We start from the raw sequence: 56,842 nt of genomic DNA, 5'->3' as shown, positions 1-56,842 counted from the left end.
CATCGACCCGTAGCACGGCGAGGAAAGCTTCCTGCGGGATCTCCACGTTGCCCACCTGCTTCATCCGCTTCTTGCCCTCTTTCTGCTTTTCGAGCAGCTTCTTCTTGCGCGAGATGTCCCCGCCATAGCACTTGGCGAGCACGTTCTTGCGCAGCGCCTTGATCGTTTCACGGGCGATGATGTGGGAGCCGATCGCCGACTGGATCGCGACATCGAACATCTGGCGCGGAATCAGTCCGCGCAATTTCGCCGCGACCTCGCGCCCGCGGTACTGCGCCGAGGCACGATGGACGATCACCGACAGGGCGTCGACCTTCTCGCCGCCGACCAGCAGGTCGAGCTTGACGAGATCGGCAGCGCGGTACTCCTTGAACTCATAGTCAAGCGATGCGTAGCCGCGTGAAACGGACTTCAGCTTGTCGAAGAAATCCATCACGACTTCGTTCATCGGCAGGTCGTAGACCAGCTGCACCTGGCGGCCGTGATAGCGCATGTCCACCTGCGCGCCGCGCTTGAGGTTGCACAGCGTGATGACCGGCCCGACGTAGTCCTGCGGCAGGAAGATCGTCGCGGTGATGATCGGCTCGCGGATCTCGGCGATCTTCGACTGGTCGGGAAGCTTGGCCGGGTTCTCGACGCGGATCACTTCGCCGCTGTTCATCACGACTTCGTACACCACCGTCGGCGCGGTGGTGATGAGGTTCATGTCGAATTCGCGCTCGAGCCGCTCCTGCACGATGTCCATGTGCAGCAGGCCGAGAAAGCCGCAGCGGAACCCGAAACCGAGCGCCTGCGAGACTTCCGGCTCGTACTGCAGCGAGGCGTCGTTGAGCCGGAGCTTTTCGAGCGAATCGCGCAGCTGGTCGTATTCACTCGATTCGACCGGGTAAAGTCCGGCGAACACCTGCGGCTTGATTTCCTTGAAGCCCGGCAGGGGTTCACTCGCCGGGCGCGTCGCGAGCGTCACCGTGTCGCCGACTTTCGCCGCCTGCAGTTCCTTGATCCCGGCGATGATGAATCCGACCTCGCCGGCCGACAGTTGCGGGCGCCCCACCGACCGCGGCGTAAACACGCCGACCTGGTCGCACGGGTACTGCGCGCCGTTGGCCATCAGCAGGATGCGATCCTTGGGCTTGAGCACGCCATCGACGACACGCACCAGCATCACGACGCCGACGTAATTGTCGAACCACGAGTCGATGATCAGCGCCTTCAGCGGCGCGTCCGGGTCGCCTTTCGGCGGTGGCACGCGGCGCACGACGGTTTCCAGCACGTCCTTGATGCCAAGCCCGGTCTTCGCCGAGCACAGCACCGCCTCGGACGCATCGACGCCGATCACGTCCTCGATCTCCTTGCGCGCGCTCTCGGGATCGGCGGCCGGCAGATCGATCTTGTTCAGGACCGGAACGACTTCGACGTTCTGCTCGATCGCCGTATAGCAGTTCGCCACGGTCTGCGCCTCGACGCCCTGCGAGGCATCGACGACGAGCAGCGCGCCTTCGCATGCCGACAGCGAGCGGCTGACCTCGTACGAGAAGTCCACATGGCCCGGCGTGTCGATCAGGTTGAGGTTGTAGACCTGCCCGTCCTTGGCCGTGTACTGCAGCGCGGCCGTCTGGGCCTTGATCGTGATCCCGCGCTCACGCTCGAGATCCATCGAATCGAGAACCTGCGCCTCCATCTCGCGATCGGACAGGCCCCCGCAAAAATGGATGAGCCGATCCGCCAGCGTAGACTTGCCGTGATCGATGTGGGCGATGATCGAAAAATTTCGGATATGTTGCATGCGACAACAAAAGAAAGGTGCCGTGCGGCACCCTGGATGAATTGGTTAACCCGGTTAAGGCGCGGATTCTAGCGGAAAACGTCGGCAATAGGCACGAACGGCCGCCGCGTCGAGCCGGTAGCGGCACAGTTCAGTGTCGCCGCCGAGCACGACCGGAACCAGTTCGTTCCAGCGCGCCTCGAGTTCGGGGTCGGCATCGACGTCGAGAACGCGCAATGTCCAGCCGAGCTCCGTCGCCAGCGGCCGGAGCTCATCGAGCAGATCGTGGCACAGGTGGCACCACTCGCGGCTCATGACCACCAGCTCGCGGACCCCGCTCACTCGCCCGCCTGCAGCGTTACGTAGGAAGTCCCCTCGCCGCGCTGCACGAGCAGCGTCACCTGCTGGCCGTCCTTGAGCCCCGCGACGGCGCGCGTGAAGGCCGCGACCGATTTCAGCGGGACCTGCCGGCCGCCCGACACCAGCGCGAGGATGAAGTCGCCACGCTGCAATTCCGCGCGCGCGGCAGCGCCCTGCACACGCTCGACGATCAGTCCGTGCTCGACCTCGCGCTCGCGCCGCTGGGCCGGCGTCGGCTCGGCGACCACCAGACCCAGCTTGTTCGGCGCCGGCTGCGGGCGCTCGCTGCGCCGCGTCCGGGGGGGCGCGTCGTCCTGCCATTCGCCCACCGTCACGCTCAGTTCGCGCGGTTCGCCATTGCGGTACACCCGCACATTGACGCGCGAGGAGGGCCGGCTCGCTGCGACGATACGAGGCAGATCGGCCGAGGCCTCCACGCTCTTGCCGCCGAAGCTCACGATGACATCGCCCTGTTCCACGCCGGCACGGGCTGCCGGGCCGTCGGGTTCGACCGCGCTCACGAGCGCCCCCGCGGCCCGCGGCAGACCGAAGCTCTCCGCGAGCCCGCGCGTCACCTCCTGTATCGCGACCCCGATCCGCCCGCGCTGCACGCGGCCGGTGGTGCGCAGCTGCTGCTGGACATCCATCGCGACATTGATCGGGATCGCGAACGACAGCCCCATGAACCCGCCCGTCTGGCTGTAGATCTGCGAATTGATGCCGACGACCTCGCCACGGAGATTGAACAGCGGGCCGCCGGAATTGCCCGGATTGATCGCGACATCGGTCTGGATGAACGGGACGAAGTTCTCGTCGGGAAGGCTGCGGCCGGTCGCACTGACGATCCCTGCCGTCACGGAGTGATCAAAACCGAACGGCGATCCGATCGCGACGACCCATTCGCCCACCTTCAGCTTGTCCGGATCGCCGATCACGAGCCTCGGCAAGTCCGTCGCCTCGATCTTGATCAGAGCGACATCACTGCGCGTGTCCGCGCCGATCACGCGCGCGCGGAATTCGCGCTTATCGACGAGCCGGACCAGGATTTCGTCCGCCGCATCGACGACATGTGCATTGGTGAGGATGTAACCGTCGGCACTGATGACGAACCCCGAGCCGAGCGAGCGGTTTTCAGGATCCGCTTTCGGCACTTCAGGCTTGCGCGGGATGAAGCGACGAAAAAAATCGAACATCGGATCGTTTTCGTCGAAACCGGGAAACAACGTGGTGCCTTCTTTCGATGACTGACTCGTGCTGATATTCACGACCGCGGCGCCCTGCCGCTGCACGAGTTCGGTAAAGTCCGGCAGCGATACGGCGGAGGCTGCGGCCGCGATCGGCATCAGCGACGACATCACGACCGCGGCCAGACAACGGTACACCGTGCTCCACGAAGTCATGAGGACGTTCCCGCCTGGTGCCCGCAGGACGCCGGCTCCCGCACCATTTCGACGTCGAACGCCTGGCGCAGCTTCGTGCTGCGCAGCGCGAAGCGATTCAACCCCACCGCGGCAACGAGGCCTCCGACGCCTCCGGTCAGCGCGAACAGATCGCCCTGCCCTTCGGCCGCGAAGGCTGTCCCGAGCGCCGCGCCGGCGAGCAGCAGGACGACGCCCAGGCCATAGCCGAGCAAGGCACCGCGCAGGGGAGCACCGTCGTCGATGCGGATGCGCACGGCGTCGCCCGCTTCGGCGCCGATCCGGTTTGGCAGCCTGAACACTTTGTCGGGCGCTTTCAGCGCATAGGCAAGCCCGGTCGAGCGGCACCCGCCCGGTTCGTCACAGCGGCCACATCCTCCCGGACGATCATCGATGCGAACCCACGCCTCGCCGCTTTCCGCGCGGGTGACCACAGCCCTGGCTTCGATCATCGTGCGACCGGCTCGATTCCGTCGCCCAACCTCTGGACTGCCCGCAGAGGAACCTCGCCGAGCGCCGTGACCAGATGGCCGGCGACGACGCGCTTGTATGTGTTTATCGCACCGCTCGGTGCCAGCGGCCCCGCGCCGTTGACGCCACCATCCGGGGCCAGTGGTTCGATGAATACCGAGATTGCGGCAAGACCGTCACTGAATACGAAATGGAGAACTTCGGCGCGATCGCGCCCTATCGGACGTCGTACGATCGACTTCATCGAGTACCCGGGCAGCGGCGTCGTCAACACCCAGCCGCTCTCTTCCTTTCCCACCTCGACCCCATGGGCACGGACGACGCGCCATCGATCGTCCTTGACATAGCGCGGCTTGAAGGCCTCGGTCGCAATCTCGCCGCCGATCTTCACATCGCCGAAAGTGAACTGCTCGATGATCTCGCCGCGCTCGTCGATCGTGCGGGCCTTGAGCAACAGGCCGGACTGGACTTCGGCCCACAACAGATGGCCGTATCGCAGGTCGTCCTTGGGCTCCAGGACGATGAGCTGCGCGTCGAGTCCAGCCACTCGGCCCGGTTCGCCCTTGCGGATGCGGTAATTCTCGGTGAGGCTGCCGAACGATGCCGGAAGCCGTGCGGGAAACGCGCGCTGGCCGCCCGGCTGGTCGATTATGACGATCTTCTGGTCCGGCAGGACGCATCGCACTTCGCTGTTGGTCCGGATCACCTCGCGAGGGCTTCCGTCAAGCACCTCGAGCCGTTCATGTTCCGTCCCGCCCGCGTCGATCATATGCGAGATCCGGGAGGTTTCGAAATTCTTGCCCGACTGATAGATGAAGGTTCCCGAGTAGGTCAAGCGTTGTCCTGCAGTAGCGATGCGCCCCAGCCAGGATACGGGGTCGCTCGGTGCCTGCGCCAGAACCTGGGTCTGGGCGAACAGCAGGCACAGACCCAACGCAGCGGCAAAACCTCTCATCGATTGACGTCCTGTCGCACATCCGAAACTGTCCGGACGTGCTGGATGACGCCCGAAAGCGGTCCGCCGGAAGTCATCGCCTGATGTGCGAAGAGATATTCGCGGTGGCGGTCGACCTGGGGTGAGGTGGCTGCGGCCCCGACCGGGACGGAAACGCTTTCCACTGTCTGGAGGCCACTGGCGGCACTCGCTGTGCGGACGTCTCTTTCGGGCTCGGCATACAGTGTGTGCGCGACCCACCCGACAGCGGCGACGCCCATGATCGACGCGGCAAGCGGCATCAGGGATCGTCGCGCCCGAGGCCGTGCGCTCCCCGGCTGCCCGCTGGCGGCGCCGGAAGCGGGAGGGGCAAGCACCGTGGGCTCCGCCTCGATGCCCGCCATCACCCGGGCGACCAGACCGGGAGAAGTGTCCCGCGCCCCGCGCAGGACGTCACCTATGATGCAGTATGTGTCCCAGTCGGAGCGCAAAGACCGATCTCGACGGATCGAGTCAAACACTGGGCCCATCGCCTGTTCGTCCAGATCGCCATCCAGCAGTGCCGACAGTTTGTCCTTCATGAGTACCACCTACCAACGTTTGTCAGGAGCCGTATCCAGCAGCGGCCGCAGTCGTTCAGCAATTGCCTCGCGCGCCCGGAAAATCCGGGACCGGACCGTCCCGATGGGACAATCCATGATGCTCGCGATCTCTTCGTAGCTAAGGCCTTCCAGTTCTCTCAGCATGATCGCGGTGCGCAATTCTTCGGGCAGCGCCTCCATCGCCTCATCCACCGTCTGCCCGATCTGGCGTGTCATCATCAGCCTTTCGGGCGTATTGATGTCGCGCAGGTTGTCGCCTTCCTCGAAGGTTTCTGCCTCTTCCGAATCGAATCCGGTCGATGTCGGGGCACGACGGCTCTGGGATACCAGGTAGTTCTTAGCGGTGTTGATTCCGATCCGGTAAAGCCAAGTGTAAAAAGCACTGTCGCCCCTGAAAGAACCCAAGGCACGGTAAGCCTTGATGAACGTCTCCTGGGCGACGTCCTCCACCTCGGCAGAATCGCGAATCAACCGCGAAAGCAGCCTATGCAGCTTGCGTTGGTATTTTGTTACCAGCAAGCCGAAGGCTTGCTTGTCGCCGCGCTGAACGCGTTCGACAAGCTGCTGATCAATTTCGCGATCGCTCATGAGCGGGTCGTTTCTCTAGGTTGGGCAAAATCCGCGCCAGTATAACGACCGCCCATGAGTCCGGCAAAGCCGAAGCTATTGCAAGAGACACAGCCTTCCGGGAATAGTTCAGACGGCAAAGGGGTCTTGTGATTCCGCCGGATCCAATGTATGCGTGGACTCCGGCCCCTCCCCGCGGCGTGCTATATTCCGGCGCGCGACCGACCCTGGATGCTCACGACCTTGTCAATACAATACGACGTACTCATTCTCGGCAGTGGCGCCGCTGGCCAATCGCTGGCGTTGCGCCTTGCGGACCATCTGCGCGTTGCGCTGGTGACCAAACGTTCCATCGCGGACAGCGCGAGTTCGTGGGCGCAGGGCGGCATTGCGGCGGTACTCGACGCCACCGACAGCATCGAAGCCCATATACAGGACACCTTCACGGCGGGCGCAGGCCTTTGCGACCCGGCAGCGACCCGCTTTGTCGTGGAGCACGGCAAAGCTGCAATCGAATGGCTCATACGCCGGGGCGTTCCCTTCACCCGGGAAGACCAGTCCGCGATCGGATACCACCTGACGCGTGAGGGCGGGCACTCCCATCGCCGCATCATCCACGCCGCCGATGCCACCGGGGCCGCCGTCCAGGCCACGCTCACCGAGCGCGTCTGCGCGCATCCGAACATCCACATTCTCGAGAATCACATCGCGATCGACCTGATCCTCGGCGACAAGGTCGGACGCAGCGGCGAAGGCTGCCTCGGGGCCTACGTGCTAGACATCGCCGATGGACGCGTGATCACGATCGCGGCGCGCAGCACCGTGCTCGCGACCGGAGGCGCCGGCAAGGCCTACCTCTACACGACGAATCCGGACGTCGCCACCGGCGACGGGATCGCGATGGCCTGGCGCGCCGGTTGTCGCGTCGCGAACCTCGAGTTCATCCAGTTTCATCCGACCTGCCTCTACCATCCCCAAGCCAAGTCGTTCCTGATTTCCGAGGCCGTCCGGGGCGAAGGCGGCGTCCTGAGGCTCCCCGATGGCACCCGTTTCATGCCGGAACACGACCCGCGAGCGGAGCTTGCCCCGCGCGACGTCGTCGCCCGCGCAATCGACTTCGAGATGAAGAAGCGCGGCCTCGACTGCGTCTACCTCGATATCAGCCACAAGCCGGCCGACTGGCTGCGGGAACATTTCCCGAACATCCACGCACGCTGCCTCGAACTCGGCATCGACATGACGCGCGAAGGCATTCCCGTCGTCCCGGCGGCCCATTACACCTGCGGCGGCGTCGTCACGGACCTCGCCGCCCGTACCGACGTGGCCGGCCTCTATTGCGTGGGCGAATCGGCGTGCACCGGTCTGCACGGCGCGAACCGGCTGGCGAGCAACTCGCTGCTCGAATGCCTGGTATTCGGGGAAGCCGCCGCGAAAGACATCCAGGCGCGCCCCCGCGACCCGATTCCTGCGCTGCCCGAGTGGGACGAGAGCCGGGTGACCGATGCCGACGAAGAGGTCGTGATCGCCCACAACTGGGCAGAACTGCGGCGAGCAATGTGGGACTACGTCGGCATCGTCAGGACAACGAAGCGCCTGCAGCGCGCGCAGCACCGCATCCGCCTGCTGACGAGCGAGATCAATGAGTTCTACTCGAACTTCCGCGTGACCAACGATCTCATCGAACTGCGCAACCTGGTCGTCACTTCCGATCTCATCGTGCGCTGCGCGCTCGAACGCAAGGAAAGCCGCGGCCTGCATTTCTCGCGCGACTATCCGGGACTGCTCGACGAGGCTCTCCCGACGATCCTGCAGCCCCGAAAAACCTGATTCTACGGTTTCCCGCCCGGGTTTTCGCGCACCCGCACCTTTTCCCGGCCGGCACCAACCTTGTGCCGCAACCAGATGCGCAGCGCCCGCCACTGTCCACCGGGCAGGTTGCCGGGCAGCAGCATGATCGATCCGCGACAGCGCGTACCGGCGCCCTGCGCCTCGTCGCGTCGCCACTGCAGCCACGCCGCCCAGCCAAAATCGGTGCAGCCCGGCTCCGGCACCAGCGTCGCGACTTCGCTGCCGTCGCGAAGCGTTCCATCATTCTCGAGGGTCAGAACTCGGCCCGCCTTGCGCCACTCGACGCGCAGGCCGGCGAAAAGCGATACGGCAAGCACGAAAAGGACAGGATAGAGAGCCGGCCCGGAAAGCGATGAACGCAGAAACGCGATCGCCGCGATCGTATGGATCGCGGCGATCATGACCAGTGCCTGGCGGGATGGCCTGAGCGGCAGTTCGAGCGGATAGCGCATGCGCAGCGCTATCCCGTCCGTTCAGATGCGACGAAACGCCAGCGTGCCGTTCGTGCCCCCGAATCCGAACGAATTCGAAAGCGCTGCCCGGATCTCCATCGGACGCGCCTTGTTCGCGACGTAATCAAGGTCGCACCGCTCGTCCTGCTCGAAAATGTTGATCGTCGGCGGAGCGATCTGGTTGTGCAGGGCCAGCGCGGTGAACACCGCTTCCACACCTCCCGCGGCCCCGAGCAGATGACCGGTCATCGACTTGGTGGAGTTCACCGCGATCGACTTTGCCCGATCGCCGAAACAGCGCTTCACCGCGGTCGTCTCGGCCACGTCTCCGAGCGGCGTCGAAGTGCCGTGGGCGTTGACGTAGTCGATCTCTTCGACCGTCATGCGCGCATCGCGCATCGCGTTCGCCATGCAGCGCGCGGCGCCGTCGCCGTCCTCGGCCGGTGCAGTCATGTGATAAGCATCGGCGCTCATGCCGTAGCCGGATATTTCGGCGTAGATCCGGGCGCCCCGCGCCTTCGCGTGCTCGTACTCTTCGAGGACCAGCACGCCGGCGCCTTCGCCGAGCACGAAACCGTCGCGCCCCTTGTCCCACGGACGGCTGGCAGTAAGCGGATCATCGTTGCGCGTCGACAACGCCTTCGCCGAAGCAAAGCCGCCGACGGCGAGCGGAGTGACGGTGGATTCGGCACCACCGGCCACCATCACATCGACATCCCCGTACTGGATGAGGCGGGCTGCCTCGCCGATGCAGTGCGTCGCCGTGGTGCACGCGGTGACCATCGCCAGGCATGGACCCTTCAGTCCGAGCATGATCGACAGGTTGCCGGCGATCATGTTGATGATCGTGCCGGGAATGAAGAACGGGGAAATCTTGCGCGCCCCGCCCTTGAGAAAATCGTCGTGGGTCGCTTCGATCATCGGCAGACCGCCGATCCCCGACCCGATGTTGACCCCTATGCGTTCCGCATTGGACGCGGTGACGTCCAGTCCGGCATCCCTGAACGCCTGGATGCCCGCTGCCAGGCCGTAGTGGATGAAAATATCCATACGGCGCGCCTCCTTGGGAGAAAGGTAGGCGCCGATGTCGAAACCCCGCACTTCGCCGGCGATCCTGACCGGGAAGCTGGAGGCATCGAAACGCGTGATTTCGCCGATGCCGGAGCGGCCGTTGACAATGTTGTCCCAGGCTTCCGGAACGGTATTACCGACCGGCGAGATGATCCCGAGACCGGTAATGACGACTCTGCGACGGGTCAATGTTCGCTCCGGTAATCAGATTTATTTCTTCAGATGAGCGGTGACGTAGTCAATCGCCTGCTGAACCGTGGTGATCTTCTCGGCCTCTTCGTCCGGGATTTCGCACTCGAATTCTTCTTCCAGCGCCATGACCAGTTCGACGGTGTCCAGCGAATCCGCGCCCAGATCGTCGACAAAAGACGACTCGGTCTTGATCTCCGATTCGTTCACGCCAAGCTGCTCGGCGACAATCTTCTTGACGCGCTGTTCGATGTTCTCCATGAACTAACTCCTTCCCTGAATGATCCAGATATGAATAAAAAAGCCGGCGTATTCTACCAAAAAGGATGGCAACCGCTATCGCGGCCGGCGCTCACGACATGTACATACCACCATTCACGTGCAGGGTCGTCCCGGTAACGTAAGCAGCGGCGGGTGAAGCAAGGAAGGCGACCGCCGCGGCGATCTCCTCCGGTCGGCCAAGACGACCGAGCGCGATGTTGCCCAGCAGCGCGTCGCGCGCCGCTTCGGGCAGTGCGCGAGTCATGTCGGTGTCGATGAATCCGGGTGCAACGCAATTGACAGTGATGTTGCGGCTGCCCAGTTCGCGGGCGAGGGCGCGGCTCATGCCGGCCACTCCGGCCTTTGCTGCCGCATAATTCGCCTGTCCGGGATTGCCGGCGCTGCCGACCACCGAAGTGATGTTGATGATGCGCCCGCCGCGCGCCTTCATCATCCCGCGCATGACCAGGCGCGACATGCGGAAGACCGATTTGAGATTGGTGTCGATCACCGCATCCCACTCGTCGTCTTTCATGCGCAACGCGAGATTGTCGCGCGTGATGCCCGCATTGTTCACGAGAATGCCGACCGCGCCAAAACGCTTTTCGATCTCTCCGATCGCTGCCTCGCAGGCAGCGCCGTCGGTCACATCGAGCGCGAGACCGCAGCCTTCGGCCCCGGCTTCGAGCAGGCTCTTGCCGATTTCCGCCGCGCCCGCTTCCGAAGTCGCCGTCCCGACGACCGTGGCGCCGAGCCGGCCCAGTTCGAGCGCGACTGCGCGGCCGATACCACGCGAAGCGCCGGTCACCAGCGCGACTGCCCCTTCCAGGGGTGAATTCGTTGCGCTCATTTCACCGCCGCGAGCGAGAGTTCGAGACTGGCGGCGTCGTGAATCGAGCCGCCCTGCAGGTCACCTGCGATCCGCCTGGTCATCCCCGCGAGCACCTTGCCCGGGCCGCATTCGAAGACGTGGCCGATGCCACGCCGGGAAATTTCCTGCACGATTTCGATCCAGCGCACCGGCGAGAACGCCTGCCGGACCAGCGCGTCGCGGATTCCTGCGGGATCATCGCACACCGCGACATCGACGTTGTTCAGCACCGCGATCTCGGGCCGCCCGATCGTGACCGTCGCGAGGCGCTCGGCCAGCCGCTCGGCTGCCGGCCTCATCAGCGCGCAGTGGAACGGGGCGCTGACCGGCAACAGCATCGCGCGCTTCGCGCCGCGCGCCTTCGCTGCCTCGATGGCGCGTTCGACCGCACCCTTCGCTCCGGCAATGACGATCTGGCCCGGCGCGTTCAGGTTAGCCGCTTCGACGACCTCGCCCTGGGCGGCCTCGGCGCACGCCTCGCGGACCGCCTCGACGTCGAGGCCAAGCAGCGCTGCCATGGCCCCTTCGCCTGCCGGAACCGCCTCCTGCATCGCCTGCGCACGAAAGCGCACCAGCGGCACGGCATCCTTGAAGCTCAGCGCTCCGGCGGCGACCAGCGCGGAGTATTCGCCGAGGCTGTGACCGGCGACGAGCGCGGGCTTCGGCCCGCCGGCAGCCAGCCACGCACGGTACGCGGCGATGCCGGCGGTGAGCATCAGCGGCTGGGTATTCACCGTCAGCGCGAGCCGCTCTGCCGGCCCCTCGCTCACCATCTGCCACAAATCCTCGCCGAGCGCATCCGACGCTTCGGCAAAGGTGTCGCGAATCTCGGCCCGTTCACCGTAGGCCGACATCATGCCGACCGATTGCGACCCCTGTCCCGGGAAAACCAGCGCAAAAACCATCGTATCCGTCCTGTATCAGAATTGGAGCAGCGCCGCGCCCCACGTGAAACCGCCGCCCACCCCTTCGATGATGAAGCGGTGCCCCGGCCGGATACGGCCATCGCGGACGGCGAGGTCGAGCGCCAGCGGAATCGATGCCGCGGAGGTGTTGCCGTGGCGATCGACGGTCGTGATCACTTTGTCCATCGAGACGCCGAGACGGCGCGCAGTCGCCTGCAGGATGCGGATATTCGCCTGGTGGGGAATCAGCCAGTCCACCGAGTCGACCGTGACGCCCGCCTGGTCGAGCACTTCCAGCGCGACGTCGCCGAGCACCCTGACCGCGAACTTGAACACGGCCTGCCCGTCCATGCGCAGGAACGGGTCGCCGACGACCTGGCCGGCCGCCACCCCCCCCGGAACGCAGAGAATCGGATGATGGCTTCCGTCGGCGTGCAGCGCGCTCGCCAGGATTCCCGGCGCCCCGGCCGCTTCGAGCACGACCGCGCCGGCGCCGTCACCGAACAGGACGCAGGTGCCGCGATCCGACCAGTCGAGAATGCGCGAGAACACTTCGGCGCCGACGACCAGCGCGCGCTGGTGGCTGCCGGAGCGGATGAACTTCTCGGCGATCGTCAGCCCATAGACGAAACCGCTGCAAACCGCCTGCACGTCGAACGCGGCAGCGCCATTGCGAATACCGAGCTTCGACTGGAGCAGTGCGGCGGTGCTGGGAAAGATGCAGTCGGGGGTGGAGGTCGCGACGATGATCAGGTCGATGTCGTCGGGCCGCACTCCTGCCGCTTCGAGCGCGCGCTCGCTCGCCGTCTTGGCCAGATCGCTCGACGACATTTCCGCCGCCGCCAGATGCCGACTGCGGATTCCGGTCCGTTCGATGATCCACTGGTCCGACGTATCGATACCGCGCGCCACCAGGTCGTCGTTGGTTACCGGCTCGCCCGGCAGAAAGCTGCCAGTTCCGGCGATCCGTGCGTAGATCATGCTGCCACTCCCATAGCCGTCATCCGTTCGGTAATGCGCTCGATCAAGCGGTTCGATGCCGCCTCGGCGGCGCGGTGGATTGCCTGCTCGAACGCAAACGCATCGGCCGAGCCGTGACTCTTGACGACTACGCCGCGCAATCCGAGCAGCGCCGCGCCGTTGTACCGACGGTGATCGACGCGATGCTTGAAGCGCTTGAGCGCCGGCATCGCGATCAGCGCCATCGCCTTGCTGAGCAGATTGCGGCTGAATTCTTCGCGCAGAAAAGTCGCCAGCATCTGCGCCAGCCCTTCGGAGGTCTTCAACGCGACGTTGCCGACGAATCCGTCGCACACCACGACGTCGGTCGTACCCTTGTAGATGTCGTCGCCTTCGACGTTGCCGTAGAAGTTCAGGCCGCTCGCCTTCAGCAACTCCCCGGCCCGCTTCACCACCTCGTTGCCCTTGATCGCCTCCTCGCCGATGTTGAGCAGGCCCACCGTCGGCCGCTCGAGATGCTCGACGGCCGATACCAGCATTGCGCCCATGATGCCGAACTGGAGCAGATGCTCGGGCAGGCAGTCAACGTTGGCGCCCAGATCGAGCACGTACGTCTGCCCCTTGCGCGTCGGCAGAATGGTGGCGATCGCCGGCCTGTCGATTCCCGGCAAGGTTTTCAGCACGAAGCGCGAGATCGCCATCAGCGCACCGGTGTTGCCGGCCGACACTGCAGCCTGCGCCTCGCCCGACTTCACCAGGTTGATCGCCACGCGCATCGACGAATCCTTCTTCGTGCGCATCGCGATTGCCGGAGGATCGTCCATCGCGACGACTTCGGACGCGGCGTGGAGCGAAAGCCGCTGGCCGAATCCGTTCCCGATGGCGGTCATCGCCTGCTCGAGCGCGTCCTGGCGGCCGACGAGGATGATGCGGGCTTCGGGATGATTGCGCAGGAACGCTCGCGCAGCAGGAACGGTCACGGCCGGGCCATGATCGCCACCCATGCAGTCGATCGCAACGGTGACACCCATCGGCTTCTCGCGGGGTTCGAACAATTGATTCGGATGAAAAAACGGCGCAGGCGCACAAGGCGCCGCGCCGTTTCCGGTGACCGGACTTATTCGCCCTTGGTCTTGACGACCTTCTTGCCGCGGTACACGCCGCTCGGGCTGATGTGGTGACGCAGATGCACTTCACCGGTGGTCGGCTCGACCGCCAGCGGAGGATCGGTCAGGAAATCGTGCGCACGGTGCATGCCACGCTTCGAAGGGGACTTCTTGTTCTGCTGAACAGCCATGAAACGCTCCTAATACAAATATCGCGCCTAAGTTGCGTCATCGCTCTTGCGAAGCTTCTCGAGCGCAGCAAAAGGCGATTTCTTTTCCGCCCCGTCCGACGGACGTGGCACGTCACACTTTTCATGCCGCGGCGCTATGGGCACCGCGAGTACGATTTCGTCTTCGACGAGCGCCAGGACATCCAGATCCGGCGTCGCTTCGATCGCATCGAATTCATCGTTTTCCAGCTCGCCTTCCGGAATCGCCTGCCCCGGCCTGACCAGTTCGAGCCGCGTTTCGATGTTCAGCGGCCAATCCATCCGACCCAGACAGCGCTGACACCGCAACGGGAACACCCCGGTGGCGCGCAGCCTGAGACGCGGCTTGCGATCCAACCCGAGTTCCCCGAACAGCTCATAGGCGACTTCCCCGGCGGTGTCGAGGATCACATCCGCGAGCCGCCCGAGATCCGCAGACGGGATGACGCCGGACAGCTTGCGCCCCTCGGCAGCAAACTTGAACGGATCCGGAATGAGGCATCGTTGCGACATAAGGCGCGCATGATATTATTTTCGGCTTGCCCTGTCAAAATAGCTGATGCACCTGTGCGATAGTCGATCGCCGGCATCGCGCCGGGCAACCGCCTGAAATCAATATCTCTCCCGCGACACGCCCGATACCGATGAAACTCATCCTCGCTTCGACCTCCGCGTACCGGCGCCAGCTGCTCGAGCGCCTTCAGCTGCCGTTCGAGACGGCCCGCCCCGACGTCGATGAAACGCCCTTGCGGAACGAGATGCCGCCGGATACGGCGAATCGCCTCGCAGTGGAGAAAGCGCGCGCGGTTGCAGTGCGATATCCGGACGCGCTGGTCATCGGCAGCGACCAGGTCGCCGACCTGGACGGCGAAATCTTCGGCAAGCCCGGAACGGTCGCGGCCGCCATCGGACAGCTGCAACGCATGCGCGGCGCGACGGTGATATTCCATACTGCGGTGGCACTGGTCAACGCCCGCAGCGGGCAGGTCCGCTGCGAGAACGTCCCGACACGGGTGAAGTTTCGCGAGCTGGCCGACGACGAGATCGTTCGTTACGTCGACAAGGAACGTCCGCTCGATTGCGCCGGCAGCGCGAAGTCCGAAGCGCTGGGAATCACGCTGCTCGACTCGCTGTCCGGCGACGATCCGACTGCGCTGGTCGGCCTGCCGCTGATCGCGCTGTCGCGCATGCTGCGGGCTGAAGGCCTCCAGCTGCCATGAAGCCGGCATCCGGAACGTTGTTCCTGGTGCCGGTGAGCCTCGGCGACACGTCGTGGACGCGCTTCCTGCCGGCGGAAGCGCAGCGCATCGCGACAGGCATCCGTCACTTCGTCGTCGAAAACGCCAAGACGGCCAGAGCCGAACTCAGGCGCCTCGAACATCCAGCCCCATTGCGCGAGCTGGACATCCGCGTCCTGCCCGAACGGGACAGCGACGCCGAACTCGACGCGCTGCTCCAGCCGGCGCTTGCCGGAGAGCACATCGGGCTGATGTCCGAAGCCGGCTGTCCGGCCGTTGCCGATCCGGGAGCGCGGCTGGTGGCCCGCGCGCATGCGCTGGAGGTCGCGGTCCGTCCGCTGGTCGGCCCTTCGTCGATCCTGCTCGCGCTGATGGCCTCGGGGCTCAATGGCCAGAGCTTCGCGTTCAACGGCTATCTCCCGGTGGCCGAAGGCGAGCGCGACCGGAGCATCCGCCACCTCGAGGAAGAGTCACGCCGGCTGCAGCGCACGCACATTTTCATCGAGACGCCCTACCGCAACGAGCGGCTCCATGAAGCACTGCTCGCGGTCTGCCACCCCACTTCGCGCCTCTGTATCGCGCGCAACCTGACGACCGACGACGAATGGATCCGCACGCGCAGCATCGCCGAGTGGCAGCGCGCCCCGAAGCCGGATCTCGCGCGGCGCCCTGCCCTATTCCTCATGCTGGCGCGCTGATCCCCCGTCGCCTTCCAGCAACTCGCCTCACGCGTAGCTCGGTAGATCAGCAGATCAGGCGTTGTCCCGCAGCCATGTCGCCAGTTCTCCCGGAGTCGCGAGGACATCGACAGGCGACTCCGCCTCGAGCGCTGCGCGCGGATGGGCGCCGAATGCCACCGCCAGGGATTCGACGCCGGCATTCTTCGCCATCTGCAGGTCGTGCGTGGTGTCGCCCACCATCAGCGTGCGATGCTTGGCAATCCCGAGTTCGTGCATGATCTCTTCGAGCATCGCCGGGTGAGGCTTCGAAAAACATTCATCGGCGCAACGCGTGGTATGGAAATACGGCCCCAGGCCTGTTTGCTCCAGCGCCCGCCCGAGCCCGAGCCGGCTCTTGCCGGTCGCGACCGCAAGGCTGCGTCCCGTCGCGGCAAGCTGCGCAATCATCGCGGCCGCGCCGGGGAAAAGCGTCAACTCGTGGTCGCGTGACAGGTAATGGAAGCGATAACGCTCGACCATCAGCGGGTAGTCGTTTTCAGCCAGTTCGGGCACCGCATGGCGCAACGCGTCCGACAGGCCGAGGCCGATCACATGGCGTGCGCGCTCTTCCGAAGGCTCGGGCAGGTTCAGGTCGCGCGACGCGGCCAGGATTGCCGCGACGATCGCCGCAGCCGAATCCATCAGCGTGCCATCCCAGTCGAAAACGATTAGATCGTAGCGGTCAGCCATGCTTGCGCGGCTCCGTGGCGTCGAGGTGGGCGAGGAAGGACTGCAATTCGGCGGGCAGATCGGCTGTCAGCGTAATCGCCTCGCCCGTCAGCGGGTGAGCGAAGGACAGCCGCGCCGCATGCAGGAACATCCGCTTCAGGCCTTCGGCTTCGAGGGACTTGTTCAGCGCGAAATCCCCGTACTTGTCGTCGCCGCACAGCGGAAAACCCAGATGGGCGAGGTGCACCCTGATCTGGTGCGTGCGTCCGGTCTTGAGTTCGACTTCGAGGAGGCTGAACCGCGACCACCGCCGCACCAGCCTGACGATGCTGTGCGAAGCCTTTCCGTCACTGCTCACCCTCACGCGCCGTTCGCCTTCGGGGGTGAGGTACTTGAACAGCGGTTCCTTGACATGCTGCAGCGGGTTCGCCCAGCGGCCGGCAACCAGCGTCAGGTAACGCTTTTCGACGCGGCCCTCGCGCATCATGTCGTGCAGCGCAGTCAGCGCCGAGCGTTTCTTCGCGATCACCAGCAAACCGGAGGTCTCGCGGTCGATGCGATGCGCGAGCTCGAGCAGCCGCGCATCGGGCCGCTGGCTGCGCAGCTGTTCGATGACGCCGAAGCTCACGCCGCTGCCGCCATGCACCGCTTTGCCCGACGGTTTATCCACCACCAGCAGCGCTTCATCCTCGAACACCACCGGCAGCGGTTCTCCGGCCGGAGCGGGCCCGCTTGTCGCCTTTTCGGCCAGCCGGATCGGGGGAATACGGATTTCGTCGTTCTCCGCGAGACGGTACGTCGGGGCGACCCGCCCGCCGTTCACCCTGACCTCGCCGCTGCGCAGGATGCGATAGACGTGGCTCTTCGGCACGCCTTTGCAGATCCGCAACAGGTAGTTGTCAATACGCTGGCCGGCCGCCGCCTCGTCCACCCGCTCGCGCCGTACCGCAATCGCTTTGCCTTGTTCCATCATCCTGAAATATACTTGGTCCCGGTTGGCCCCGGTTGCAGTCGAAGTCCCTCGCGCACGAAAGCGGATGCGGACGGACGACAACGAGCCCGAATGCGAGCTCCCGGGCAACCAAAACGTGCCAGCGCTGCCAAAAAAGGCATTGATGGTAACGCAATCGACAAACTTCAATCCATTTGATTGAATCTAGACGCGTAACGCACACGCAGGATCAAGGGTTCCGGCCTTCGGCGGGAACACGCGAGAATTCGACCAGCCGACCCATCACAGCCCATTACCGACCAGAAAAAAGTAGGCATCACTACCCGCTCCTGATCTCGTAGTAAGCGCGATGGTGCGCGCCGTTCGTCCTGCCCGTGGGTTCCGCGCGGGGGAACGACATAAATGAAGCGCATGCTTTTCAACGCGACGCAGGCCGAGGAATTGCGCGTCGCGATCGTGGACGGTCAGAAACTGATCGACCTCGATATCGAATCGGCCGCCAAGGAACAACGCAAGAGCAACATCTACAAGGCCGTCATCACCCGCATCGAACCGAGTCTTGAAGCCGCATTCGTCGATTACGGCGGCGAGCGACACGGATTTCTGCCGTTCAAGGAAATTTCCCGCACCTATTTCGCCACCGGCGCCGATGTCGGCAAGGTCCGCATCCAGGACGCGCTGAAGGAAGGTCAGGAACTCATCGTCCAGGTCGAAAAGGACGAACGAGGGAACAAGGGCGCGGCGCTCACCACCTACATTTCGCTGGCGGGCCGTTACCTTGTCCTGATGCCGAACAACCCGCGCGGCGGCGGCGTGTCGCGCCGCGTCGAGGGTGACGAACGCACCGAGCTGCGCGACGTCATGGATCAGCTCGAAATTCCGTCCGGCATGAGCCTGATCGCGCGCACCGCCGCAATCGGCCGCAACGCCGAAGAGCTGCAGTGGGACCTGAACTACCTGCTGCAACTGTGGCGCGCAATCGATGGCGCAGCGCAGTCGCAGTCCGGCGCTTTCCTGATCTACCAGGAAGGCAGCCTCGTGATCCGTGCGATCCGCGATTATTTCCAGCCCGAGATCGGCGAAATCCTGATCGACACCGACGACGTGTATGAACAGGCGCGGCAGTTCATGTCACACGTGATGCCGGCGAACGTCAACCGCGTCAAGCGCTACAGCGACGACGTGCCGCTGTTCTCGCGCTTCCAGATCGAGCACCAGATCGAATCCGCGTACTCGCGTCAGGTCACCCTGCCGAGCGGCGGGGCAGTCGTCATCGACCACACCGAGGCGCTGGTGTCGATCGACGTGAACTCCGGGCGCTCGACGAAGGGTGCGGACATCGAGGAAACCGCGTTTCGCACCAACCTCGAAGCGGCCGAGGAAATCGCGCGCCAGCTGCGTTTGCGCGACCTCGGCGGCCTGATCGTCATCGACTTCATCGACATGGAGTCGCAAAAGAACCAGCGCGAAGTCGAAGGCCTGCTGCGGGACGCGCTGCGGCATGATCGTGCGCGCGTCCAGACGGGCAAGATCAGCCGCTTCGGCCTGCTCGAACTGTCGCGCCAGCGCCTGCGCCCGGCGCTCGCCGAAACCAGCTATATCCCGTGCCCGCGGTGCAACGGCACGGGCCACATCCGCAGCACCGAATCGTCGGCGCTGCACATCCTGCGCATCCTCGAAGAGGAGGCGATGAAGGAAAACACCGGCGCCGTGCATCTGCAGGTTCCGGTCGACGTCGCGACCTTCCTGCTCAACGAGAAGCGCGTGGACATCGCGCATATCGAGGTCCGCCACAAGATCCAGCTGATCATCATCCCGAACCGCCACCTGGAGACGCCGCACCACGAAATCATTCGTCTGCGCCATGACCAGCTGAACCAGGAAGAGGTCGCGCTGGCGAGCTACCAGATGGTCGGCAAACCTGCGGAAGTCGATCTGCGGCTGCCGTCGAAGGACGACAACAAGCCGCCGCGCGCGGAAGCCGTGGTGAAGGGAATCTCGCCGGCCCAGCCCGCCCCGATCGTCGAACCGAAACCCGAACCGGTGGCGGCGCCCACCCCCGTGGCGAAGCCCGCCGGACTGTTCCAGCGCCTGTTCGGCTGGCTGCGCAGCGAGAAGCCGGCCGTGACGCCGCAGAGGGTTGCGGAGGTTGCCCAGAAGCAGGAGCCCCGCCCGCGGGTCGAGCGCAGCGATACTCGCCGCGGCAACAATCGCAACCGTCGCGATGGCCAGCAACGCACCGAACGGGGTGAGCGTGACGACTCGACATTGGCCGCCCAGGCTGCAAGAGGGTCGATGCGCAGCGAACGCGCGGAGCGACCCGAACGGCCCGAGCGTACAGAACGACCCGAGGCGGTCGTCGAGCGCGGCGACAGGCCGGCACGTCCGGAGCGTGACAACGGCGGCCGTACGCGCCAGGGCCGTGGCCCGCGCAGTCAGCCGAAGCAGGGTGAGGCCGTAGTAGACAACGTCGTGGAATTGCCGGTCAGTACCGTCGCAATCGCCGCCGCCCCGGTCGCGCCGATGGAGGCCGGAGCAATCGTTCCCGCCGCCGAAGAGGGCGCTGCCGAGAAGCGTCGTCGCCGCAGCCGCGGCCGCCGTGACCGGCGCGGAACCGAACAGCAGACAGAAGTTGCCGCATCGGGCGACGAAACCGCGGATAGCTCGGCCGAAGCGGCTATGCCGAGCATCGAAACAGCACCGGAAACGACACAAGCCGTCAGTGCCGAGGCGGTTGCCGAGGCCCCGGCCGAGTTGTCCGTCGCTGCCGCGGAAGCTGCCGCCCCGCTGCCTGTCGCCGCTACCTCGCCGGAACCCGTCGCTGTCACAGCCGAAGCCGCACCGTTGCCTGTCTCTCTGCATCCGGCAGCCAATATCGAGGCTGAATCGCCCGCGGAAGCCGAGCCGGCGCTGGCGCCGGTGAAGCTCGAAGCCGCTGCGCAACCTGTGGCCGAAAGAGAAGCTGCGATTGAACCGGCACTCGAAGCGAAAATTGCACCGGAAGCAGCGATCGAAGCTGCCGAGCGTGCGCGCGAATCGCTGCAGGCCGGCCTCATGGAGCCTTTTGCCCCTGCAGGCCGCGAACCGGTACAGGCATCCGCGCGCGAGGAATTGGCGGAGGCCGAGGCCGAGCAGGCACCCGCTGCGGCTCCCGCGCAAAATGTCGCGCCGGAAACCGAAGTCGCCATGCCCGAAGCCGAAGTCAGGACCGCTGAGTCCCGGGCGCCCTCCGCTCCGATCGACCTGGGGGTGAACCTGGCCGAAAGCGGCCTCGTGATGATCGAGACCAGCCGCGACAAGGTGCAGGAACTGGCGAGTACGGCGGACGAGACTCCTGCCCCGCCGCTGGGACGCCGTCCGCGTCCGGCGCCGGTCATCGTCAACGAACCGCTGCAGCAGGTCGAAACCCACTCCAAATAAGCCTTGCGGCGTCTTGGCGCGAATGGGGCCCTCCTCGTGGAGGGCCCCATTTTTTCGCGCTGCAGTCCTGGCATCCTGCCGCCGTGCCGGAAGCGGCGGGCGGGCTCTTGTTCACCTCAACGCCCGATGATCTCCTCGAGCAGACCTTCGACGGCATCCTCGCAGTAATCCAGCACCACCTCGAAACCGTTCTCGCCGCCGAAGTAGGGATCCGGCACCTCGCTCAGCGGGTGCCTGCGGGCGTAGTTCATGAACAGTTGCAGTTTCGGCCGATAAACTTCCGGGCAGGTGCCACGCATGATCTCGAGATGGCCCGCATCCATTGCCAGAAGCAGATCGAAATTCTGGAAATCGGCCGTCTCCAGTTTTCGCGCACGCAGCGTGGAAAGATCGTAGCCCCGCTTTTCTGCGGCTTTTCGGGCGCGCGGGTCGGGAAGCTCCCCGACGTGGGCGCCGTAGGTTCCGGCCGAATCCACCATGATCGCCGCGGACAGTCCGGCCGCTTCGATCCGGTGACGGGCTATGCCTTCGGCGGTCGGCGAGCGGCAGATATTGCCCGTGCAGACAAACAGGATCTTGGTCAATCTTTCCTCCTTCATGAGGTGCCATGCTGGTCGGCGCCGAACGCCCGCTGCCGCAGCCGGAACAGCTCATCCCGTGCGGCGGCCGCCTTCTCGAACTCCAGGTTGCGGGCATGCTCCTGCATTTCTTTTTCCAGCTTGCGGATCGATTTTGCCACGGTCTTCTCGTCCATCGAAAAGTACTCGGGCGGCGATTCGGCCGCGGTTCGCCCCTCGCGCTCCTCGTCACCTCCGTAGACGCCGTCGATGATGTCCTTGATCCGCTTGCTCACTGTCTTCGGCACGATGCCGTTTGCCTGGTTGAAGGCGACCTGCTTGGCCCGTCGTCGTTCGGTCTCGTCGATTGCCGCACGCATCGACCGGGTCACGACATCGGCGTAGAGGATGGCACGGCCGTTGATGTGCCGGGCGGCGCGCCCGATCGTCTGGATCAGCGAGCGCTCCGAGCGCAGGAAGCCTTCCTTGTCGGCATCGAGGATCGCGACCAGCGACACTTCGGGGATGTCGAGGCCCTCGCGCAGCAGGTTGATGCCGACGAGCACGTCGAACTTTCCGAGGCGCAGATCGCGGATGATCTCGACGCGCTCGACCGTGTCGATGTCGGAGTGCAGGTAGCGGACGCGAATCCCGTTCTCGGCCAGATAGTCGGTCAGATCCTCCGCCATGCGCTTGGTCAGCGTCGTGACCAGCACGCGCTCGCCGGCGGCGATGCGGCGCTTCGCTTCGGACAGCAGGTCGTCGACCTGCGTGGTGGCCGGCCGGACGTCGATCGCCGGGTCGATCAGCCCGGTCGGGCGCACGACCTGCTCGACCACCTGCCCCTGGTGTTCGGCTTCATAGGTCGAAGGCGTCGCCGAAACGAAAATCGTCTGCGGCATCAAGCGCTCGAATTCCTCGAATTTCAGCGGGCGGTTGTCGAGCGCGGACGGCAGCCGAAAACCGTAGCCGACGAGGTTTTCCTTGCGCGAGCGGTCCCCCTTGTACATGCCGCCGACCTGCGGAATCGACACGTGCGACTCGTCGACGAACAGCAGCGCATCCGGCGGCAGATAGTCGATCAGCGTCGGCGGCGGCTCGCCCGGCCCGCGTCCCGAGAGGTGGCGCGAGTAGTTCTCGATGCCCTTGCAGAAGCCCATCTCGTTGAGCATTTCGAGATCAAAGCGGGTGCGCTGCTCGATGCGCTGCGCCTCAACGAGCTTGCCCGACGTCTGGAAATACGCCGACCGGTCCCGCAGTTCGTCCTTGATCGCCTCGATCGCTTTGAGCACCGTCGCGCGCGGCGTCACGTAGTGGCTGGACGGATACACCGTGAAGCGCACGAGCTTCTGCTTCAGGTGCCCGGTGAGCGGATCGAACAGCGTCAGATGTTCGACTTCGTCGTCGAACAGCTCGATGCGCACCGCAAGTTCGGCGTTTTCGGCCGGAAAAACGTCGATGACGTCGCCACGCACGCGGAAAGTGCCGCGGCGAAAATCGATGTCCGAACGCGTGTACTGCATCGCGACGAGACGCTGCACGAGGTCGCGGTGCGCGATGCGCTCGCCTTCGCGCAGGTGCAGGATCATCGCGTGGTAGTCGACCGGGTCGCCGATGCCGTAGATGCACGACACGGTCGCGACGATGACGACGTCGCGCCGCTCCATCAGGCTCTTCGTCGCCGACAGGCGCATCTGCTCGATGTGCTCGTTGATGCTGGAGTCCTTCTCGATGAAGAGATCGCGCGACGGCACGTAGGCTTCGGGCTGGTAATAGTCGTAGTACGAGACGAAATACTCGACGGCGTTTTCGGGGAAGAATTCGCGGAACTCCGCGTAGAGCTGCGCCGCGAGCGTCTTGTTCGGCGCAAGCACGAGCGCCGGCCTGCCGCAGCGGGCGATGACGTTCGCCATCGTGTAGGTCTTGCCCGAGCCGGTCACGCCGAGCAGGGTCTGGTACATCAGTCCGTCGGCGATCCCTTCGGTAAGCAGGTCGATCGCCGCGGGCTGGTCGCCGGCGGGCGGGAATGGCTGGTGAAGGCGGAACGGACTGCCCGCGAAAGTGATCACCGGAGCGCTGTCGGTCGAACTCGTCATGCTAAAATTTCCGGCTGTTTCAGGCGCTTGCCGGGTTGCCGTCCAGAACGGAATGGCCACGGCAAGAAGCCCATTATTTCCCAAAACGCGGCTCAAAGCACGGCAGCATGGACCCGAACCTCGAGAGGAGGTTTCGGGCCGGACCGCGCGCCCGCCCAACCTGGAGTTGTTTATGCCTTCGATCTTCGCCGCCGTCGAGATGGCGCCCCGTGACCCGATTCTCGGCCTGAACGAGGCCTTCAACGCCGATACCCGCACCGACAAGGTCAACCTCGGCGTCGGCGTCTATTACGACGACAACGGCAAGATTCCGCTGCTGGCCGCAGTGAAGGCGGCCGAAAAAGCGCGCCTCGAGGCAATGCCGCCGCGCGGCTACCAGCCGATCGAAGGTGCTCCGTCCTACAACAACGCGGTGCAGAACCTGCTGTTCGGCAAGGATTCCGCGCTGATCGCGAACGGCCAGGTAGTGACGATCCAGGCGCTCGGCGGCACCGGCGCGCTGAAAGTCGGCGGCGACTACCTGAAGCGGCTGAACCCGGCCGCAACCGTCTACATCTCCGACCCGAGTTGGGAAAACCACCGCGCGATCTTCGAGTCCGCCGGTTTCGCGGTCGACACCTACCCGTACTACGATCCGGCGACGCGCGGCGTGAACTTCGCGGGCATGAAAGCGAAGCTCGGTGAACTGGCTGCCGGCTCCGTCGTCGTGCTGCACGCGTGCTGCCATAACCCGACCGGCGCCGACCTCACCGAAGCGCAGTGGGGCGAAGTGGTCGAGGCCTGCCGCGCGCGCGGCCTCGTGCCCTTCCTCGACATGGCCTACCAGGGCTTCGCCGACGGCATCGAGCCGGACGCAGTTGCCGTGCGCCTGTTCTCCGCCAGCGGCCTGCAGTTCTTCGTCTCCAGTTCGTTCTCGAAGTCGTTCTCCCTGTACGGCGAGCGCGTCGGCGCGCTGTCGATCGTCACTGCGGACAAGGACGAAGCCGCTCGCGTGCTGTCGCAGGTCAAGCGCGTCATCCGCACGAACTACTCGAACCCGCCGACCCACGGCGGCGCAGTCGTCGCTGCAGTGCTGAACGCCCCTGAACTGCGCCAGATGTGGGAAGACGAGCTCGCCGGCATGCGCGATCGTATCCGGGCGATGCGCGTCGGCCTGGTCGAGAGCCTGAAAGCCGCCGGCGTCGCCCAGGATTTCTCGTTCGTCATCGAGCAGCGCGGCATGTTCTCCTACACCGCCCTGTCGGCCGCGCAGGTCGAGCAGCTGAAGAGCGAGTTCGGCATCTACGCAGTGTCGACGGGACGGATCTGCCTCGCAGCGCTGAACTCGCGCAATATCGGCTACGTCGCGAAGGCGATCGCATCCGTCGCGAAGGCGTGAAAATCATCTGGGTCAAATATTGACGGGTCCGCGCCGGATATCTATACTGCGCGGCTCAATTCCCCGATAGCTCAGTCGGTAGAGCAACGGACTGTTAATCCGTGTGTCCCTGGTTCGAGCCCAGGTCGGGGAGCCAATTTGGTCCGGGCGAAGTTCTCGCCGGACACCGTACCGATCCCCGATAGCTCAGTCGGTAGAGCAACGGACTGTTAATCCGTGTGTCCCTGGTTCGAGCCCAGGTCGGGGAGCCAGGAAAAGCAGGATTCAAGGCCAGCCTTCACAGGTTGGCCTTTTTCTTTTTCTGGTCCATTTCCGGTCGCATCGCTTTGATCGGCAGCTTCGGTTCGTCGGGACTTCGGCAGCCATCGGAAAGAGACCGTATTCGCTTACCATTGATCGGCTTTATGGGTCCGGTATCCTGTGCCCGGGCTGACGTTGAATAGGTAACGTGAATGTCGCACGCAGAGATTAAAAAGAAGCTTGCCAGCAGTCGAAAAGACCTCCTCGACATAGGGCTGCGCAACACGATGATCAACTTTCGCAGCGGCCCCAAGAGCCTGGCGATCGTCGGTGAACGCTCCGAGCAGATCCTCCAGCTCGTGTACCGGCAGAACAAGGCCATGACGTTCGTGCCCGCACCCGAGAAAGGGACGAAGGGCGGGAAAGAGGCCGGGAATGGCATCGCCAGGACAGACTCCGCTCAGGACATGGCTGGGGGACCGCGTGAAGACCGCAACGAAGTCGGCGCCCCCGCCCAAGACGCGGCGACAATTGCCCTCGTCGAAGAACTCGGCGACTTCGACTGGCTCGATGAGGAGGACGCCGCCGCCGGCGGTATTGCCAAACAGCACACGGATACCAAGCTGCAGACGGCTCTCCCCGAGGAACGGCTATTCCTCAGCCTGCTGAAAATTCACACCGAAGCGCAGACCTTCATCCAGGAGCAAGGGGTAAACATCCTTTTTCTCGCCCTGGGTTTCCTGCACTGGTACGAAGCCGAATCTTCCGACAAGCTTCGCAAGGCACCGCTGCTGCTCGTGCCCGTCGAGCTGTCCCGCACCGGCACCCGGGATATCTTCCGGCTGCGCTACAGCGAGGATGACCTGGTTCAGAACCTGTCGCTTGCGGCGAAGCTGAAAACGGATTTTGCGCTCGATCTGCCGCGATACATTGCCGATGCGAACGCCGACGCATCCGAGATGCCGGGCACAGACTCGTTCTACGAGGCCGTTTCCGGGTGCGTTTCGAAGCAGCCGCGCTGGAAAGTGGTGCCGGACGAGATCCACCTCGGGTTTTTCTCGTTCGGCAAATTCCTCATGTTCAACGACCTCGACGAGGCAATCTGGCCCGAGGACAAGCGCCCCAGCGAACATCCGGTTCTTGGGCGCCTGCTGGGCGAAGGCTTTTCGAACGAGACGGCTTTCGTCACCGACGACACTCGCCTTGATACGATCATCGAGCCGGGCGAAGTGCGCTTCGTGCGTGACGCCGACAGCAGCCAGACAATGGCGATCCTCGAGGCGCGGGAAGGCCGCAACCTGGTGATCCAGGGACCGCCGGGCACGGGGAAATCCCAGACCATCACAAACATCATCGCGGAGCTGTTGGGCGGCGGCAAAAAAGTGCTTTTCGTTGCCGAGAAGATGGCGGCGCTCGAAGTGGTCAAGCGCCGCCTCGACGAATGTCACCTGGGCGACGCGGTCCTGGAATTGCATAGTCACAAGGCGACCAAGCAATCGGTGATTCGGGAACTCGAACGCACGTTGCAGCAAGGTCGCCCGCTCGCGGCCGATGGCGCGGACGATCTGGCGGCACTCAAGGACGTGCGCGACGAGCTGAATGCGTATTGCGAGGCAGTCAATACGGCCATCGGCACGAGCGCCGTCCCCTTCATCACCGCGCTGGGCCATTATTTGCGCATCAAGCGCAAAAATGAGGGCTTGCCGGCATGGTCCTTCGAGACCATGAAGTCCTGGTCCCAGCGGGACCAGACCCAAGCGCGCGAGAAAGTCGCGGAGCTGGCGCGTCACCTGCGGGAAAACGGCCGGCCGTCGCTCAATACGTTCTACGGTACCGCGTGCACGACGTTCTCGCCCGTCGAGCAGGCGCGGGTCACGGAGGAGCTAAAGCACGCCGTCACGCTGGTGTCCCGCATGTCGGAGTCGGCCGGGCAACTGGCCGCCCACCTCGAACTCGAACGGCCGGCAACGCTCCACGATGTCGAGGTGATCTGCCGCACGGCCCGGCGCGCGGCCGAAGCGCCCCCGCTGACCGGCGTACGGCTGGTTAGCGCAGACTGGCGGACCCGCCCCGAAACCATCCGGGCGCTCATCGCGGCCGGACGTGCGATGGCCTCGGCGCGTAGCGCGCACGACGACATGCTGATCGAACAGGCATGGGAACAGGACCTGCTGACCGAGCGCCAGCACCTCGCGGAGCTGGGCGAAAAGTGGTGGCGCGTTTTCTCGGGCGCCTATCGACGTGCGCGGGCTCGCCTTCAGGGCCTGTGCAAAAAGCCGCTGCCCAAGGACAACGCCTCGACGCTCGCGCTGGTGGATGGCATCCTCGGCTACCAGCTGAGCAAGCGCACTTACGACGAGCATCTCGCGCTCGGCGAAGCGCTTTTCGGCACCCAGTGGATGGGCGAACGTTCCGACTGGGAAGCCCTCGGGCGAGCGAGCGAATGGGTCATCGCACTGCACGGCGACGTGGGCAAAGGGCAGCTGCCTGCCGGCATCGTCGCGTTCCTCGCCGGCCATCCCGATGCCGGCCGTCCGGGCACCTCGATCGCCGCGATTCATACCGCTGTCGGCGACTTGCGCGCGCGGGTCACGACGATCGTCGACCTTCTGGGTTTCGCCCGGAACCGGCCGGCCTCCACGCTCCTCGACTCCCCTTTTGTCGAGCTGCGCGAGCAGCTTTCGACGTGGCTCGATGCGATGCCGGCGATCTACGAGATGATCCGCTTCAATGACCTCCGGGACGAACTCGCCGCCCTCGGATTGCCGGAGGTGGCACAGGCGGCAGCGGGCTGGGAGCGCGACGCGGACGACCTCGTTCATGCGTTCGACTACAGCTGGTATGCCGGCCTCGTCGCACAGGCCTACGGCGCCTCGCCCGCGCTCGCCCGGTTCGACCGGGTCAAGCAGGCACACCTCATCGACCGCTTCCGCCACCTCGACCAGCAGTCCCTGGGCCACACGCAGGCCAGCCTCGCCAAGCAGATCTGGGAGACCCAGCCGCGTCTTTCCGATCCGGGGGAGATGGCCGTCGTGCGCAACGAGGCCAACAAGAAGCGGCGCCTGATGCCGATCCGCCAGCTCATGGAGCAGGCCGGCCGCGCGGTGCAGGCGATCAAGCCCGTCTTCATGATGAGCCCGATGTCCATTGCCAGCTTCCTGCCGCCCGGCAAAGTCGAGTTCGACGTCGTCATCTTCGACGAAGCCTCGCAGGTGAAGGCGGTCGATGCGTTCGGCGCGCTGCTGCGGGGTCGGCAGGCGATCGTCGTCGGCGACACGCGCCAGATGCCGCCCACCGATTTTTTCGGACGGGACGTCGAATTCGACGAAGAGGACAACGTGACCGCCGACATCGAGAGCGTGCTGTCCCTTTTCCGCGCGCGTGGCGCCCAGGAGCGCTACCTGAGCTGGCACTACCGCAGCCGCCATGAATCGCTGATCGCCGTATCGAATGTCGAGTTCTACGAGCGCAAGCTCACCATTTTCCCCTCGTCGGGCACAAACGCATTGGCGACGGGCCTGGAAATGGTTTGTCTTCCGCATGCGCTGTACGACCGCGGGCGCACGCGGACCAACCGCGACGAAGCCTGCGCGGTCGCAAAGGCGGTGATGGAGCATGCGACGACGCACCCGGGTTTGTCGCTGGGCGTGGTGGCGTTCAGCGTCGCGCAGCGCGACCTGATCCAGGTGGAGCTGGAGTTGTTGCGACGCAAATCGCCCGGGCCGGAGCGGTTCTTCACCGAGGCGCATCCGACCGAGCCGTTCTTCGTCAAGAACCTGGAAAACGTGCAGGGCGACGAGCGCGATCGCATTTTCATCAGCATCGGGTACGGGCGCAACGAGTCCGGACGTATCGCAAAGGAGTTCGGTCCGCTCAACCGCGAGGGCGGCGAGCGGCGCCTGAACGTACTCATCAGCCGCGCGAAGATGGGCATGACCGTCTTCAGCAACTTCCGCGGCGAGGAACTCGACATCGACGAGACTGCGAGCCACGGCGTGCGGGCCCTCAAGCACTTCCTCAAGTACGCCGAAACCCGCGTGCTGGACATTCCGCGGGAAACCGGCCGCGCGCCGGACTCGCCGTTCGAGCTCGAAGTGATGACCGCGCTGCAGGCGCGCGGCTACCGGATCGAACCCCAGGTTGGCACGGCGGGGTATTTCATCGACATGGCGGTCAAGGACCCGGAGCTGCCGGGTCGTTACGTGCTGGCGATCGAATGCGACGGAGCCGCCTATCACAGCTCGCGTTCGGCCCGCGACCGGGACCGCCTGCGCCAGGGCGTTCTGGAAGGCCTCGGCTGGACCTTCCACCGGATCTGGAGCACCGACTGGTTTCGCGATCCCGGACGGGAACTCGACCGCGCGATCGCCGCGATCGAGGCCGCGCGCGCACTGCGCAAGGCGGCCCGCGCTGTTCAACCCGCCGTCAAGCCCGTGAACGCGCCCCTTATAGAGCGTGCGCAGCCCGACGCGGAGACGATTTCCCCTGCGGCAGCGACTTACCGCAAAGCCGCTCTGCCGCGCTGGACAGGCGCCGAGGCGATCCACGAGGTCGCCGTCCCGCAACTGGCGGACCTCATACAGAAGGTTGTGGCGATCGAGGCGCCGGTCCATGAAGCCGAGGTGACCCGGCGTCTCATGGAGGCCTTCGGCGTGAGCCGGGCCGGCAGTCGCATCACGCAGGCAGTTTCAAGGGCGGTCGAACACGGTGTGCGCTCCGGGCTGTTCAATCAGGCAGGCGCATTCATCCATACCCAACCCCGCGGCGAGGTGCAAGCCAGAAGTCGCAGCGCCTTCGCGCCGGCCGAGCGCAGGATCGAATGGGTCTCGCCGGAGGAGCTGGACGTCGCGCTGCTGCAGGCGATCCAGGCCGGTTTCTCGGTGGATCGGGATGCGGCCATCAGCAGCGCCCTCGAGGCCCTGGGCTTTGGACGCGCCTCGGCCAGCATTGCTGGCGCTTTGGGCGAACGGCTCGACGCGCTCCTCGCAACCGGCCGTATCCGGCTCGTCGACGATCGATACGCAGTGGCCTGATCAAGCCTGTCGGAGCCGACGCGGTGTCGATCGTCGAGGACCACGCAAAGCGGGACAGTTGCGCAAAATCTACCCTCGCCAGATCACCCAGAGCTTTTGCTGCCACCCCAGCGAGCCCCACCAGCGTTCCCCTTCCTCGTACAACGTGATCCCGTCGGAGGTGAGCGTGTAGTAGTGCGCGAGCAGGCCCACCCTCGCGCGGGGGGCGATGTAGCCGTTGCGCTCCAGATATCCGAAAAAATGCACCGCCAGCGGAACACCTTCAAGGTACATGAGGCACGACACATCCAGAATTCGTATGAACGGATGTCCCGATCGCATCGCACGCAATATCTTGAGGACGTGCCATCGATGGGGAACCCGTTCCTGCCTGGACAATTCAATGGCACTCGAGATCATCGTAGGCTCCAGGATGGGCAGAGACACTACCCGAAGCAAATTCAATTCCTGCCTTGCCCCGCCCACGCAGGGCCGCGCCTCAATGATCGCTGCGCCTGCGGTGGCGGTGCGTATGCCCCGGTCCCTCGGCAAACGCATGCTTCGCCGCCGTCATTGCGGCGAGCGCCGACGCGACGCGGCGATTGATGCTCTCCTTCGGCATGACGCCCTTCGCATCGGGCGTGCCGGCGGCCAGCCCCGTCAGCACGGTCATCGCCTCATCGACCGTTGCGACGCTGTAGATATGAAACCGTCCGTTTCGCGCCGCCTCGACGACATCGTCCCGCAGCATCAGGTGCCGCACGCTCGCCGACGGGATCACGACGCCCTGCTCCCCGGTCAGCCCGCGTATCGCGCAGAGGTCGAAGAACCCTTCGATTTTTTCGTTCACGCCGCCGATCACCTGGACCTCGCCAAGCTGATTGACCGATCCGGTAACGCCGAACGACTGGCGGATCGGCACCTGCGCGAGCGCGGACAGCAGGGCGCACAGCTCGGCGAGCGACGCGGAGTCGCCTTCGACCGGCACGTACGACTGCTCGAACACGAGACTCGCCGACAACGACAGCGGCTGATGGCGGGCATAGCGGGATGCCAGGAAAGCCGAGAGAATCAGCACGCCTTTCGAGTGGATCGCTCCGCCGAGCTCGATTTCGCGTTCGATATCGATGACGTCGCCTTCACCGAGCCGCGCCGTCGCAGTGATCCGCACCGGGTGGCCGAAGCGCTCTCCCGCCATGTCGACGATCACCAGGCCGTTGATCTGGGCGCAGCGTTCGCCCGACGTCGAAATCAGCGTCGTCCCCTCGACCATCGCTTCCAGCACCCGCTCGGAGTAGCGCGCATAACGCCGTGCACGCGAAGCCACGGCGAGATCGACCTGCGCACGCCCGATGATCGTCAGCTTCGCGCTGCGCGCATGGTAATCGGCCTCGCGCATCACATCGGCGAGCAGGCGAGTCTGCAGCGTCAGCCGCCCGCCGTCTTCGGCAACGCGGGCGCCGTGTTCGACCATGCCGGCGATGCCGCTCCGGTCGAGCGGCAGCAGGCCCGCCGTGCGTGCGAGCGTCGCCAGAAGATGCGCGTAACGCATGACGTTCTCGGCCGTTCGCGGCAGATCGTCGTCGAAATCGGCAGCCACCTTGAACAGCTCGGGAAAATCAGGATCGTGCTCGGTCAGCAGGAAGAACAGCTCGCGATCGCCGATCAGCACGACCTTGATGTCGCATGGCACCGGCTCGGGTTCGAGGGTCACGATGCTGGTCCAGCCCTGCGCCTCGGCCGGGGGCTCGATGCGGATCTCGCGCCCCCGCAGCACCCGCTTGAGTCCATCCCACGCAAATGGTTGCCCGAGCAGGCGCTCGACATCGATGACCAGGTAGCCACCGCAGGCCCGGTGCAGCGCCCCGGCACGGATCAGGTTGAAGTGCGTCACCAGCGTGCCCATCTGCGCGATGTGCTCGATGCGGCCGATAAGGTTGACGAAACCCGGATTGTCCTCGTACACGACGGGCGCTCCGCGCGTCGATGAGTGATCGACGAGGAGGTTGATCTGGTAACGGTGGAATCGCGTCCGCGCCTCGTCCTCGGAGACGTCTTCCTCATCTTCCCCGCCAGCCCACTCGTCACCACTGTCGAGCAATTCGGCGGTGATCGCCGAAAGGAAGCTCCCCACCTGCTCCAGGTCTGCGTAGCGCTCGCGCAAGCCCCGTGTCAGGTGCGACACAGCCGGCGCCAGCGCGTCACGCGCGGCCCGCTTCATTGCCTCGTACAGTTCCTTGCGCCAGCCGGGAAATTGCTCAAGTAAATCGGTGAGCCGCTCGCTCCATGCGCCGACCTTGGCCTCGATCGCATCCCGCTCGGGCTGCTGCAAGACCTCGAACTCCTCCGGCGACATCGTCCCCCCGTCGCGAATGGGCGCAAAGACGAAGCCTTCGGGTGTTCTAAGCAGCGAAATTCCTTCCGCCGCGCAGGCCTGCCCGAGCTCACGCAGCGCCGCTTCCTCGCGCGACTTGTGCGCTTCCTGCAAGGATTCGGTGCGGCTGCTGTAAGTGTCGCTGTCGAGCGCGGCGTCGATCGCCGGCCGCAATTCGCGGATGAACGCCTGCATGTCGGCACGCAGCATCGCACCTCGTCCCGCAGGCAGTGTCAGCAGCCGCGGACGCAGCGGATCATCGAAATTATGCAGATAACACAGATCCGGCGGCACCTCGCCCTGGTCCGCGAGTTCGCGCAACAGCCGCTGCACCGCGACGTGGCGACCGGTGCCGGATTCACCGAGGACGAAAACATGGTAGCCGGGCTGGCGCATCGCAAGACCGAAACGCAGCGCATCCTCGGCCCGTGCCTGCCCGAGCCCTCCCGGCAGATCGGGGAGACCGGCCGTCGAATCGAATTTGAATACGTCCGGGGTACAGACCACGCGCAGCCGGTCCGCGGGCAGCGGCTCGAAATCGGCCATATCGTCGTTCTCCAGATGCCGAAATGAAACGGGAGCTTCGGGCCAACCTGCCCGAAGCTCCCGTCATGATCACCTTCAATCCGCCCGGACGGCAAGCCGCCGATCAACCATAATCCCTGCGCCGCACGTCGTTCCCCCAGCGGTGGTCGTGGTCGCTGATCTCGTTCTCGAACTGCGGAAAACGCCGGTCGTGCTCGAGAAGCAGCGACATGATCGTCGCGCCGTGCTCCCGCGGAAAACCCTGCCGCGTACCGCCGCGCGTGTCGGTCATCAGCATGAAAAGGAACTTCCGACACTCCGGGCTTCCCCACACCAGGTCGATTTTCCGCAGATGCGGAAACCGCTCGTAGAGCTCTTCGGTAGATGTCTCGGTGACTCTTCCCCTCATCGGAACCACTCCGTCCGGCCTCGTACAGCCGTTGAAATCCAGAATTCGCCTTTATATCCGACAAGCCGATTCCGAACCACCGGGACCAGCAACCCGTCGTGACACAGTACGCAGACCCGGAGGAACACGATGGATTCAGGTACCGGAGCGGGCCGGCTTGCGCGCCCTGTTGATGCTGCCGATAATGGATAAAGTCATCGGCTGCCATCCTGGCTGCTTGCTCCAGGGCAAGGAATCTGCAGGCTCGGCGCCCGATAATCGCCAAAAGCTCTCAGCGAAAACCGCCTCACATGAAAATCATCCCGATCCAGCCAGGCCCTTCGACCGCTTTACCGGTCGTCCCTGGCACCGCCTATCCGACGCACGGCCCGCTGAAGGATCGCCGGGACCGGGCGGTGCAGGACCTCAGGATTTCCGTCACCGACCGCTGCAATTTCCGCTGCATCTACTGCATGCCACGCTCGGTGTTCGGTGCCGACTACCCGTTCCTGCCGCGCAAGGAATTGCTGTCGTTCGAGGAAATCACCCGCGTCGCCCGCCGCTTTGCAGCACGCGGCGTGCGCAAGATCCGCATCACCGGGGGCGAGCCGCTGCTGCGCAAGCATGTCGAGAATCTCATCGAAATGCTGGCGCAGATTCCCGACATCGAACTGACGCTCACGACCAACGGCGTGCTGCTGCCGAAGATGGCGCGGACCTTGAAGGACGCGGGCCTCGATCGCGTGACGGTCAGCCTCGACGCGATCGACGATCCGACCTTCCGGCTGATGAACGATGCCGATTTCCCGGTCGCGGCGGTGCTCGAAGGCATCGCCGCGGCGAAGGATGCGGGGCTCGGACCGATCAAGGTGAACATGGTCGTCAAGTGCGGCGTCAATGACCAGGGCGTCATCGAGATGGCGCGCCATTTCCGCGGCAGCGGCCACATCCTGCGCTTCATCGAATTCATGGACGTCGGCAGCTCGAACGGCTGGAAGCTGGATTCGGTCGTGCCGTCGCGTGAAATCATCCAACGCATCGACCAGGTCTTCCCGCTCGAACAGGTCGATCCGAACTACACCGGCGAAGTCGCCGAACGCTGGCGCTATCGCGACGGCGCCGGGGAGATCGGGGTCATCTCGTCGGTGACGCAGGCATTCTGCTCGACCTGCTCGCGCATCCGGCTGTCGACCGAAGGCAAACTCTACACCTGCCTGTTCGCACAGACCGGGCACGATCTGCGTGACATGTTGCGCGCGGGCGTCTCCGATGCCGAGATCGACCAGACGATCGCCGGCGTGTGGCACAACCGGGAAGACCGCTACTCGGAGATCCGCACCGCGAACACCGCCGGACTGCGCAAGATCGAGATGTCCTACATCGGCGGCTGAGCCACACCGACGGCACGCATGCCGTCCTCCATCAGCCCGCGCCGCCTTCCGCCCGCCTCGCGTGCGCCACCACCACCGGGACCAGTTCGTCACTGGCACCCTGGTCGAGCTGCGCCGATTCGATCTTCTGGAAATGCGCAGTGATCTTGCGCGAGCTGACCTGCACGTCCTGAACATCCTTGCTCGCCTGCTCGATGTGGCGTGCGAGCGCGTTCATGCGTTCGTCGAAGCGCGCAAAGTCCTTCGCCAGCTTGCCGAGCGCATCCTTGATGACGTGCACCTGCTTGCGCGTCTCGACGTCCTTCAATACTGCGCGCGCGGTGTTCAGCACCGCCATCAGCGTCGTCGGTGACACGATCCATACCCGGCGCCCCTGCGCATAGGCGACAACCTCCGGATGATGGGCATGGATCTCCGCGAACACGGCCTCGGCAGGCACGAACATCACCGCGCCGTCGGAAGTCACGTTGGGGATGATGTATTTCGATGCGATCGCGTCCACATGCCGCCTGACATCCGCGCGGAACGCCGTCTGCGCGAGCTTGCGGTCGATGTCCGAAACGCCTTGGCCGACCATGCGGTGATAGTTTTCGAGCGGAAACTTCGAATCGACGCCGACCAGGCCGGTCGGCTCGGGCAAGCGCAGCGCGCAATCGACACGCGCGTTGTTCGGCAGCGTGTGCTGGAATTCGTAGGAATCGGGCGGCAGCATGTTCCGCACCAGCGCCTCGAGCTGGACTTCGCCGAACGCCCCGCGCGCGCGCTTGTCGCCGAGCAGTTCCTGCAGGCTGACGACGTTCGTTGTCAGACCGTCGATCTTTTTCTGCGCCTCATCGATCGTAGCGAGGCGTGCCATGACGTTCGTGAACGTCTCGTTGGTCTTGCGAAAGCCTTCGTCGAGGCGCTCGTTGACGTGGCCGGACAGGGTTTCGAGACGACGATCGACGCTGCGCGTCATCGCTTCGATGCTTGCAGCGAGCTGGCCCGACGCGCCCGCCAAGCCGCGCTGCAGCAGGTCGCGATCGGCGCGCGCATGTTCCGCCAGCCGGTCGGCCTGGCGCGCTAGGCCGTCGTGCAGGTCGCCGAGCATCGCGCGGTGCTGCCCGGCGAGCGCGGCGCCGACTTCGCCGACGAGCACCTCGGGGAGATCCTGTTCGAGCCGGCGCATGCGCCACGCCAGCCAGACGACGATCACGATCAGTCCGGCCACCAATCCGGGCAGCATGTATTCAGGCATCCGCACCGCACTCCGTTCGAAATCGTGCCGGATTATAGCCACGATGATTCGACGCGCCCCGCCCGATTGCGACAACCGCGGCGGCACCATCGGCCAGGGCCACCGGACCTCGGCAGATAGTCGGCCGAAGCGCCGCAGGGAGATGCCGACGGCCGGCGCCGGAATCACGCCGACGCGCGCAGGCTCGCGAGCGGCGGGCGCGCGAGCAGCTTGCGCGTGCCGAGCCAGCCCCCGGCGACCACGCCGCCCGCGCCGATGACGATCGCGAGCACGGTCGGCCACGGCGCCGGCACGTACGCCATCTTGAACACGTAATGCGCAAGGGCCCAGCCGATCACCGTGGCACCGACGCCGGCCAGCGCCCCGGCGACGCCGCCGAGCACGAGAAATTCGGCGAGCAGCGCGTCACGCAGCTGGCGGTTGCGCGCGCCGAGCGTGCGCAGCACCGCGAGTTCGTAGTCGCGCTCGTCGTGCGTCGATTGCAACGCAGCGTAGAGCACGACGAACCCTGCCAGCACCGCGAAGCCGAACACGAACTGCACGATCAGCACCAGCTTGTCGGTCATCGAGCGGACCTGCTCGATGACCGCGCCGACGTCGATGACGGACAGGTTCGGGAAGCGGGCCACCAGCGCGGCCGTGAACGCGTGCCTGTCGGGCGGCAGACGAAAGCTCGTGATCAGGCTCGCCGGATCGCCTTCGAGCATGCCGGGCGCGGCGATGAAAAAGAAATTGACGCGCATCGAATTCCAGTCGAGCTCGCGCACGCTCGTGATCGGCGCCTCGACAAGGCGTCCTGCGACATCGAAGCGCACGCGGTCGCCGACCTTCAACGCGAAAGTCTGCGCGAGGCCTTTCTCGACCGAGAACTGAGGTTCGCGCTGCTCGCCGTGCCAGCGTCCGTCCGCGACCCGATTCCCGTCGGGAAGCATGGCGCCGTAGCTCAGATTGAATTCCCGTTCGGCGAGCCGTTTCGTGCGCTGATCGACGAAATCGTCCGGATCGACCGGCCGGTCGTTGATCGCGACCAGGCGGCCGCGGATCATCGGCATGATGTCGGGGGCAACGAGTCCGTGGTCGACGAAGAACGCCGCGAGCGCTTCGCGCTGATCGGGCTGGATGTTGATGATGAAGCGGTTCGGCGCGTCCGGCGGCGTCATCCCGCGCCAGTTCTCGAGCAGATCGGCACGCACCAGCGTCAGCAGCAGCAGCGCCGTCATGCCCAGCCCGAGCGCGGTCGCCTGGATCACGCTGCCCGCCATGCGCCGCGCGAGCGACGCGAGCCCGTAGCGCCAGCCGCCATGGCGGATCGTGCGGCGGCTCCTGGACCCGGCGATCACATGCAATACGCCCCACGCCGCGAGCGCAAACAGGCCGAGCGCGACGACGAAGCCTGCCGCGACCGTCGCCCCGAGCTTCACGTCGCCGGCAATCCAGAAAATGATCGCCAGCAGCGCACCCGCCCCGCAGATCCATGCCAATCCGCTGACCGGCTCGACCGCGCCCATTTCGCGCCGCAGCACGCGCACCGTCGACACCTTCCCGAGCCGCAGCAGTTGCGGCAGCACGAAGCCGACGAGCAGCACCATGCCCACCGCCAGGCCGTGCGCAAACGGCCGCAGCGACGGCGCCGGCAGCTCGGACCCCATCACTTCGGCGAGCACCGCCGCGAGCCCGAACTGCACCACCCAGCCGGCCACGCCGCCGAGCGTGGCGGCGACGAGCCCGAAGAACACGAACTCGCCGACGACGATCCACAGCACCTGCGCCTGGCCCGCGCCGAGGCAGCGCATCACCGCGCAGCCGTCGAGATGGCGCTGCATGAAGCGGCGCGCCGCGAGGCCGACCGCGACCGCGGCGAGGATTACCGCGAGGAGCGCCGCGAGCCGCAGGAAGCGCTGCGCCTGGTCGAGCGCGCCGCGCACCTCGGGGCGCGCATTTTCGATGCTCTCGACCGCCTGCCCGCGCCCGAGCCGCTGCCGCGCCCACCGTTCGAAGCCCGCGACGGCGTCCGGCTCGCCCGCCAGATGCAGCCGCCACGTCGCGCGGCTGCCGGCGATCAACAGGCCTGTTGCGGGCAGGTCCGCCGCATTGAAGATTGCGCGCGGCAACAGGCTGAAGAAGTTCGTGCCGCGGTCCGACTCGAAGCTGACCATGGCGCCGACGCGAAACTCGAGCTGTCCGAGTCCCACCATGTCGCCGACCGCGACGCCGAGCGCGGCGAACAGCCGTTCGTCGAGCCATACTTCGCCGCGCTGCGGCATTCGCTCGGCAACCGCATCCGGCAGGTTCGGACCGGGCGCGACGCGCACGCTGCCGCGCAGGGGATAGTCCGCCTCGACCGCCTTGACGCCGGCCAGCTGGGCCGCCTCTGCCGTGCTCACCATGCTGGTGAATACCACCGTCTCGGCGGTCCGCAGGCCGCGCCGCCGCGCTTCGTCCGCGAATTGCCCGTCCCACGGCCGGTCGGCGCGCAGCAGCAGGTCGCCTCCGAGCAACTGGTTCGCTTCGCGGTCGAGGCCCCGCGACACGCGGTCGGCCAGGAAACCGACGCTCGTCAGGCTCGCCACCGCGATGACGATGGCGAGGCCGAGCAGGAGCAGCTCGCCTGCGCGCAGGTCGCGCAACATCATGCGCCATGCGAGCCGGAGGGTTTTCATGTCGACCGGACCGTCCTGTCGTGTACGTTCATCGCGCCGGCGCCAGCACCTTGCGCACCAGTTCGACCCAGTACGCGACGCCGGTTGCGATGATGTCGTCGTTGAAGTCGTAGGTCGGGTTGTGCAGCATGCACCCGCCCTCGCCCTCGCCGTTGCCGATCCAGACATAGCAGCCGGGCTTGCGCTGGAGGAAGTAGGCAAAGTCCTCGGCCCCCATGCTCGGGCGCGTGTCGGTCGCGACATTCACCGAGCCGACCAGTTCGCTCGCGACTTCCGCACAGACGGCAGCTTCCGCCGCGCTGTTTATCGTCGGCGGATAGCCGCGGCGGTAATCCAGCGTGACCTTCACATCGAACGCCGCGGCGACGCCCTCGCAGATGCGCCGCAGCGCCGACTCGACCCGGTCCTGCACGACTTCGCTGAACGCACGCACGGTGCCGCACAGCTGGGCACGGTCGGGTATCACGTTGTACGCCTCGCCGGCATTGAACCGCGTGACGGAAACCACCGCCGCGTCGATCGGATCGAGGGTACGGCTGACGATGGTCTGGATCGCCTGCACCAGGGCCGCCCCGGCGGTCACCGGGTCGGCGCCCAGATGAGGCATCGCCGCGTGCGCGCCGTGGCCGAGCACCTCGATGTCGAAACGGTCGGCGCTCGCCATGACCGGGCCGCTGCGCACGCCGAACTGTCCAGCGGGCATGCCGGGCCAGTTGTGCATGCCGAAAACGGACTCCATCGGAAAACGTTCGAACAGGCCGTCCTCGATCATCGCCAGCCCGCCCCCTTCGCCCTCCTCGGCAGGCTGGAAAATCAGATACACCGTGCCGTCGAAATCGCGTCGCGCCGCGAGCGCCTCGGCCGCCCCGAGCAGCATCGTGGCATGTCCGTCATGTCCGCACGCGTGCATGCACCCTTCGTGCACGGAACGGTGGGCGAACTCGTTGCGCTCCTGCATCGGCAGCGCGTCGATATCGGCGCGCAGGCCGATCGCCCGCAGGCTGCGGCCGCCGCGCACGACGCCGACGACCCCGGTCTTGCCGAGGCCGCGGTGGACTTCGATGCCCGCGGCTTCGAGATGGCGCGCGATCAGCCCGGCGGTACGGTGTTCGGCGAACGCGAGCTCGGGATGGGCGTGAAGGTCGCGGCGTATCTCGGTCAGTTTCGCGAGGCGGGGCCGGATGGATTCGATGACGCTCATGTCTGCCCCCTTGTGAGCCGGGTTTCAGTGACGTGGTGCGAAAACATCGAGTGTAATGATCCTGGCGCCGGCCGTCGAACCCGGGTGCCGTCTCCTCGGTCGCTGCCGCGAATCGCTCCCCCTCCACGGGGAAGGCCGGTCGCCTTCCCCGTGGAAGTGTTGCAGCCCTTCGTTACGACGGCCTCAGATGACGCCCTGCGCGAGCATCGCGTCGGCGACCTTGACGAAGCCGGCGACGTTCGCGCCGTCGGAGTAACTCACGGTACCGTCGGGCCTGGTGCCGTACTGCAGGCACATGCGGTGAATTCCCTGCATGATCTCGAGCAGCCGCCCGTCGACCTCTTCGCGCGTCCACGACAGGCGCATCGCGTTCTGGCTCATCTCCAGCCCGGAAGTGGCCACGCCGCCCGCGTTACTCGCCTTGCCCGGCGCATACAATACGCCGTTCTGCTCGAACACCCGCACCGCCGCGGCATTGCACGGCATATTCGCCCCTTCGGCGACGCATTTCACGCCGTTCCTGACCAGCATCGCGGCGTCGTCACCGTCAATCTCGTTCTGCGTCGCACACGGGAACGCGATGTCGACCGGCACGTGCCACGGCCGCTTGCCGGCCTCGAAATACAGGCCGAGTCGTTCAGCGTATTCGCTGACGCGACCGTAATGGACGTTCTTGACGTCCATCAGCACGGCGAGCTTTTCGGGCGTGAAGCCTGCCTCGTCGATGACGGTGCCGCTCGAGTCGGATGCGGTGATGACCTTCGCGCCGAGCGCCATCGCCTTCTCGATGCCGTACTGCGCGACATTGCCCGAGACCGAGACCGTCATGCCGGCCATCGTCTTGCCGGCGTGACGCAGCATCTCTTCGGCGAAATAGACGGTGCCGTAGCCGGTGGCCTCCGGACGGATCAGCGAGCCGCCGAAGCTCAGCCCCTTGCCCGTGAACACGCAGCTCGCCTTGTTCGACAGCTTCTTCATCATGCCGGCGAGGAAGCCGATTTCGCGCCCTCCCACGCCGATGTCACCGGCCGGCACATCGGTATCCGAACCCACATGCCGATACAGCTCGGTCATGAAACTCTGGCAAAAACGCATCACCTCGCCGGGGCTGCGCCCTTTCGGATCGAAGTCGGAGCCGCCCTTGCCGCCGCCCATCGGCAGCGTCGTCAACGCGTTCTTGAACGTCTGCTCGAACGCCAGGAACTTCAGCACCGACAGGTTCACCGAGGGGTGGAAGCGCAAGCCGCCCTTGAACGGTCCGATTGCGGAACTGTGCTGGATGCGGAAGCCGCGATTGACCTGCACTTCGCCGCGGTCGTCGACCCACGACACGCGGAACTGAATGACGCGCTCCGGCTCGACGAGACGGTCGAGCAGGCCGTGCTCGGCATAGCGCGGATGTTCGGAGATGAACGGCCAGAGGCTTTCCATGACCTCGGCCACCGCCTGGATGAACTCGGGCTGACCGGGGTTGCGTTGTTCTACATGAGACAGGAACTCTTCGAGGGACTGATAGCGCATTGCATTGGCCTTTGTCAGGAAGGTGACCGGACACCCGCGAGGCGCGGGCGGACGGAGATTTTCCTTGAAGTTGCCGTTCTATGCACTATTTTCGTGCATTGCGCGCCGCATTCTGGTGCATTCGCGGTTCCATCGCCAACAAACTGCGCCAAAGCCCTTATTTGGTCTCGATCCGCGGTGCCGGCGACGCCTTCGTGCGCCTGCTGCGCTCGGTGCGTACCAGTTCGGCGATGTTGGTGTTGCCATTGGCCTGCGCCCAGCTGTCGACCGTGAAGCCCGCATCGTTCTTCTGGTCGAGATCGACGTCCGTGCGCAGCAGCCGGCGGACGACGTCGACGTGTCCGTTGCGCGCGGCAAGCATCAGCGCGTTCGACTTGTTCGGTGCCAGCGCGTTGACGTCCGCACCCTGCGCAAGCAGGCGTTCGAGGATCGCGGCACGGCCCTCGAAGGCGGCGTACATCAGCGGCGTCCAGCCGTCGTGATTGACCGGAGCGCCCGCATCGAGGAGCAGATCGACGACCTCGCCATGGCCCTTGAGCACCGCCATCATCAGCGCGGAATCGCCTGCCGCGTTGCGCTGCGCGAGTTTCGGCCGGAAGTCGAGAAGCGCCGCGACGGTGTCCGCGTGGCCTTCGCGCGCCGCGAGGATCAGCAGCGTATTGCCCTGTTCATCGACGGTGTTGGGATCGAGTCCGCGGCTGAGCAGCTGTACCAGCGGCCGGGTGTCGCCGAGCCGCGCGGCGTTCAGCGAATCATCGTAGCTGCTGGCCTGGGCGGGTGCGCTGCCGAGCGCCAGGGCAAGCATTGCGGCAAGGATCATTCGCTTCATGGGATCAGGATCTCCGGGCGTGGCGGAACAGGCGGAAGAAATTCTCGGTCGTCGCGGCGGCGATGTGCTCCAGCGGCTCGTTGCGCAGCCGCGCGATCTCTTCGGCGACATGCACCACCCAGGCGGGTTCGTTGGTCTTGCCGCGATGCGGTACCGGCGCGAGATACGGCGCATCGGTTTCGATCAGCAGGCGATCGAGCGGAACGTACTGCGCAACCGCCTTGAGCTCGGCCGCGTTCCTGAACGTGACGATGCCGGAGAAGGAAATGTAGAAGCCGAGGTCGAGCGCCGCTTCGGCCACCTCGCGCGTCTCGGTGAAGCAGTGCATGACGCCGCCCGCCCCGGCCGCATCTTCTTCGCGCATCAGGCGCAGCGTGTCGGCCGCTGCGGAGCGGGTATGGATGATCAGCGGCTTGCCGCAGGCCCGCGCGGCACGAATGTGGGTGCGAAAGCGCGCCCGCTGCCATTCGGGGGCGTCCTTCTGCCAGTGGTAATCGAGGCCCGTCTCGCCGATCGCGACCACTTTCGGGTGATCGGCGAGCGTACCGAGACGCGCGTCGTCGGGCTCCTCGACGTCGTCGTTGTCGGGATGAACGCCAACCGAGGCGAAGAGATTCGCATGACGCTCGGCGAGCGCCAGCACGCGCGGGAAGTCTTCGAGCTTCACGCTCACGCACAGCGCATGACCGACCCGATTGGCGGCCATCGCCGCGAGCACGGCGTCTTCACGCGCGGCGAGGTCGGGGAAATCGAGATGGCAGTGGGAATCGACGAACATCGTGGAAATCGGGCGGAATCAAAGGGTGTGGGTCGGACGACTGGATCCGAGGTGTCCGGCGAGGATCTGTTCGATGCGGCCGCGCAGCGCACGTCCCGAATCGTCGCCGCTGAAATGCACGCCGATCCCCTGCGTGCGGCCGCCCTGGGCGCCATGCGGCGTGATCCATACGACGGTCCCCGCGACCGGGTGCTTCGTCGGGTCGTCCATCAGTTGCAGCAGCATGAACACCTCGTCGCCGAGCTGATGAGGCCGCGGCGTCGGCACGAAGATGCCGCCGTTCGCCAGGAATGGCATATAGGCGGCATACAGCGCGGACTTCGAGTTGATGTTCAGCGACAGCACGCTCGGGCGTGCGGCACTCGGTTTGCTTTCGCTCATGATCGGGGTCCGGCCACCGCGCGCGCATAGCGCAGCAGCATGTCTTCGAGCATCAGTCGGGCATTCAGCGGATGCTGTGCGACCCGGCGAATCCGGGCGAGTTCATTGTAGCAGTTCAGCACCGCGGCCACGTCCGAGCGCTGCGCCAGCGCGCGCACCACGCCTTCCTCGCGCGGAAAGAACCGCACGCGGCCGCCGAGGCGCAGCGACGCGAGATCGGTGACCCAGCGCTGCATCCATTCGACCAGCTGCACGATGCCGAAACCGGCTGCGAGCGCTTCCTTCGATTTCAGCCAGGCGTCCCACTGGCCCGCGAGCGGGAGCGGATCGGCCGCGGGCAACTGCGCCACATCGCGCACGAAACGGGCAAGCAGCGCGCCCTGCCCGGCCAGCCGCTGCGCGGCGAGCGGCATGCCGCCGGTCAGCGCGAGCAGGTCCGCCGCCGGCGCTTCGTGCGCGCCGAGCCACTGCCCGACCATCTCCGCTGCGGGCCGTGAAAAGCTCCACTGCTGGCAGCGGCTGCGGATCGTCGGCAGCAGGCGGCGCGGGGCCGAGGACACCAGCACGAACAGGCAACCGGCGGGAGGCTCTTCGAGCAGCTTCAGCAGCGCGTTCGCCGTATACGGGTTCATCGCCTCGGCCGGATCGACGACGATGACGCGCCGGCCGCTCTGGTGGCCGGTCACCGACAGCGATTGCTGCAGGTCGCGGATCTGCTCGATGACGATCTGCGTGGATTTCTTTTTCGCCGACCCGGCATCGCGTTCCCCGCCTTCCCTGCTCTCGTCGCCGTCGCCGGCTTCCATATCGGCAGCGGGCACGATCATGAAGAGATCGGGGTGGTTGCCGGAGCGGCGCAGCTGGCAAGTCGTGCACTGGTCGCAGGCGCCGCCGTCCGGGCGAGGCGTCGCACACAGCAGCCGCGCCGCCAGCGCGTCGGCCAGATCGCGCTTGCCGAGTCCCGCCGGGCCGACGAACAGCAGCGCGTGCGGCAGGCGTTCACCGAGCGCGACGAGCCGCTGCCAGGTTTCCTGCAGCCACGGGTGAATCATCGCAGGCAGCGCTCCTCGACGATCGCCTCGACTTCGGCGCGGATCGATTCGGGGGTGCGCCCGGCATCGATGATGCGGATCCGCCCGGGCGCCATGCGCGCCCGTTCGAGGTATGCGGCGCGCACCCGCTCGAAGAAATCGCGCTGCTCGCGCTCGAAGCGGTCGGGTTCCGCGCCGCCCTTCGCGAGCCGCGCGGCGGCGACCTCCGGCGGCAGATCGAAGACGAGCGTCAGGTCGGGCTGGAAGCCCGGATGCACCCACGCTTCAAGCGCTGCGAACTTCGCCGGGTCGAGGCCGCGCCCGCCCACCTGGTACGCATAGGTGGCATCCGAAAAGCGGTCCGACACGACCCAGCGCCCGGCGGCGAGGGCCGGCAGGATGCGCGCGGCGAGATGCTCGCGGCGCGCGGCGAACATCAGCATCGCTTCGGTCTCGAGGTGCATCGGCTCGTGCAGCAGCAGCTCGCGCAGCCTCTCGCCGAGCACTGTGCCGCCGGGTTCACGGGTCTGTTCGACGCACCGTCCGCGCCCCTCGAGCAGCGCGACGACGGCCGCGATCTGGCTGCTCTTGCCCGCCCCGTCTATGCCTTCGAAAGTGATGAAACGTGCCTGCCGCTGCGATCCGCTCAACTTCCTGTTCTCCGCTGGTATTGATTCACGGCCTTGTTATGGTCGTTCAGATTCGTCGAAAACTCGCTCGTGCCGTCACCGCGGGAGACGAAATAAAGGTAATCGGTCGTCGGCGGCCTGACTGCGGCAATCAGTGCGTCGAGTCCCGGCATCGCGATCGGGGTCGGCGGAAGTCCGTCGCGCGTATAGGTGTTGTAGGCGTGGTCGCTTTCGAGGTCGCGCTTGCGCAGATTCCCGTCGAACGCGCTGCCCTGGCCATAGATCACGGCGGGATCGGTCTGCAAACGCATGCCGATGCGCAGGCGGTTGACGAACACCGACGCGATCAGCGCGCGATCCTCCGCGCGGCCCGTTTCCTTCTCGACGATCGAGGCGAGGATCAGCGCTTCGTACGGCGACGCGAGGGGCAGATCGGGATTTCGCGTCTCCCACGCCTGCGCCAATCGCTCGTGCATCGCCCGATAGGTGCGGGCGAGCAGCGCCAGGGCGCTCGACTGCTTGTCGAAAAGATAGGTATCAGGAAAGAACAGCCCTTCGGGGTGGGATTCCGTCGCGCCGATGCGCTGCAGGATCTCCGCCTCCGACAGGCCCGCGGCATCCTGGATCAGGTCGGGGTTTGCTTCGAGTGCGGCCCGTACCTGGCGGAAATTCCAGCCCTCGACGAGGCGCAGTTCAGCCTGCGACACATCGCCGCTCGACAGCTTGAGGATCAGCAGCCACGGCGTGATCCCGGCGTGGACTTCGTAGCTGCCCGCGAGAATGCGGTCGGCCTTGCCCGTGAGCCGCGCGATCCAGTACAGCACGCGCGGATTCACGTCGACGCCCGCATTGGCGATCGCCGCAGCCGCCTCGCGCATCGTAAATCCGCGCTGCACCGTGAAGTCGACGACCGGCCGGGCGAGCGGCAGCGGACGCGTGACATACCACCACGCGGCGGCGAGACTCGCTGCAGCGCCGAGTGCGACGACGAGGAACAATCGGAGGAGCAGCGACTTCATGCGATAGTAAAATAATTGAACCTCGGCATGTCGGGGGCGATTCGCCGGCGACCGCTTGCGGCGAGCGGACCCTATAATACTTCATCGCATTCTCCGACTCCGGCTTAACGACATGAATACGAATACGACCTGGACCGATTTTCTCATCGCGGAAGGCGCCACGATCGAAAGCGCCGGCATCCGTTTCGATACCCCGGACGCCGGATTTGCGCCGCCTGCCACCGTCGCCGTGCCGCTCGTGCATCTCGGGATGATCCGCAGCCGCGGCGAAGACTCCGCGCCCTTCCTGCACAACCTGTTCTCGAACGACGTCAAGAACCTCTCGGCCGATGGCGCGCAGTGGAACAGCTTCAATTCGCCGAAGGGCAGGATGCTCGCCAGCATCCTGGTGTGGAAAGAAGCCGACGGTCACGCGCTCGTGATGTCCGCCGACCTCCAGCCGGCGCTGCTGAAGAAGCTGTCGATGTACGTGCTGCGCAGCAAGGTCAAGCTCGCCGATGGCGCAGCCGAAACGGCGCTCGTGGGCATCAGCGGCAGCGACGCGGCCCAGGTGCTCGCGCGCGCCGGGCTCGCCGTGCCGACCACCGCGATGACGCAGGCCGCGGCGGGAGACACGCGCTGCATTCGCCTCGACGACAACAACTTCCTCGTCGCACTTCCCGTCGCCGAGGCCCCGCGGGCATTCGGCGCGCTGCTCGCGGCGGGCGCCACGAAGGCCGGCACCGCGGCGTGGCAGCTCGCGATGATCCGCGCCGGCGTACCTCTGATCACCACCCCGACGCAGGAAGAATTCGTCGCGCAAATGCTCAACTATGAAATCATCGGCGGCGTCAGTTTCCAGAAAGGCTGCTACCCCGGCCAGGAGATCGTCGCGCGGACGCAGTACCTCGGGAAGCTCAAGAAGCGCATGTACCGCGTCCGGGTTGCCGATGGCGTGGAGCCGCAGCCGGGCGCCGACGTCTTCGCGCCGGAGTTCGGCAACCAGTCTGCGGGCAAGCTGGTCAACGTCGCGCCCTCCCCCGCAGGCGGGTTCGAGGCGCTCGCGGTCATGCAGACCAGCTGCGCCGAGGCCGGCGACGTGCATCTCGGAAGCCTCGCCGGTCCGCGGCTTTCCTTTCTCGACCTTCCTTACGCCCTGCCCTGAACGATGGCCATCAGCGAAACCGCGCGCATCCATTACTTCATCTACTATCGCATTCGCGCCGGCGTCGACCGCGATGACGCGCATGCGAACGTGCGCGCGATGCAGGCCGCGATTGCCGCCCGCACGATGGTGTCGGGCCGGCTGATGGAGCGTCGTGGCGACGACGCGACGTGGATGGAGATCTACGAATCCGTTGCCGATCCGGCCGCCTTCGAAGCCGCGCTCGGTGCCGAGACCGAAGCGCATCGGCTCACCGACCTGATCGAGCCCGGTTCGGCCAGGCACCTCGAACGTTTCATCGAATGTGCCTGATCGTCATCGGCTGGCAGGCTCACCCCGACTACCCGCTCGTCGTGGCCGCGAACCGCGACGAGTTCCTCGCTCGTCCCGCGGTGCCCGCCCACTGGTGGAGCGACGCGCCGGATCTGCTCGCCGGCCGGGATCTCGAGGGCGGCGGGACGTGGATGGGGGTCACGCGCAGCGGACGCTTCGCGGCATTGACGAATTATCGCGACCCGACGCTGCACCGGCCGGGCGCGCCGTCGCGCGGCATTCTCGTGCGCGACTGCCTCACTGCCGCCGACAACGCCAATGCCAACGCCCAGGCAACCCTGCGCCGCATTGCTGCGGTCAGTCCGGACTACGCTGCGTTCAACATGCTTGTCAGCGACGGCCGGCATCTGGGCATCCATGAAAGCACCACCGGCGCCGTACGGCTGCTCGAAGCGGGCATCTACGGGCTATCGAACCATCTCCTCGATACGCCGTGGCCCAAGGTCCGGCTCGCCCGCGAGCGCTTCTCCGCCGCCCTCGCCCGCCTGCCCGAAGACCAAGAGGACGCGTTCCTCCCGCTGTTGCGCGACGTTGCTGCGGCGCCCGACAGCCACCTGCCGGAGACGGGCGTCAGCGCAGAGTGGGAGCGCTGGCTGTCGCCCGCCTTCATCCGCGCGCCGGGTTACGGCACGCGCTGCTCCACCGTGATCACGATGCGGCGCGACGGCGACGTGAGGTTCGTCGAATGGACGTGGGATGACCAGGGCGAATTCGCGAGCGAGGTGCGGCACCGCTTTACCGCACGCACTCTCGTTGCACGCTGAGTCGCAGCAGACGCGCCATGCCCGCCGAATCGCCGCGTGCCGCAGGGCTGCCCCCGCCCTACTCGACGATCTCGACGGCGGTGCCGGCCGGGACGAGTTCGAACAGCTCGATGATGTCCCGGTTGCGCATGCGGATGCAGCCGTGCGAACGCGGCACGCCCATCGGCTCGTCGTCCGGCGTGCCATGAATGTAGATATAGCGGCACATCGAATCGACGTTGCCGAGCCGGTTGCGACCCGGCTCGCAACCGCACAGCCACAGGATGCGGGACAGGATCCAGTCGCGGCCGGGATGCTGCGCAGCCAAACCGGGCGACCAGACTTCGCCGGTCGGACGCCGTCCACGAAATACCGCGCCCGTCGGCGCGTTGGCGCCGATCCTGGCACGAATGCGGTGGAGACCGCGCGGCGTGCAGCCGCTGTCCCGAATTTCGCCTGCACCCTTTTCGCCGGTCGATACCGGATAGCACCGGATGCATGCACCGTCCGGTCCGAACAGAAACAGCCGCTGCCTGGCGATGCTGATACGGATGTGCACGATCGTCACGCGATGAGAGTACGCCCGCGCCGGGCCGCGAAGAACCCCGACAACAGGCGGCCGCATTCGTCGGCGAGCACGCCGCCCGCGACCTCCGCGTGATGATTCAGCCGCCGCTCGGCAAAAAGGTCGATGACGCTGCCGGCAACGCCCGTCTTCGGATCGCGGGCGCCGAACACGACTCGCGCAACCCGCGCATGCATGATCGCGCCGCTGCACATCGCGCATGGTTCGAGCGTGACGAACAGCTCGCAGCCGGGGAAGCGGTAGTTTCCGAGCCGCTCGCCCGCGTCGCGCAACGCCATCACTTCGGCGTGCGCGCTCGGATCGTTGCGCCCGATCGGCTGGTTGAACCCGCGGCCGACGATCTCGCCGTCGAGCACGACGACCGCGCCGACCGGCACCTCGTCGCACGCCCCCGCCATTCGCGCCTGCTCCAGCGCCGCACGCATGAAATCTTCGTCACTCATCGAACTCATCTCCTCGCCCCACAGTTTACTGGAGCGCGCCTGCGCAGCGCCACGACAGCGTGCCCCGGTTGGCTGGCGAAGTTGAATAATCGCGGCAGGGACAATACGATGGCGCGGTTTGCGTCCCGCTCCCCATCTTCCCCGCCCGGCAACATTCAGGCCGTCGTCATCGATGTCAGATAATTCCAGTGTCACCATGGATCAACTCCGGGTCGGGCTGTACGTCGTTCTCGATGTCAGCTGGTTCGAGCATCCCTTTGCATTCAGCCATTTCAAGATCAAAACCGAGGAGCAGATCAGGACCATTCGCAGCCTCGGTCTGAAGACGGTCCGCTACAACCCGTCCCTCAGCGACATCAGCCCGCCGCTCCAGGGCGCGCCACAGCAAGCCCCCTCCGCAGCCGTCGCGGAGGCCAAGCCCGATCTGGCCCCCGCGCTCCAGGCCAAACGCGCATTGATGGAGCGGATAAAAGCCCAGCGCGAAGCCGCCGCACGCATCGAGAGCGCGTTTATCAATTCAGCCAAGGCCATCCGCGACATCGAGAAAAACCTGCTGTCCCGGCCCGCCGAAACCGTGCAGCAGGCGACGCAACTGGTGACGCAGATCGCCGAATCGATACTTTGCGCGCCGGAACTCGCGATCCACGTGATGGGCGACAAGATGGGCGGCGAGGAACTTTATTTTCATTCCTTGAACGTCACGATGCTGTCGATGATGGTCGCGCGCGATATCCGCCTGCCCCAGGCGGTCGTCGGCGTGCTGGGCATGGGCGCGCTGTTCCACGATATCGGCCGCAGGGAAATCCCGAACAGGATCCTGCTGAAGACCGAGCCGCTGACCCAGGCCGAACGCCATCTGTATGAAATGCATTGTCAATACGGCGTTGAAATAGGCCAGCGGTTGCACCTCGCCCCGTCGGTCCTGGCGATCATCCGGGAGCATCATGAGCTGTTCGACGGCACCGGCTACCCGCAGAAACTCAAGGGCGAGTCGATCGGACTGCTGTCGCGCATTGTCGCCATCGCCAACTATTACGACGAGCTGTGCAATCCCGTCGATATCATCGATGCGATGACGCCGCACGAGGCGCTGTCGGTGATGTTCGCCAAGCTGCGCAACAAGTTCGATCCGAAGCTGCTGCAGATATTCATCCGTTGCCTCGGCGTCTATCCGCCGGGAACGATCGTGCAGTTGTCCAACGGCGTGATCGCGATGGTCGCCACCGTCAATACCGCCGCGCCGATGAAGCCGATGATCGTGATCTACGACGCGAACATTCCGAAGGACGACGCGATCCTCGTCGATCTGGTGCGCGAACCGGATCTGAATATCGCGCGGGCCATCAGGCCTGCGCAGGTACCGGGAGAAATCTACAACTACCTCAGTCCGCGCAAGCGGGTGAGCTATTACTTCGACGCAGGCAAACCTGGTCAGGAATCGGTCGCGACATGAACAGCCTTCCGCAGTTGATGCTCGATCACAGCCCGCACATGATGCTGCTCGTCGAACCAGTCCATCTGGGGATCGTCATGGCCAACCGGATCACCGCGCAGACGCTCGGATATTCCGGCGAAGAGCTGCTCGCGATGACGATCACCGACATCGAAAGCTCGCTGCAGGACGTCTTCTACTGGGAAGACGTGCGCAACGGCCAGTATCGCGAGATCGAGGGCCATGAAGGGCTTTATCACTGCGCCGATGCGTCGATGCTGAACGTCATCAAGTCCGTCCGGGTCGTCGACCACGGCGGGGCGCCCCTGCTGCTGGTGCAGGCGAGGGACGTTCAGAACGAGCGCAAGGTCGAGGACGCGCTGGAACAGACCCTGTCGCAGCTCAGGGCAACGCTCGAATCGACCGGCAACGGAATCCTCGTGATCGACGGGCACGGTCGCATCGCGAGCATGAACCGGCTGTTCAGCACGATGTGGAACATCCCTGACGACTTGCTGCTCGAGCGCAACGACGCGGCGATCATCGAGTTCATGGCGGAGCACGTCGTCGAGTCGGAAAGCTGTCGCGCACGCCTGCAGGCGATCGTCGACAGCAGCGAAACCGAGGATCTCCTGCGGCTCGGAGACGGCCGGGTTTTCGAATGCAAGTCGCGCCCGCAATATCTTGGCGAGCGCATCGTCGGCCGCGTGTTCGGCTACAACGACATCACCCAACGCACGCATGCCGAAGAGGCGCTGCGCGACTCGCGCGACAGGCTGGAAGAACGCGTGCGGGAGCGGACCGCGGAACTGGAAACAGCGAACGCGACGCTGCTGGCCGAGAAGATGCGTCAGGAGGTGCTGATCAGGAAGCTCGAAGAAGCGCAAAACCAGCTGCTGCAGTCAGAAAAGATGGCCTCCATCGGCCAGCTCGCAGCCGGTGTCGCGCACGAGATCAACAATCCCATAGCGTTTGTAAACTCCAATCTCGGCACCTTGCAGAGGTACGCCAGCGATATGTTGAAGCTGCTGGCGGCCTACGAGCAGCTCGAAGACACGCTGGCTCCGGACAAGCTCCAGGATCTCGACCAGTTGAAGAAAGAAGTGGATGCCGCTTACCTGAGCGAGGACATCGGCAGCCTGCTGAGCGAGTCCCTCGACGGACTGCAGCGAGTCAAACGCATCGTGCAGGACCTGAAGGACTTCTCGCACGTCGACCGCTCGGAGCGGGAGTGGGCAAACCTGGAGACGGGGCTCGAGAGCACGCTGAACGTCGTGTGGAACGAACTCAAGTACAAGGCCGAGGTGGTCAAGGAATACAGCAATCTTCCGCAGATCGAATGTTTCCCGTCGCAGCTCAACCAGGTGTTCATGAACCTGCTGATCAACGCGGCGCACGCGATCGAGAATCGCGGCCGGATCACGCTGCGCACGGGGCACGACGAGCAGAACGTCTGGGTGGAAGTGGAAGACACCGGCAAGGGCATCAAGCCGGAGCACGTCGGGCGGATCTTCGAACCCTTTTTCACGACCAAGGCGGTCGGCAGAGGCACCGGGCTGGGCCTGTCGCTTTCATACGGAATCGTACACAAGCATGGCGGCCGTATCGAAGTCCGGAGCGAAGTCGGTACCGGATCGACTTTCAGGGTCGTGCTGCCACGCGACGCAAGCGCCGGTCACAAGGCTCACGGGTAGCGAAAGAGCGGAAACCGCGGGCTTTCGCCGGTGCGCCGGGGCTGGCACGGAGGATTCGGGAGGGGGCAGGGACCAGCGGCCGGTCCCTGCCGTAGGCGGGCGGCGACCGCGCTGCCGCATCCGGCAGCGCGGCGCTTGCCGCAATGCTTAAGGTATTACGCCGCAGCCAGCGCCTTGGCGAGTTTCGCCTTCAGCCGCTGCGCGGTCTTCTCGGCGCCGACGACGAAGCGGCTGTGCTTGCCACGGGCGACTTCCTCGAGCGCGTCGCGCGCGGTGAACTCGAACGTCACGGCCGGGCCATTGACTTCGGTCACGGTCACGGTGATCTCGATCCACATGCCGAGCAAGGTCGCACCGACGTGGTCGAGTTCGACGCGCGTGCCGACCGAATCCTTGCCCGGCTCGATATTTTCGAGCAGCAGGTCGCGGCAGACGACTTCGATGTCGTACAGCAGGCTCGGCGTCGAGTAGACGCGGCAATCGTCGCCCATGAATCCGATCGTGCGACCGGCATCGATGTCGTAACGCCGCGTCGAGGTCAGGCCGGCTTTCAGAGTCTCGCTCATTTGATTTCCTCCAGTTGTTGCATGTTTTCCAAAGGCAGCCGTCCCGGATGGAGGGCTGCCGCTTTTTCAGCCAAGGCTTACTGATTGCGGTTCTTGATGGCGTCCGCGTTGAGGCGAGCCTCGACGTAGCGGACCAGCGCCCGGGTGCCGCGCCCGCAGTTGCGGAACACGCACACGCCCTGATCCATCAGGCGGGCAGCCATCGCATCGTAGAGGACGCCGCCGTCGACGATGCCGATCACCGGCTTGTCGTTGCGTTCGACCAGCGGCGGCATCAGATGGACCGTGCCCTTCGGGTCCGACAGGTCGAAGCCGGGGCGCAGCGTGCTCGATTCGAGGGCGCGGATCGAGGGCGCGGTCGGGTCGAGGCCGACGACGACCGCGTCGATGTTCGGGTCGTCGAGGAAGGCCTGCGTGATCAGCAGGTGCGCCTCGTCGTCAGCGCCGGGATTGATGTCGATCGGGTTGCGCACTTCGACCAGCGCATCGAGCCGCTTCGCCGCGAGGATCTCCCCGACGCGCTTGACGGTCGCGTCCTCGAGCGCGCCCATGTCCAGCGCGAAAGTCTCGGAGACGATCGAATCGGCCATGCCGACAGCTTCGAAACCGGCGCCGCTGATCGCCCCGATGCGTTTGCCGACCTTCTTATGATGCAGCGCGCCGGCGATGTAGAAGAGATCGTCGAACGTATTGAAGTCCTCGGCGACAATCGCGCCTGCCTGGCGCAGCACCGACTCGAACAGCACCGGGTCGCCGGCGATGGAAGCCGTATGGCCCATCACGCCGCCGGCACCCGCTTCGGTGCGGCCCGACTTGTAGACAACGACCTGCTTGCCGTTCTCGACCGCGCGGCGCACTGCCTTGGCGAAATCGAGTCCGTCGCCGTCCTTGAAGCCTTCGATGTACACCCCGATCGTCTCGATATCCGGCCGTTCGGCGAAGAAACCGAGCATGTCGCCGTGCGTCAGATCGGTCTGGTTGCCCAGCGCGAGCATGTACCGCGGGTCGAGCCACGGGTTCTGCGACAGCCGCGTGATCATGAATGCGCCGCTCTGGCTCAGCATCACCGAGTTGCGTTCGGGCTTTTTCTGCGGTTTGGGCAGGCGCTCGAGCGGGATGAACCAGGAATCGTAGCCGCCCGGATGCGACACCACGCCGAGGCAGTTCGCGCCGAGGAAGACCGGCCCGCCGTCGGGTCTGCCGTGTGCCGCGTTGATGCGCGCCGCGAGCGCCGCGGCCGGTTCCCTGCTCTTCGCCGTCTCGCCGAGGCTGCCCGGAATCAGCATCACCGACTCGACCGCGTCGGTTTCGATGATCTCGTCGACGAGGCCGTACACCGCATCGGCGGCGACCGCGACGATCAGGAGGTCGAGCTTGTGGTCGAGCGCCTTGAGGCTCTCGACGCAGCGCACGCCGTCGATCTCGGTCTCGCCGGGGCGCAGGATCGTCAGTTTTTCCTTCGGATAGCCGCTGCCCATCAGGTTCTTCAGGATGATGCGGCCGAAATTCATGCTCGTCGCCGACACGCCGATGATGCCGATCGACTGGGGGTGGATGAGCTTGTCGATCTTGTGCACCGGACGCGGCAGGCGACCCGCGACCGGGGCACCGAACTCGAAGCGGGCGCTGCCGACCGTCGGCTTCTTGTTGAACTGCACCGAGTCGAGTTCGAGCGTGCGCAGCACGAACGGGGCCTGCGGGTTGGTCGCGGAATACTCGCGCGCGAGGCCGAGCATCAGACCGAAGCAGAATTCGAGCACCTGGTCCGGCGGACGGCGTCCGTCACGCTGCGCGAGCGCTGCCATCTTGCGGTACGCGAGGGTGCGCCGGAACAGGCCGAGAAAGTCGGCGGCGTCGGTCAGTTCGACCGAGGCCGAAACGCTCGCGCGGTCCTTGCGGAAATTGTCGCGGTCGAGCTGCGCATCGATGCCGCCCTGCCCTGCGGTGATGACAATGCCGAACTCGCGCGTGTTGTTCAATTCGATGCGAAGATCGACGCCGCCCGGCGTCCCCTCGGCCAGCGCGGCGCCGAAGCTGGCGACGAACTTCTCGAGTTCCGCGGTGTTGAGTGCGTCGCGCCCTTCCGACGCCGCCTGCTTGAACAGCTCTCCGGCCACGGCGTTCACCGCCGCGCCCGGATTGAATGTCGACCGATCGTTCACTGTGCTGTCTCCGTTATCGCCCCACGGATTGCCGCGCGGCTTTTGTTGGAATTCCCTGGTGCTACCGGTGCCGTATCACACACTCGCCTTCGGCCGCTTGTCGATGACGCGCTTCGCCTTGCCGACCTGCGTGCGCTCGATGCTGCCGGTTTCCAGCACGTGGACATCGGCCGACACGCCGACGGCGCTCTTGATCTCGTGGCGGAGCTCGCTCGCGATCGCGGCGCGCTGGCTCGCATTGAGCACGTCCGACAGGTCATGGCGCACTTCGGCGAGCACCGTCATCTCGTCCATGTGGTGCTCGCGGCTGATCTGCAGCTGGTAATGGCCGCACAGGCATTCATGCTTGAGCAGGATTTCCTCGATCTGCGTCGGGAAGACGTTCACGCCGCGGATGATCAGCATGTCGTCGCTGCGGCCGGTGATCTTGCCGATGCGGCGCATCGGCCGCGCGGTCCCCGGCAGCAACACGGTGAGGTCGCGCGTGCGGTAGCGGATGATCGGCAGCGCTTCCTTCGTCAGCGACGTGAACACGAGCTCGCCCGGCTGGCCGTCGGGCAGCACTTCGCCCGTCTCGGGATCGATGATTTCGGGATAGAAGTGGTCTTCCCAGATGTGCGGGCCGTCCTTCGTCTCGATGCATTCGCAGGCGACACCCGGACCGATGACTTCGGACAGGCCGTAGATGTCGATTGCGTCGATGCCGAGGCGCGTCTCGATCTCGCGGCGCATCTCGTTGGTCCAGGGTTCGGCGCCGAACACGCCGAGGCGCAGCGACGTCGAAGCCGGATCGATGCCTTGGCGCTGCAGTTCGTCGGCGATCGTCAGCATGTAGGACGGCGTCGCGAGGATGATCGTCGGGCCGAATTCGCGGATCAGCTGCACCTGTTTCTCGGTGTTTCCGCCCCCCATCGGGATCACCGCGGCGCCGAGATTCTCGCCGCCGTAATGCGCGCCGAGGCCGCCAGTGAACAAGCCGTAGCCGTAGGAATTCAGGATGATGTCGTTGCGCGTGCCGCCGGCGGCGCGCAGCGATCGGCCCATGACGCCGGCCCACATCGCGATGTCGTTCTTCGTGTAGCCGACGACAGTCGGAAGACCGGTCGTGCCGGACGAAGCGTGCACGCGCACGATCTCGCTCATCGGCACCGCGAACATGCCGTAAGGGTAGTTCTCGCGCAGTTCCTTCTTGCTCGTGAAGGGGAACCGCGCCAGATCCGACAATTGCTTCAGGTCGGACGGATGCACGCCGGCCGCGTCGAAAGCGGCGCGGTAATGCGGCACGTTGTCATACGCGTGCTGCAGCGACCATTTCATCCGTTCGAGCTGCAGCGCGGCGAGTTCCTCGCGGCTCGCCTTCTCGATCGGTTCCATTTCGTCACCTGCCAGGGCGCGCCCCGACTCCCAGTCTTGCCTAGCCGCCATGGGCCTGCTCCGAAAAACGTTGTACGAATTTTGAATTTTCCACGACCTTCCCCTGGATATGCTCGATCTGCTCCGGGCTC

50 protein-coding genes and 2 tRNA genes (1 of these 52 cut by a window edge) are annotated in these 56,842 nt (G+C 65.4%); 14 read left to right on the top strand and 38 right to left on the bottom strand.

What is annotated here, in order from left to right; genetic code table 11:
• The 7 genes in view from lepA to rpoE are tightly spaced (at most 54 nt apart) and all read right to left on the bottom strand, a layout consistent with a single transcriptional unit that may run on beyond the window.
• Positions 1–1,786 carry the 5' portion of a translation elongation factor 4 gene (gene lepA, locus GO606_RS02015; protein WP_169117853.1) on the bottom strand. 11 nt of this gene lie to the left of the window's left edge, so only the first 1,786 of its 1,797 coding nucleotides appear in the window; its start codon is at positions 1,784–1,786; its stop codon lies beyond the left edge, outside the window.
• A gap of 54 nt (positions 1,787–1,840) precedes the next feature.
• Positions 1,841–2,080, bottom strand: coding sequence for a glutaredoxin family protein (locus tag GO606_RS02010; protein ID WP_169117900.1), 240 nt, complete (start codon positions 2,078–2,080; stop codon positions 1,841–1,843).
• 23 nt (positions 2,081–2,103) lie between these two features.
• Positions 2,104–3,480, bottom strand: a complete 1,377-nt coding sequence (locus tag GO606_RS02005) for a DegQ family serine endoprotease (RefSeq protein WP_425532182.1) — start codon at positions 3,478–3,480, stop codon at positions 2,104–2,106.
• A gap of 41 nt (positions 3,481–3,521) precedes the next feature.
• Positions 3,522–3,995 (bottom strand): SoxR reducing system RseC family protein, encoded by a 474-nt coding sequence (locus GO606_RS02000; RefSeq protein WP_169117855.1) that lies wholly within the window; start codon positions 3,993–3,995, stop codon positions 3,522–3,524.
• Positions 3,992–4,969: a MucB/RseB C-terminal domain-containing protein gene (locus tag GO606_RS01995; RefSeq protein ID WP_169117856.1), complete on the bottom strand. Its 978-nt coding sequence runs from the start codon at positions 4,967–4,969 to the stop codon at positions 3,992–3,994. The genes GO606_RS02000 and GO606_RS01995 overlap by 4 nt, the downstream gene beginning before the upstream one ends.
• Positions 4,966–5,529 carry a sigma-E factor negative regulatory protein gene (locus tag GO606_RS01990; protein ID WP_169117857.1) on the bottom strand — a complete coding sequence of 188 codons (564 nt, stop codon included), beginning with the start codon at positions 5,527–5,529 and terminating at the stop codon, positions 4,966–4,968. The genes GO606_RS01995 and GO606_RS01990 overlap by 4 nt, the downstream gene beginning before the upstream one ends.
• A gap of 9 nt (positions 5,530–5,538) precedes the next feature.
• The gene (rpoE, locus tag GO606_RS01985) at positions 5,539–6,138 is read right to left on the bottom strand and encodes an RNA polymerase sigma factor RpoE (RefSeq protein WP_011238912.1); all 600 of its coding nucleotides are present in this window, start codon (positions 6,136–6,138) and stop codon (positions 5,539–5,541) included.
• A 210-nt stretch (positions 6,139–6,348) separates the two neighbouring features.
• Between rpoE and nadB the strand changes: the two genes are divergently transcribed.
• The gene (nadB, locus tag GO606_RS01980) at positions 6,349–7,944 is read left to right on the top strand and encodes an L-aspartate oxidase (protein ID WP_425532179.1); all 1,596 of its coding nucleotides are present in this window, start codon (positions 6,349–6,351) and stop codon (positions 7,942–7,944) included.
• Positions 7,945–7,946: 2 nt separating this feature from the next.
• Here nadB and GO606_RS01975 read toward each other — a convergent pair whose 3' ends face one another.
• The 9 genes from GO606_RS01975 to GO606_RS01935 all read right to left on the bottom strand — a co-directional run bounded on the left by GO606_RS01975 (position 7,947) and on the right by GO606_RS01935 (position 14,400).
• Positions 7,947–8,417, bottom strand: coding sequence for a protein YgfX (locus GO606_RS01975; protein WP_343316181.1), 471 nt, complete (start codon positions 8,415–8,417; stop codon positions 7,947–7,949).
• 21 nt (positions 8,418–8,438) lie between these two features.
• Positions 8,439–9,677: a beta-ketoacyl-ACP synthase II gene (gene fabF, locus GO606_RS01970; RefSeq protein ID WP_169117860.1), complete on the bottom strand. Its 1,239-nt coding sequence runs from the start codon at positions 9,675–9,677 to the stop codon at positions 8,439–8,441.
• A gap of 21 nt (positions 9,678–9,698) precedes the next feature.
• The gene (gene acpP, locus GO606_RS01965) at positions 9,699–9,938 is read right to left on the bottom strand and encodes an acyl carrier protein (RefSeq protein ID WP_011238908.1); all 240 of its coding nucleotides are present in this window, start codon (positions 9,936–9,938) and stop codon (positions 9,699–9,701) included.
• A 91-nt stretch (positions 9,939–10,029) separates the two neighbouring features.
• The gene (gene fabG / locus GO606_RS01960; protein ID WP_169117861.1) at positions 10,030–10,788 is read right to left on the bottom strand and encodes a 3-oxoacyl-ACP reductase FabG; all 759 of its coding nucleotides are present in this window, start codon (positions 10,786–10,788) and stop codon (positions 10,030–10,032) included.
• A complete protein-coding gene (gene fabD / locus GO606_RS01955) occupies positions 10,785–11,714 on the bottom strand; it encodes an ACP S-malonyltransferase (RefSeq protein ID WP_169117862.1) in 930 nt (309 codons plus the stop codon). The genes fabG and fabD overlap by 4 nt, the downstream gene beginning before the upstream one ends.
• Positions 11,715–11,729: 15 nt before the next feature.
• Positions 11,730–12,695 (bottom strand): beta-ketoacyl-ACP synthase III, encoded by a 966-nt coding sequence (locus GO606_RS01950; protein WP_169117863.1) that lies wholly within the window; start codon positions 12,693–12,695, stop codon positions 11,730–11,732.
• Positions 12,692–13,705, bottom strand: a complete 1,014-nt coding sequence (gene plsX, locus GO606_RS01945) for a phosphate acyltransferase PlsX (RefSeq protein ID WP_169117864.1) — start codon at positions 13,703–13,705, stop codon at positions 12,692–12,694. The genes GO606_RS01950 and plsX overlap by 4 nt, the downstream gene beginning before the upstream one ends.
• Positions 13,706–13,791: 86 nt before the next feature.
• Entirely contained in the window at positions 13,792–13,971 is a 180-nt protein-coding gene (gene rpmF, locus GO606_RS01940; protein WP_169117865.1) for a 50S ribosomal protein L32, read from the bottom strand.
• A 27-nt stretch (positions 13,972–13,998) separates the two neighbouring features.
• Positions 13,999–14,400, bottom strand: a complete 402-nt coding sequence (locus tag GO606_RS01935; RefSeq protein ID WP_343316180.1) for a YceD family protein — start codon at positions 14,398–14,400, stop codon at positions 13,999–14,001.
• A gap of 233 nt (positions 14,401–14,633) precedes the next feature.
• Here GO606_RS01935 and GO606_RS01930 point away from each other — a divergent pair, with 233 nt between their 5' ends.
• Together GO606_RS01930 and GO606_RS01925 are read left to right on the top strand one after the other, a co-directional pair.
• Complete coding sequence (locus tag GO606_RS01930) at positions 14,634–15,209, top strand: Maf family protein (RefSeq protein WP_169117867.1); 576 nt, start codon at positions 14,634–14,636, stop codon at positions 15,207–15,209.
• A complete protein-coding gene (locus GO606_RS01925) occupies positions 15,206–15,925 on the top strand; it encodes an SAM-dependent methyltransferase (RefSeq protein WP_169117868.1) in 720 nt (239 codons plus the stop codon). Before GO606_RS01930 ends, GO606_RS01925 begins: the two co-directional genes overlap by 4 nt.
• A 54-nt stretch (positions 15,926–15,979) precedes the next feature.
• Here GO606_RS01925 and GO606_RS01920 read toward each other — a convergent pair whose 3' ends face one another.
• Together GO606_RS01920 and GO606_RS01915 are read right to left on the bottom strand one after the other, a co-directional pair.
• Complete coding sequence (locus tag GO606_RS01920) at positions 15,980–16,636, bottom strand: HAD-IA family hydrolase (RefSeq protein ID WP_169117869.1); 657 nt, start codon at positions 16,634–16,636, stop codon at positions 15,980–15,982.
• On the bottom strand, positions 16,629–17,588 hold the full coding sequence (locus tag GO606_RS01915; RefSeq protein ID WP_169117870.1) for an RluA family pseudouridine synthase: 960 nt from the start codon (positions 17,586–17,588) through the stop codon (positions 16,629–16,631). Before GO606_RS01915 ends, GO606_RS01920 begins: the two co-directional genes overlap by 8 nt.
• 381 nt (positions 17,589–17,969) lie before the next feature.
• Between GO606_RS01915 and GO606_RS01910 the strand changes: the two genes are divergently transcribed.
• Positions 17,970–20,987, top strand: a complete 3,018-nt coding sequence (locus GO606_RS01910) for an Rne/Rng family ribonuclease (protein ID WP_169117871.1) — start codon at positions 17,970–17,972, stop codon at positions 20,985–20,987.
• A gap of 116 nt (positions 20,988–21,103) precedes the next feature.
• On the opposite strand, the gene GO606_RS01905 is transcribed toward GO606_RS01910, so the two are convergent.
• On the bottom strand, positions 21,104–21,571 hold the full coding sequence (locus GO606_RS01905) for a low molecular weight protein-tyrosine-phosphatase (RefSeq protein ID WP_169117872.1): 468 nt from the start codon (positions 21,569–21,571) through the stop codon (positions 21,104–21,106).
• Between the two features lie 11 nt (positions 21,572–21,582).
• Positions 21,583–23,640 carry an excinuclease ABC subunit UvrB gene (uvrB, locus tag GO606_RS01900; protein WP_169117873.1) on the bottom strand — a complete coding sequence of 686 codons (2,058 nt, stop codon included), beginning with the start codon at positions 23,638–23,640 and terminating at the stop codon, positions 21,583–21,585.
• A gap of 172 nt (positions 23,641–23,812) precedes the next feature.
• Between uvrB and GO606_RS01895 the strand changes: the two genes are divergently transcribed.
• From GO606_RS01895 to GO606_RS01880, 4 genes are all read left to right on the top strand, one after another.
• Positions 23,813–25,018, top strand: a complete 1,206-nt coding sequence (locus GO606_RS01895; protein WP_169117874.1) for an amino acid aminotransferase — start codon at positions 23,813–23,815, stop codon at positions 25,016–25,018.
• Positions 25,019–25,078: 60 nt separating this feature from the next.
• Positions 25,079–25,154 (top strand) — tRNA-Asn (locus GO606_RS01890).
• Positions 25,155–25,193: 39 nt separating this feature from the next.
• Positions 25,194–25,269 (top strand) — tRNA-Asn (locus GO606_RS01885).
• Positions 25,270–25,470: 201 nt separating this feature from the next.
• Complete coding sequence (locus GO606_RS01880; protein WP_169117875.1) at positions 25,471–30,291, top strand: DUF3320 domain-containing protein; 4,821 nt, start codon at positions 25,471–25,473, stop codon at positions 30,289–30,291.
• 69 nt (positions 30,292–30,360) lie between these two features.
• Here the strand turns inward: GO606_RS01880 and GO606_RS01875 are convergent, their stop codons facing one another.
• From GO606_RS01875 to GO606_RS01865, 3 genes are all read right to left on the bottom strand, one after another.
• Entirely contained in the window at positions 30,361–30,564 is a 204-nt protein-coding gene (locus GO606_RS01875) for a hypothetical protein (RefSeq protein ID WP_246979286.1), read from the bottom strand.
• A gap of 205 nt (positions 30,565–30,769) precedes the next feature.
• Entirely contained in the window at positions 30,770–33,190 is a 2,421-nt protein-coding gene (locus tag GO606_RS01870) for a Lon protease family protein (protein WP_169117877.1), read from the bottom strand.
• Positions 33,191–33,293: 103 nt separating this feature from the next.
• The gene (locus GO606_RS01865; protein ID WP_246979284.1) at positions 33,294–33,467 is read right to left on the bottom strand and encodes a hypothetical protein; all 174 of its coding nucleotides are present in this window, start codon (positions 33,465–33,467) and stop codon (positions 33,294–33,296) included.
• A 401-nt stretch (positions 33,468–33,868) separates the two neighbouring features.
• On the opposite strand from GO606_RS01865, the gene moaA reads away from it, so the two are divergent.
• Complete coding sequence (gene moaA, locus GO606_RS01860) at positions 33,869–34,948, top strand: GTP 3',8-cyclase MoaA (protein ID WP_169117879.1); 1,080 nt, start codon at positions 33,869–33,871, stop codon at positions 34,946–34,948.
• A gap of 31 nt (positions 34,949–34,979) precedes the next feature.
• Here the strand turns inward: moaA and GO606_RS01855 are convergent, their stop codons facing one another.
• The 10 genes from GO606_RS01855 to mltG all read right to left on the bottom strand — a co-directional run bounded on the left by GO606_RS01855 (position 34,980) and on the right by mltG (position 46,234).
• Complete coding sequence (locus tag GO606_RS01855) at positions 34,980–36,185, bottom strand: DNA recombination protein RmuC (RefSeq protein ID WP_169117880.1); 1,206 nt, start codon at positions 36,183–36,185, stop codon at positions 34,980–34,982.
• Between the two features lie 164 nt (positions 36,186–36,349).
• On the bottom strand, positions 36,350–38,845 hold the full coding sequence (locus GO606_RS01850) for an ABC transporter permease (protein WP_169117881.1): 2,496 nt from the start codon (positions 38,843–38,845) through the stop codon (positions 36,350–36,352).
• A 28-nt stretch (positions 38,846–38,873) separates the two neighbouring features.
• Positions 38,874–40,046, bottom strand: a complete 1,173-nt coding sequence (locus tag GO606_RS01845; protein ID WP_169117882.1) for a M20 aminoacylase family protein — start codon at positions 40,044–40,046, stop codon at positions 38,874–38,876.
• 183 nt (positions 40,047–40,229) lie between these two features.
• Complete coding sequence (gene gdhA / locus GO606_RS01840) at positions 40,230–41,567, bottom strand: NADP-specific glutamate dehydrogenase (RefSeq protein ID WP_169117883.1); 1,338 nt, start codon at positions 41,565–41,567, stop codon at positions 40,230–40,232.
• Between the two features lie 157 nt (positions 41,568–41,724).
• Complete coding sequence (locus GO606_RS01835; RefSeq protein ID WP_211166558.1) at positions 41,725–42,396, bottom strand: ankyrin repeat domain-containing protein; 672 nt, start codon at positions 42,394–42,396, stop codon at positions 41,725–41,727.
• Positions 42,397–42,400: 4 nt separating this feature from the next.
• On the bottom strand, positions 42,401–43,174 hold the full coding sequence (locus GO606_RS01830) for a TatD family hydrolase (protein WP_169117885.1): 774 nt from the start codon (positions 43,172–43,174) through the stop codon (positions 42,401–42,403).
• Positions 43,175–43,192: 18 nt separating this feature from the next.
• A complete protein-coding gene (locus GO606_RS01825; RefSeq protein WP_169117886.1) occupies positions 43,193–43,555 on the bottom strand; it encodes a PilZ domain-containing protein in 363 nt (120 codons plus the stop codon).
• The gene (holB, locus tag GO606_RS01820) at positions 43,552–44,607 is read right to left on the bottom strand and encodes a DNA polymerase III subunit delta' (protein WP_169117887.1); all 1,056 of its coding nucleotides are present in this window, start codon (positions 44,605–44,607) and stop codon (positions 43,552–43,554) included. Before holB ends, GO606_RS01825 begins: the two co-directional genes overlap by 4 nt.
• Complete coding sequence (gene tmk, locus GO606_RS01815) at positions 44,604–45,236, bottom strand: dTMP kinase (protein WP_169117888.1); 633 nt, start codon at positions 45,234–45,236, stop codon at positions 44,604–44,606. Before tmk ends, holB begins: the two co-directional genes overlap by 4 nt.
• Positions 45,233–46,234 carry an endolytic transglycosylase MltG gene (gene mltG, locus GO606_RS01810; protein ID WP_169117889.1) on the bottom strand — a complete coding sequence of 334 codons (1,002 nt, stop codon included), beginning with the start codon at positions 46,232–46,234 and terminating at the stop codon, positions 45,233–45,235. The genes tmk and mltG overlap by 4 nt, the downstream gene beginning before the upstream one ends.
• 112 nt (positions 46,235–46,346) lie before the next feature.
• Here mltG and ygfZ point away from each other — a divergent pair, with 112 nt between their 5' ends.
• From ygfZ to GO606_RS01795, 3 genes are read left to right on the top strand one after another with little or no spacing between them, the layout of a single operon-like run.
• A complete protein-coding gene (ygfZ, locus tag GO606_RS01805; protein WP_169117890.1) occupies positions 46,347–47,378 on the top strand; it encodes a CAF17-like 4Fe-4S cluster assembly/insertion protein YgfZ in 1,032 nt (343 codons plus the stop codon).
• Between the two features lie 3 nt (positions 47,379–47,381).
• Entirely contained in the window at positions 47,382–47,690 is a 309-nt protein-coding gene (locus GO606_RS01800) for a DUF4936 family protein (RefSeq protein ID WP_169117891.1), read from the top strand.
• Positions 47,681–48,475 carry an NRDE family protein gene (locus GO606_RS01795; protein ID WP_169117892.1) on the top strand — a complete coding sequence of 265 codons (795 nt, stop codon included), beginning with the start codon at positions 47,681–47,683 and terminating at the stop codon, positions 48,473–48,475. The genes GO606_RS01800 and GO606_RS01795 overlap by 10 nt, the downstream gene beginning before the upstream one ends.
• 58 nt (positions 48,476–48,533) lie before the next feature.
• Here GO606_RS01795 and GO606_RS01790 read toward each other — a convergent pair whose 3' ends face one another.
• Both GO606_RS01790 and tadA read right to left on the bottom strand, forming a co-directional pair.
• A complete protein-coding gene (locus GO606_RS01790; protein ID WP_425532178.1) occupies positions 48,534–49,022 on the bottom strand; it encodes a L,D-transpeptidase family protein in 489 nt (162 codons plus the stop codon).
• Positions 49,019–49,483 carry a tRNA adenosine(34) deaminase TadA gene (gene tadA, locus GO606_RS01785; RefSeq protein WP_169117893.1) on the bottom strand — a complete coding sequence of 155 codons (465 nt, stop codon included), beginning with the start codon at positions 49,481–49,483 and terminating at the stop codon, positions 49,019–49,021. The genes GO606_RS01790 and tadA overlap by 4 nt, the downstream gene beginning before the upstream one ends.
• 196 nt (positions 49,484–49,679) lie before the next feature.
• On the opposite strand from tadA, the gene GO606_RS01780 reads away from it, so the two are divergent.
• Positions 49,680–50,936: a cyclic di-GMP phosphodiesterase gene (locus GO606_RS01780; RefSeq protein ID WP_246979283.1), complete on the top strand. Its 1,257-nt coding sequence runs from the start codon at positions 49,680–49,682 to the stop codon at positions 50,934–50,936.
• On the top strand, positions 50,933–52,609 hold the full coding sequence (locus tag GO606_RS01775) for an ATP-binding protein (RefSeq protein WP_169117895.1): 1,677 nt from the start codon (positions 50,933–50,935) through the stop codon (positions 52,607–52,609). Before GO606_RS01780 ends, GO606_RS01775 begins: the two co-directional genes overlap by 4 nt.
• 155 nt (positions 52,610–52,764) lie before the next feature.
• Here GO606_RS01775 and GO606_RS01770 read toward each other — a convergent pair whose 3' ends face one another.
• The 3 genes from GO606_RS01770 to paaK form a co-directional block, all read right to left on the bottom strand.
• Positions 52,765–53,175: a thioesterase family protein gene (locus GO606_RS01770; protein WP_169117896.1), complete on the bottom strand. Its 411-nt coding sequence runs from the start codon at positions 53,173–53,175 to the stop codon at positions 52,765–52,767.
• A gap of 77 nt (positions 53,176–53,252) precedes the next feature.
• Positions 53,253–55,337: a CoA-binding protein gene (locus GO606_RS01765; RefSeq protein WP_169117897.1), complete on the bottom strand. Its 2,085-nt coding sequence runs from the start codon at positions 55,335–55,337 to the stop codon at positions 53,253–53,255.
• A gap of 75 nt (positions 55,338–55,412) precedes the next feature.
• A complete protein-coding gene (gene paaK, locus GO606_RS01760; RefSeq protein ID WP_169117898.1) occupies positions 55,413–56,762 on the bottom strand; it encodes a phenylacetate--CoA ligase PaaK in 1,350 nt (449 codons plus the stop codon).
• Positions 56,763–56,842: the final 80 nt, after the last annotated feature.

The sequence above is a fragment of the Aromatoleum anaerobium genome, assembly GCF_012910705.2.
Lineage (GTDB): Bacteria > Pseudomonadota > Gammaproteobacteria > Burkholderiales > Rhodocyclaceae > Aromatoleum > Aromatoleum anaerobium.
Note: the sequence above shows the minus strand (reverse complement) of the source record. Positions and strands in the feature narration are given on the sequence as shown.

What these genes read in the sequence shown, in the direction of transcription:
- GO606_RS02010 (WP_169117900.1), bottom strand. Translation starts at nt 2,080, where the DNA reads ATGAGCCGCGAGTGGTGCCACCTGTGCCACGATCTGCTCGATGAGCTC.
- GO606_RS02005 (WP_425532182.1), bottom strand. Translation starts at nt 3,480, where the DNA reads ATGTCGTCGCTGATGCCGATCGCGGCCGCAGCCTCCGCCGTATCGCTG.
- GO606_RS02000 (WP_169117855.1), bottom strand. Translation starts at nt 3,995, where the DNA reads ATGATCGAAGCCAGGGCTGTGGTCACCCGCGCGGAAAGCGGCGAGGCG.
- GO606_RS01995 (WP_169117856.1), bottom strand. Translation starts at nt 4,969, where the DNA reads ATGAGAGGTTTTGCCGCTGCGTTGGGTCTGTGCCTGCTGTTCGCCCAG.
- GO606_RS01990 (WP_169117857.1), bottom strand. Translation starts at nt 5,529, where the DNA reads ATGAAGGACAAACTGTCGGCACTGCTGGATGGCGATCTGGACGAACAG.
- rpoE (WP_011238912.1), bottom strand. Translation starts at nt 6,138, where the DNA reads ATGAGCGATCGCGAAATTGATCAGCAGCTTGTCGAACGCGTTCAGCGC.
- nadB (WP_425532179.1), top strand. Translation starts at nt 6,349, where the DNA reads ATGCTCACGACCTTGTCAATACAATACGACGTACTCATTCTCGGCAGT.
- GO606_RS01975 (WP_343316181.1), bottom strand. Translation starts at nt 8,417, where the DNA reads ATGCGCTATCCGCTCGAACTGCCGCTCAGGCCATCCCGCCAGGCACTG.
- acpP (WP_011238908.1), bottom strand. Translation starts at nt 9,938, where the DNA reads ATGGAGAACATCGAACAGCGCGTCAAGAAGATTGTCGCCGAGCAGCTT.
- fabG (WP_169117861.1), bottom strand. Translation starts at nt 10,788, where the DNA reads ATGAGCGCAACGAATTCACCCCTGGAAGGGGCAGTCGCGCTGGTGACC.
- fabD (WP_169117862.1), bottom strand. Translation starts at nt 11,714, where the DNA reads ATGGTTTTTGCGCTGGTTTTCCCGGGACAGGGGTCGCAATCGGTCGGC.
- GO606_RS01950 (WP_169117863.1), bottom strand. Translation starts at nt 12,695, where the DNA reads ATGATCTACGCACGGATCGCCGGAACTGGCAGCTTTCTGCCGGGCGAG.
- plsX (WP_169117864.1), bottom strand. Translation starts at nt 13,705, where the DNA reads ATGGGTGTCACCGTTGCGATCGACTGCATGGGTGGCGATCATGGCCCG.
- rpmF (WP_169117865.1), bottom strand. Translation starts at nt 13,971, where the DNA reads ATGGCTGTTCAGCAGAACAAGAAGTCCCCTTCGAAGCGTGGCATGCAC.
- GO606_RS01930 (WP_169117867.1), top strand. Translation starts at nt 14,634, where the DNA reads ATGAAACTCATCCTCGCTTCGACCTCCGCGTACCGGCGCCAGCTGCTC.
- GO606_RS01925 (WP_169117868.1), top strand. Translation starts at nt 15,206, where the DNA reads ATGAAGCCGGCATCCGGAACGTTGTTCCTGGTGCCGGTGAGCCTCGGC.
- GO606_RS01920 (WP_169117869.1), bottom strand. Translation starts at nt 16,636, where the DNA reads ATGGCTGACCGCTACGATCTAATCGTTTTCGACTGGGATGGCACGCTG.
- GO606_RS01915 (WP_169117870.1), bottom strand. Translation starts at nt 17,588, where the DNA reads ATGATGGAACAAGGCAAAGCGATTGCGGTACGGCGCGAGCGGGTGGAC.
- GO606_RS01910 (WP_169117871.1), top strand. Translation starts at nt 17,970, where the DNA reads ATGAAGCGCATGCTTTTCAACGCGACGCAGGCCGAGGAATTGCGCGTC.
- uvrB (WP_169117873.1), bottom strand. Translation starts at nt 23,640, where the DNA reads ATGACGAGTTCGACCGACAGCGCTCCGGTGATCACTTTCGCGGGCAGT.
- GO606_RS01895 (WP_169117874.1), top strand. Translation starts at nt 23,813, where the DNA reads ATGCCTTCGATCTTCGCCGCCGTCGAGATGGCGCCCCGTGACCCGATT.
- GO606_RS01880 (WP_169117875.1), top strand. Translation starts at nt 25,471, where the DNA reads ATGTCGCACGCAGAGATTAAAAAGAAGCTTGCCAGCAGTCGAAAAGAC.
- GO606_RS01875 (WP_246979286.1), bottom strand. Translation starts at nt 30,564, where the DNA reads ATGTACCTTGAAGGTGTTCCGCTGGCGGTGCATTTTTTCGGATATCTG.
- GO606_RS01870 (WP_169117877.1), bottom strand. Translation starts at nt 33,190, where the DNA reads ATGGCCGATTTCGAGCCGCTGCCCGCGGACCGGCTGCGCGTGGTCTGT.
- GO606_RS01865 (WP_246979284.1), bottom strand. Translation starts at nt 33,467, where the DNA reads ATGCTGATGACCGACACGCGCGGCGGTACGCGGCAGGGTTTTCCGCGG.
- moaA (WP_169117879.1), top strand. Translation starts at nt 33,869, where the DNA reads ATGAAAATCATCCCGATCCAGCCAGGCCCTTCGACCGCTTTACCGGTC.
- GO606_RS01855 (WP_169117880.1), bottom strand. Translation starts at nt 36,185, where the DNA reads ATGCCTGAATACATGCTGCCCGGATTGGTGGCCGGACTGATCGTGATC.
- GO606_RS01850 (WP_169117881.1), bottom strand. Translation starts at nt 38,845, where the DNA reads ATGAAAACCCTCCGGCTCGCATGGCGCATGATGTTGCGCGACCTGCGC.
- GO606_RS01845 (WP_169117882.1), bottom strand. Translation starts at nt 40,046, where the DNA reads ATGAGCGTCATCGAATCCATCCGGCCCCGCCTCGCGAAACTGACCGAG.
- gdhA (WP_169117883.1), bottom strand. Translation starts at nt 41,567, where the DNA reads ATGCGCTATCAGTCCCTCGAAGAGTTCCTGTCTCATGTAGAACAACGC.
- GO606_RS01835 (WP_211166558.1), bottom strand. Translation starts at nt 42,396, where the DNA reads ATGAAGCGAATGATCCTTGCCGCAATGCTTGCCCTGGCGCTCGGCAGC.
- GO606_RS01830 (WP_169117885.1), bottom strand. Translation starts at nt 43,174, where the DNA reads ATGTTCGTCGATTCCCACTGCCATCTCGATTTCCCCGACCTCGCCGCG.
- GO606_RS01825 (WP_169117886.1), bottom strand. Translation starts at nt 43,555, where the DNA reads ATGAGCGAAAGCAAACCGAGTGCCGCACGCCCGAGCGTGCTGTCGCTG.
- holB (WP_169117887.1), bottom strand. Translation starts at nt 44,607, where the DNA reads ATGATTCACCCGTGGCTGCAGGAAACCTGGCAGCGGCTCGTCGCGCTC.
- mltG (WP_169117889.1), bottom strand. Translation starts at nt 46,234, where the DNA reads ATGAAGTCGCTGCTCCTCCGATTGTTCCTCGTCGTCGCACTCGGCGCT.
- ygfZ (WP_169117890.1), top strand. Translation starts at nt 46,347, where the DNA reads ATGAATACGAATACGACCTGGACCGATTTTCTCATCGCGGAAGGCGCC.
- GO606_RS01800 (WP_169117891.1), top strand. Translation starts at nt 47,382, where the DNA reads ATGGCCATCAGCGAAACCGCGCGCATCCATTACTTCATCTACTATCGC.
- GO606_RS01795 (WP_169117892.1), top strand. Translation starts at nt 47,681, where the DNA reads ATGTGCCTGATCGTCATCGGCTGGCAGGCTCACCCCGACTACCCGCTC.
- tadA (WP_169117893.1), bottom strand. Translation starts at nt 49,483, where the DNA reads ATGAGTGACGAAGATTTCATGCGTGCGGCGCTGGAGCAGGCGCGAATG.
- GO606_RS01780 (WP_246979283.1), top strand. Translation starts at nt 49,680, where the DNA reads ATGGATCAACTCCGGGTCGGGCTGTACGTCGTTCTCGATGTCAGCTGG.
- GO606_RS01775 (WP_169117895.1), top strand. Translation starts at nt 50,933, where the DNA reads ATGAACAGCCTTCCGCAGTTGATGCTCGATCACAGCCCGCACATGATG.
- GO606_RS01770 (WP_169117896.1), bottom strand. Translation starts at nt 53,175, where the DNA reads ATGAGCGAGACTCTGAAAGCCGGCCTGACCTCGACGCGGCGTTACGAC.
- paaK (WP_169117898.1), bottom strand. Translation starts at nt 56,762, where the DNA reads ATGGCGGCTAGGCAAGACTGGGAGTCGGGGCGCGCCCTGGCAGGTGAC.